Source organism: Dyadobacter sp. CY326 (assembly GCF_021390515.1).
Taxonomy (GTDB): domain Bacteria; phylum Bacteroidota; class Bacteroidia; order Cytophagales; family Spirosomataceae; genus Dyadobacter.
Genome location: NZ_JAJUXI010000003.1, coordinates 690,564 through 747,418, shown reverse-complemented (window position 1 = coordinate 747,418; position 56,855 = coordinate 690,564). Strand labels below are relative to the sequence as shown.

Genomic DNA, 56,855 nt, shown 5'->3' with positions numbered 1-56,855 from the left:
TAATGGTCCTCTTTTAGCCCAGGAAAGATTATTTAAGACAAATGGAAATGTTGCATCGACAGCTTTCCACGGAGCAACCTCCCACACATTCCCTAATTCCCCAGCAAATGAAACTCTACGATCGCGTCGACGCTTTCTTCTTCAACACCGTAACCTAGCTTTCTTTGAATCAGGTTGTTTTCTTTGTCGAAAAGCAGCGATAGGGGGATCGATTTTAAGTCGTACTTTTTGTCGAGCTGCGCTATCGTTTCTTCGTCGGCGACAAACTGGTTCCACGCCATTTTTTCCTGTTTAAGCGCTTTCTTCCAGTTATTCACATCTCTGTCGATCGATATGCTTGTAATGGTAACCCGGCCTTTATGTTTGTCGTGCAGCTTTTTGAGTTGTGGGATTTCCTGCCTGCACGGGCCGCACCAACTTGCCCAGAACACCACCAGATTATACTCCGCTTTTTTGTTCAAAATATTCGAGCTGGCTTTATCGTCAGTCCCTTTAAGCGAAATGTCGGTCGGGAATTTCTCGCCTGTGTGATTATCACATTTCAGGTAAAGATTGATTTTATGAAAGTAAGAGGTCTTTTGAAGTGACGGCTCAAATAAGGAAATCAACTCCGCAAGCTCTTTTTCTCCGACATCTTTCTTCGACCATTCAAGTTGATTGAGAAGGTCAACCGAATAGGGATATTTTTTCACCAATGCTACATTGCGCTCGCGTTTTTCCAACGACTGCTCCGGATTTTTTTTGAATGCAAGGTGTCTAAATGCAGCCTGTGTTTGTTTGTTGAGATTTTCAACATTAAAACTGACCAAATCTCTACCCTTAACTTTAAACGTGGTGTCCCTCCGTAAAACCATTTCACCACGGTCAGCGAAGATGACACTTTCTTGCGTTTTCGCGAAATACGGATTGTTATAGCCAACCAACTGATATGGCCATTTCGGGTTACCCGTTGCAAATAGAATGCTCGTTTTGAAAGGAATAAAGTCTCTATCCGCCTTCACCCGAAATTGGAATTTGCCATTTTTAACAATCACTGAATCCAGGAAAGCGCGCGTGTTATTGTCTCCCAAATACAGCATTTTTCCTTCAATATTAGAGTCCGCACTCAGAAGGTCTCCGGTGATGATAATTTCATCGCTGGTCGTTGATTTGCAGGAATTAATGCAAATGCAAAAAATTAGAAACAGAGCCGGCATCGAGCCTGACGCTATTGACTTTTTTGGGTTAGCTTGCATCTCGTATCGAGTTTAAATGATAATTATTATTTGATAATTATATTTTAAATGTATGAATACAGCGCGAGATTTGCAAAATTATATATAAAATTTACTTTAATATATGAATTGGCCGTTAGCGATAGATTGGAGCCAGTGGAAAATCGTTAGTCAACATGATTTGAAATAAATAAACATTCCTTTGAATCATAACTTAGCGCAATATTGGCAAACTGTGCCTGGCGAATCCGGGTATGATTACCTGGCCGAGGTCCTTTTAATTGAGTAATTTGAAAACTATGCGCTGCTCCTCCTTTACCGGCTGGATAACTTTCGTTTTGCTTTTAGGATCATGCCTGTTGGCGTTTGGACAAACGACAGCCGTATTAACCGGCAACGTGACAGATGCCAAGACGGGAAAAGCAATGGAGTTTGCCAATGTGTATGTTAATGGCAGCACATTGGGAGCGGTCACGGACCAAAATGGAGCATATGCACTTACTGTAAGTCCGCTTGGCACTGTTGAGATTGTTGCCTCATTTGTTGGTTATGAATCTGTTACGCAAAAAATCCGATTTGAAAATGCGTCTCCGCAAAAAGCCAATTTCCAGCTCAAAGCGAGTGAACAAATGCTGGATGCAATTACAGTCAGGGGCAATCCGAAGCGGTCAGAAAAACTTTTGCGCCAGTTTAAAAAGCAACTCTTTGGTGAGCCGTTTGGCGGACAGTGTCTGCTGGTAAACAGCGAAGTTCTCAACTTTAAAGAAGACAAAGGGCATCTGTATGCAACGGCAAATGAGCCTTTAATCATTGATAATCAGGCGCTAGGTTACAGGCTGATCTATGATTTGCAACATTTTGATGCTACACCATCCGGCAAGGTTTATTCTGCCGGAACTGCCCGGTTTGAAGAACTGAAACCCGAAAACGAACGCCAGGCCGGCCGATTTCGACGCGATCGGCTTACTGCTTACCAAGGATCCACCCGACATTTAATGGCCAGTCTGATTGACGGCACTTTCGAGCAGGCTGGTTTTCTGGTTTATCAGGAAGATGTCACCAAGCCAATCTCCGTCGAACGCCGGACCATTACGCTTGCAGCTGCGATAAGGGATTACAAACGTTTGATTCCAATTCAGGTTTCGAAGTTGATTCAACCCGGCCGGTTATCGACCGAACGCAGATTGGTTTCGCCCATGAAACTGATCGTATTTTACACGAATGCAACCTCAGGTTTCTCGCCGTATCCGGATGCCCGTTATGCTTATACGGAGATCAAACTGCCCAACGGACAAATGCAGATGACGGTCGATGGGGTTATTACAATGCCTGAGGGGATGGAAGTGGAAGGCTCAATGGGGAATGACAGGCTTTCAACAATGTTGCCCGCCGACTGGAAACCCGAAGGGGCTGATAAGGAGCCACTTACAACGAACTTATTGGCTACACAGGGAAAACTAGCGCCCTCCGACAGCAGCCTGAGAAATATTAGTGCGGCTTTCAACGAGCGGTTTAAGTTACTGGCTCCCACATTGTTTGTGCACATTGATAAACCTTTTTATGCAACCGGAGACCGGCTCTGGATGAGCACATATTTACTCGATGCTACTCGTCACGAGCGGGCCAGTGGCGAAACAGCTATACAAATCGACCTGCTTACGTCTGCCGGGAAACTGGTTCAGCACCAGTGGGTTCGCATTGCGGATGGACGTGGGCAAGGTAATTTTCGTTTGTCTGACACCCTCATGACCGGAACCTATCGCCTGCGCGCCTACACAGATGAAGATGATGCCCAGCGACGTCCTGCTTTCGAGCGTTCTGTGGCTATCTACAATTTGATCCGGAATGATACATTGGCACACAGCGATTCCGTTTCCCAGCATTTGGACATTCAGATTCTGCCGGAAGGTGGTCGCTGGATTTCAGGGTTGCCGGCGCGTCTGGGCGTTAAAGTTGTTCAGCCCAATGGTCACGGCTTGTCCATAGAAGGCCGCATTGTTGACGATCTGAAAGCGGAAATTGTTCGTTTCAAAACCAATCAGCAAGGGATGACCAGCGTGTTGATGGAGCCTAAGGCGAAGCGAACTTACTTTGCAGATGTAACTTACAACAGCCAACTGCATCAAGTTACTTTGCCCAAACCCGAAAGCGAAGGACTGTTGCTTTCCGTCGATGCGATTAGCGACACAACCCGACTGGCATTAACCATCATGCGTCATAACCGGACGGCCGCCGACTCCGTTTACCTGCTGATTCAGCAATGCGGTCGGATAGTCGATCAGCGAAAAATTTTCTTGCAAAATGGATTGGCGAAGTTAAGCTTGCCGATGACGGGCTGGTTGCCAGGTCTTGCACAAGTAACCCTTTTCGATGGCGCGGCTAAGCCACAATGCGAACGATTGTTTTTTGTGCCGGAATTCGTCGCCCCAGTTCGTGTGACATTGAAATTGAACAAAACCAAATATCAGCCCCGTGAAGAAGTGATCCTGGGCGTCAATTTAAAAGATAACGGATCAAATGTGTCAGCCGCCTTATCAGCGTCGATCACCGATGCCAGCAAAGTGCCTGATGATTCGGCCGACGCTAGTATGCAAGCACACTTGCTGTTGACGGGAGAGCTGCGGGGACGCGTTGAAAACCCGAATCAATATGTCATGAACCACTCTGCGGAGACCCGCAAAGCACTGGACGATCTCCTGCTGACACAAGGCTGGCGACGGGTTAGCGGCACGCTGGGAGCTGATTCGCTCGGCGGGGTTTCGCTGAGCGGCCGCATATTGAATTCAAAAAAACAACCCATCCCAGGCGCGCATATCACCCTGGCGTCCACAGCGCTCGGTCAAGCATTCGTAAAAACAGCAGTGGCTGACGACCACGGGCGCTTTCGGATGGCGGGAATGGCTATCATTGATACTGTGAATTTAATGTTGCAAATCGCCGGGCGCGATTCCAAAAAAATGTCTGCCAAAGAGGCTTCCATGGTGCGGGAAGGGCCAGGTAAACTATGGGAATTTGGTAAAATGACTGCTAAGCCAAACTGGCCGATGCTGCAAGCCCAGCTGGAAGCTGCCCGGATGCGGCAACAAGCAAACGGCGAATTCTATCGGGATAAAACAGCGAAGGAATTGAACGAAGTAACAGTTCGGGCAAAAAAAAATATTGAAAGGCCTGATGATATTCAAATGCGTAGTCTGCACAATGAGGCTGATGCCGTTGTTGTCTTCGATGAAAAATCACCAGCTTATGCAAATTTGTATGAAATGATCCAGGGGCGCTTTGCGGGCGTGACTGTACAACGGACTGCGCCCGCACCGCAAAAGCCGCCCGGGTATATGGTAACTGTACGGGGCGCGACTAGCTATAAAAGTGGTACGCAGCCATTGTTTCTGATTGATGGAGTGACTGTTAATGACCCTGATGGAACCGCTTTAATGTACTTTAATCCGAGGGATTTTGAACGTGTTGAATTGCTCAAAAATGCTGGTACGACTGGTATTTACGGGGTTAGGGGAGGAAACGGGGTTATTGCATTTTACTCCAAAGGTGCACGTTCTATGCAGGCCAGCGCAAAATCAGACGAGGGTATGAAACCGGTTCAATTCATTGGATATCCATCCGTGCAGCGCGAATTTTATGTGCCGCGCTACGATGCCGCGGTTGCCGCCAGCATTATTTCCGGCCCGGTTGATAACCGCGATGTGCTATACTGGAAACCCATGATGCAAACCGATAGTCAGGGAAACAGCCAGCTGCGTTTTCCGCTGTCAGATGTTGTGCAAACGCTTCGCGTGGTAATTCAAGGCATCACAGCCGATGGTCGTCCCGTCGTAGGCGTTCAGTTAATCCGGGTTCAATAATGAAATAACATATCATTCCAGAATGTCGTAGCAGCTTGGTTGATGACGAGCGGTTTGCTAATGTGTATTTTTGTAAATCAAACAGACCTCATTTAAATGAATCAAATAACAACAAGCCAGGCCAGCCTTGAAGATTTGGCAATCTTGCAGCAAATCGCCAGAGAAACATTCTTTGAAACATTTGCCGAAGCCAATACGGAAGCTGATATGAAAAAATATCTGGCCGAGAATTTTAGCAATGAAAAAATGACGGCAGAATTGAACAATCTGGAATCGCAATTTTTCATTGCCTGGCATGATCAAAGTCCAGTTGGATATTTGAAAGTAAATTTTGGAATGGCGCAAACGGAATTGAAAGATTCAACCTCGCTCGAAATTGAGCGCATTTACGTGAAAAATGCTTATCACGGCAAAGAGGTTGGGCAAATTTTGTATGAAAAATCACTTAAAATCGCGCAGCTTCGCAACAATGCATTTCTCTGGCTCGGCGTCTGGGAAGAAAATAAGAAAGCGATTCGCTTTTACGAAAAAAATGGTTTTGTCGCCTTCGACAAACATATTTTCAAATTCGGCGAAGACGAGCAGACGGATATTATGATGAAAAAAGTTTTGGGATGATATTTCAATATTAAAAAAATTATGGGCCGTTTTCAGACCCATAATTTTCATTACGAATTCCAGATAAATGGAGCTTTATTAAGATATGTTGTATCCAAAATTTGTTCAATCAGAAAAGTAGCAATGTTGCCGGCATCTATACTGTTTCCCAAACAATCATCAACATTTACACCGATATCGCCTGTCCCACGGCTGAAATTGATAAAGGGCACGCGTACCAAAGTCCACTTGATATCACTTTCTGTTAAAAGTGTATAAGCTTTTTGCCTGTCTTCTTGAATTGTAGGGTAATTGGCTTTCATCCAATCTGTTGCAGAAATCGTTTGAGGCCCTTTTTTATCAAAAGGGGTGTCAATGTTAATGCCTGCCACCAAAATATATCGCGATATGCGATACATTGACATAGCTTCTAGAATGTTTTTAGTCGCATGCTCGGCTACTAACGGCTCACCTGGGCGTTGGCCAATTGTACTTATAACGGCTTGGCAACCAGCTATCAATTCACTTACTGCTGCGAAATCGATAGCATCTCCTTGGACAACTTGAATTAAAGGACTCTTTATTTCGAATGTCTCCGGTTTTCGGAGAAGGACTTTAATACTATATCCTTTTTCAATTAGTTGGGTGACAAGGTATTTTCCAGTTCTACCACCGCCACCGACAATGGCTATTTTTATATTCTGATTCATTGTTTCTCATAAAATATGTCCATACTTTATTTAAGGCCGAAGCATTTGCTCAGGCCACTCACAAAATCAATTACTGATTCTGTAATTAGGTCGATATTTTACGAGACGATTTTAATGAAACAAACATAAACAAGATTACGCCTTTGTCCTAGGATAATTAGGAGGGTGGAAGCAGTGCTCTATTTTGTCATCAATTTTTGGTCGAAGTGGGGCAGGGCTTGAATGCTTAACAGTTGCTATGTCTAGGAGTTCGTTTGATGCATGGAAGGTGATGACGCATTTTTTGCGAGACTAAGCAACTTCAACTTCTGCTTCCTTTTGTCGCTGGTCGTTCAGATCGCGGTGCATGCTTCCCCATTCTGCCATTGCGTCGAGCATCGATCTCATGGTATGTCCTAATGGGGTGATTTCGTACTCCACGCGTGGTGGAACTTCTGCGTACACGATCCTGCGTACGATGCCATCGCGTTCCAATTCGCGCAACTGGGCAACCAGCATCCGTTCAGAAATGCCCTCAATGTCCTTTTTTAATTCACTGTAACGCATTGTATTGTAAATCAGACGGCACAGGATCGCAGGTTTCCATCTGCCGCCAATTACCCGTAGCGAGACTGCCATGCCGCAGGTGTCAATGATATGCTTTTCATTAAGAGCATTGGTTGAGGTCGCTTTTCTCATTACTTACTTTTTAGTTAGTACCTAACAATTTGTTGATTGCTTGCAAAGATACAATGCCAGGGGTAGGTTGCACGAAAATTTGAAATAAAAGTAAATTGAAAATGAAAAGATTAGAAAATAAAACCGCCCTCGTAACCGGCGGCAGCCGTGGCATTGGTGCTGCAATCGTACGTCGTTTGGCTGCCGAAGGTGCAAACGTGGCGTTTACTTACGCCCGCTCTTCCGAAAAAGCCGAGGCACTAGCCGCAGAGGTTAACGCCGCTGGTGGCAAAGTCATCGCACTTGCGGCCGACAGCGCCCAGGCCGCCGATGTTATAAATGCAGTAAACAAAACCGTAGCCGAGTTCGGTCGCCTCGACATTCTGGTAAACAACGCCGGCATTTACATTGGAAAAGACTTTCAGGAACACACGATTGAGGAATACGATCAGCTCATGGCAGTGAACGTAAAAGCAGTATACGTGGCTGCACTGGAAGCCGTGAAACATCTCCAAGCAGGCGGGCGCATCATCACCATCGGCAGCAATATGGGCGATAATGCCATTGGGCCGCAAACCACGTTGTACACGATGAGCAAATCTGCGCTGCAGGGCTTCACCCGCGGACTTGCACGTGACCTGGGACCGAAAGGGATCACCGTAACATTGGTTCAACCCGGTCCAACGGATACGGATATGAACCCGGCTGACACACCTTTGGCCGATTTTGCGCGCGGCCGGATGGCGCTGGGCAATTACGGATCGGTTGAAGACGTGGCGGGTCTGGTTGCCTTTCTTGCGAGTGAAGAAGGTCGGCATATCACCGGATCATGGGTGACTATCGACGGCGGGATGAATGCGTAATTGGTAAAAATGACCTGGGATATGAGCAAGGATTAATGTTGCAAGCAGGAACCGCAGAGAGTGGTTCCTGCTTGTTTTGGTATTGAACCCGGCAAATCGATCCAATCCAATGCATCCTAAGCCAAGAATAGCAGGAGGTAGAAACGATCATAAAATGCTTGGTCTTCATGGCTCGAACCGTTACATTAGAGCAGTTATACTTGCAATTTCATGACAAAGCAGACGAACAACCCGTTTATCCTTGCCCTCAAAGCCCGCAATCTCACCGTCGAAATCCATCATCATTCTGCCTATCAAATCGTCCTGTCGAACGATAATCCCTTCAATTCGACGATCAGCGGAATATTTCACGAAAGTATCCACGGTTTTCTCATCAAACCCCAGGTGCAGCATTTTTGCGTCGCTGAAACGGGAACGCTGAATGTGCTCAACATAGAACCCTACTCGAACATTGGTTTGGAACTGGCAGGCAGATTTAAAGAAAATCAACATTATATCGTCTTTGACTCGCCTGCCGAAACAAACTCGTTCTTTGAGTCACCAACAGACAGTTTAGATGTCAACAAGCTGGTCGAAGCAATGCTTTCTAAATTGCCCGTCATTGATTATGATGAAAGGGTTACGAGAATAGTTGAATATATCAAGGCTAACTATTCAGAGCAAAACATAACTCCGCAAACCTTTGCCGATATCGTTTTTCTTTCTCCGTCCCGTCTGGCCGCGCTCTTTAAGAAACAAACGGGAAGCAGCTTATCGAAATATCTGCTTTGGACGCGACTGCGTGAAGCCGTCTATCTCACACTTTCTGACAAGGAACGAAGCCTTACGGACATTGCGTACGACACCGGCTTCTACGATCTTCCCCAGTTTAACAAGTATATGTACGAAATGTTTGGAATGCCTCCCAAGGCTTTAAAGCACAATAGTGACCTGATTGAGATTTACTAGCCGTAACAGAACAGTGATCTGATACAAGTTCCGGAGTGCGATTGCGTGCAACTTTGTGATATCATTTTAACAAACAAAAATAATATCATGAAAGCCATCGTATATCAAAAGTTCGGAACCGCAGATGTGTTGCAAATCGTAGATCAGCCTAAACCAATGATTAACGCAGATCAGGTTCTGGTCAAAGTAAAAGCATTTTCTATCAATCCAATGGATTGGAAAATCAGGAAGGGAGAGATGACGCTCATGTCCGGCTCTAAATTTCCAAAGCACACAGGTACGGATTTCTCAGGAATTGTCGAAGATTTAGGCACTGCCGTGAGCGGCCTCAAAACCGGTGATGAGGTCTTTGGCGTGGTAAAAGATATGATGAAAGAAGGTGTTTCGGCCGAGTATGTTGTCGTGCCGTCTTCCCTGATCTGGAAAAAGCCTGCTAACATCAGCTTTGCCCAGGCTGCCTCCATTACGGTGGTGGGCACTGCGGCCGTTACCGCATTGGAAAAAATGGGTGACATCAATGCGGAAACCGAGATTTTGGTAAATGGAGCAACCGGCGGTTTCGGAATGTTTTTACTTCAATTATTAAAACAAAAGGGAGCCAATGTAACAGCCGTTACAAGCGGCAGGGGAGCAGAATCTGCAAAAAAATGGGGCGCAAATTCAGTGATAGATTATGCAAGAGAAGATGTGCTATCCCACAAATCGACTTATGATATTGTGATTGATTTATCAGGCAAGATGGGTTACAACAACGCAAGGCCAATTATGAAATCAAAAGCCCTGTTCTTAAACCCCACACCGAAGCCCATTGAAATCCCCGTATCACTTTTTAAAAACTTGTTTTCCTCCAAAAAGCACGTTGTCATTCTCTCCAGTCCATCAACCAAATACACGGACATTTTGCTAAGTGCCATTAAGGATGGGTTAGAGATCGAGGTCAATAAAGTTTTTCCATTTACCCAATATAAAGAAGCATATCAATATGCTGAGCGAGGCGGCTACATTGGAAAAGTTGTGATTGAAATCAATTAAAAAGTTAATGAAGTTCTTCCCCAGAAATTGCGGACAACTCCTTTAAACATTGCGGCGTATAGGTGCGACCGTTGGATAGTTGGCGGTTAAATGATTTCAGATCAAATCTCCACAGACGAGTTGCCAACAAGAAAATCAATACAGTGATCTGATACAAGTTTTAGTTTCCTCATCACAAGATCTTTGCATAGTAATTAATCAAACACATTGAAAAAACAGTAAAATGAAAACCAAAATAGTAGTACTCGGAGCCACAGGAACAGTGGGCAGTAAGATTTCGGAAATCCTTTTAAACCAGGGGCATCAGGTCACATTGATAGCAAGGCACGCCGAAAAATTAGAAAAATTTCGCAGTTTGGGTGCCGAGATTATTGCAGGTGATATTACCGATGTTGCGACGCTGACCAACGCCTTCAAAAATGCCGATAGCGCTTTTGTGCTGTTGCCGGACAATGTTAAGGCCGAGAATACAAGAGCTTATCAAAGACAGGTTACAGGCATCCTGATTGAAGCCATTGAAAATTCGGGCATTCAATACATTGTCAATATGAGCAGTGTCGGATCGCAGATGCATGAAGGCAATGGCATGATGGCAGGGACGGGCGAACAAGAAGTGAGGTTAAACCAATTGCAGGCTGTAAACGTATTGCATATCCGCTCTGCCTATTTTATGGAAAACTTTTTAAGAACAATCGGCGTGGTTAAAAAAATGGGATTCAACGCGACAGCGGCGGACGGAGACCATTCCATCCCAATGGTTGCAACAGAAGATGTTGCAAAAATTGCGGCCGGACATTTGGCAAACCTAGACTTCACCGGCAAAAGCGTCCACGCCGTAATGGGGCCGAAAGACTATACATACAGCGAGTTCACCAGCATTATTGGAAAGGCCATTGGCAACCCTGAACTAACCTATGTACAGCTTCCGGCGGAGCAGGTAAAGCAGGCATTTGTGGGCAACGGTTTTTCAGCAGATTTTGCCGACAATCTGGTTGAAATGGGAACAGCCATCAAAACCGGGTTTATGAATTATCAAAAAAGAGATGCTTCAACCACCACGCCTACAACAGCGGAGACATTTGTCAATGAGGTTTACTTGCCCATTTACAATCAGTGATCATGTTAGAATTGGGGGACGGCATTGTCTTACAATAGTTTCTCCTGCACTGCCTGATAAACCGTCCTGACAGCTGGCTGAAAGCCCAGACTGCGCGCAAGCGAACTGTCGATATGCAGATGCCACGGGTTAGGAAGCGGATCGGATGATGATTCGATCGTGACGCCGACAAGCCTCGCCAATTCATAAAGCGAAGTCGGCGCTTCGTCCGAAATATTGACCATGCGGCTATCCATTTCTCCTCTCAGTGCCATATGGACGGCGGTGGCAATGTCACGATGGTGAATGGTGCTCATGCGCATGGCGGGATGCCATTTGGCTGCAATAATATGTTGTGGCAGCGTTTCCAAATGCTCGTCACCGTCTCCATATACAAATGGAAACCGCAGAATTGACCAGTTGAGCCCGCTTTCACGCAATTCGTTTTCAGCTGTGAGCTTGCTGGCGGGATATGCCTGCTGGGGAACAACCGGATCATCTTCCCGCCCCGGATGCGGATTGTTTTTTTTGTAAACGTGAGCGGTGCTTGCCAGTATGAAGCGGCTGTGGGGTGTATGGGTTCTTGCCGCATTGATTAGGTTGCGCGTGCCTTCAACATTACTTTTCCAGATCAGATCGGTGTCTTGCGTGCGGAACACCGCTGCAAGATGGACGATGGCTGAGACATCCTTCACCGCTGCCAGTGATGACGCGTCCAAAAGGTCTGCTTCCACAGCTGTGGCTCCGGCAGGCACATCTTTTTCGTTGCGCACCAATGTCATACACGCAAAACCCGCTTCGATCAAGCGCGGAACAAGGCGGGCCCCTACGAGCCCGGTCCCGCCGGTTACCAATATTTTCTCCGATTCTTTGTTCATTTCTTCAAGTTTTATTTGATGAACAAAGCTCGGGAGAATGTTGTGGGGAGAGCCGGACGAAAGCCGCTCAGTTCAGGACAAATCCTGGAAGAAGCCGGCAACAGTTTTGCCAGTCACTTTTTTGAATAAGCGAGAAAAATAATCAGGATCATTAAAGCCGAGATCGAAAGCCAGCTCTTTTACAGAAGTCCGTTCGTTATAATACATGCGTCTCCTGGCTTCCAATATCAACCGGTTCGTTATAAATTCTTTTGGCGAAAGCCCCGAATAATGTTTAACAATCTGGTAAAGGCTGTCCGTACTCACCGCGAGTTTTTCCGCAATGTGCGTGATGGTCGGATGATCAGTCAGGTTGTTTTCAACAAATAATTTGAAGCCGATGAATTTTTCAATTCGTTCATCGGCCGGCTTCCTATCAGCTGCGAAATAAGCTGTATTTATTTCTGTCAAAAGACTGTTTAAATGCGCAAGAATCAGTTCAGGATCTGTATCCGCGGTGCGCAGTAAATTAAGGAGTCTAACAACCATTGTTCCCATAATTCAATGAGCCGTACAAGCAAAACATTTGAGCTGTGTGAGCAACTGCTGGCGTGTCAGGAAGCTTGACATTTGTATCATGAAAAACATCAAACAAATTCAATTGGGCCAAAACGGCCCGCTCGTGTCCAAACTCGGTTTGGGCTGTATGCGCATGTCTTCGATATGGGGTGGTCCTATGCCAGACGAAACCGAAAGCATTGCCACGATCCATGAAGCCCTGGATAGCAGGATCAATTTTTTGAACACAGGAGACTTTTACGGTGCAGGTCATAATGAAATGCTGATCGGCAAAGCCATTAAAAGCAGGCGCGACGATGCATTTATCAGTGTGAAATTCGGGGCTATTTTTCACAATGGGCACCCCATAGGAATGGATTTTCGTCCCGTCGCGATCAAGAATTTCATAAATTATTCTCTGACGCGTTTGGGCATTGAAACCATTGACCTCTATCAGCCTTGCCGAATGGATGGCAGCGTGCCCGTGGAAGACATTATTGGGACCGTTGCTGATCTCGTGAAAGAAGGCAAAGTTCGTCACATTGGCGTATCGGAAATTACTGCAAACCAACTGCGTGAAGCCAACAGCATTTACCCCATCAGCGCGCTGGAAATCGGCTATTCGCTGGCTGAACGTCAGATAGAAATCGACCTGCTGCCGGCTGCAAAAGAATTGAACATTGCCATCGTGGCCTTCGCCAACACTGCGGAGGGCTTGTTGACCGGTGAGATGAAAACGCCGCTTTCGGAGAATGCTTATCAAAATCACTTTTCGCGTTTTCAAGGCGAGAACTTGGTACGTAACCTGGAGAAAGTCGAGGTTTTGAAGCAATTGGCCAGTGACAAAGGCTACACGCCAACGCAGCTCGCCATTGCCTGGGTGAAGGAGCAGGGCGACCTTTTTATGCCATTGGTTAGCATGAGTCGCAGGTCACGCTTGCCGGAAAATATTACGGCAATGGATATTGTATTTACGCCGGAAGAAATGAACACGTTAAACACTACTTTTGCAGTTGGTGCCATAGTTGGCGGCACTTATTTACAGCGCTAATGACCAGTCCAGCAGAAATTCTCCCCGGCGTGATTTTTTATTCTTACCTCTCCGCCGAGCGGAAAGAGAAAGTCGCTTTCTGGAATCACCATACATTGATCTTGCAGGTTTCAGGACAGTTTACCCTGGAAACCGCTACGCAAAAAATTTCGATGACCGGTGGAGAAATGCTCCTGATTGGCCGAAACCAGCTGGGCACGCTGACTAAGACGCCGGGGCCCGTCGGCCATTATGAAACCATCGTAATATCCCTGCAGGAAGATCTCTTGCGCAGGATTGTATTGGAGGAAAAGCTTGAAGCGAAACAAAAATACATTGGTCCGCCTAATATGCTGATTCCTCCCAATGAATTCCTGCGGGGCTATTTTCAATCCATTGTTCCCTATGCCCGGAGCTCGGGAGCAGCTATGACGGACGAAATGGGCATTCTAAAAGTGAAGGAAGGAGTCAAATTGCTGTTGCTCGCTTTGCCAGGACTGGTTAACTTCCTGTTCGATTTTTCACAACCTTACAAGATCGACCTGGAAAGGTTCATGCTTCATAATTATCATTTCAACGTTCCCGTAGAAAAATTCGCTCAGCTTACCGGCCGCAGCCTGGCTGCGTTCAAACGCGATTTCTTAAAAACATTCGGTGTTCCTCCGCGTCAATGGCTGCAAGACAAACGCCTTACGGAAGCAAAATATCGCCTCGAAAACAAACACGAGAAACCCTCGGCCATTTACCTCGATCTGGGGTTTGAAAGCCTGTCACACTTTTCGCATTCCTTCAAGAAAAAGTACGGCATGGCGCCTTCGGCGCTGAATGACGGTCACCCAATCCTGCCATAATGAGTCTGTTATAGTGCTGTACACCTTTTGTATACGCACTTTTTCAGCTCGTTTACCTTTTGCTTACCTCCACAATTAGGACTCCCGGCGGTGCCATCCCTAAGTTTGCATCAGTCAAATCTAGTCACATCTGCATTTGCGGATCTGTGGCAGACTTGACAAAAAATCAAACAACTCAATCAATTTAAACATGAATGCAAACGCCATGAAAAACACAAATTTACGCAGCGCCCTAAGCATTAGCTTTTCAAAATCGGTGATCCTGATCGCCATGCTATTTTCAACAATTTCAATTGCATCATCAGGTGCAACAGTCGAAAGAGGGATTAGTAAAAGACATGCTTCCGGCAAACAACCCAAAAGTTTAGGTCAGCAGATCAGCCAGTTTATTAATGTTGAAAACAATGATTTGGCGGGCCTGGAAAATGGGATTGTAATCATCAGTTTTTCGGTGAATGAAAAGAGTCAGCTCACCCAGGTCATTTCACACAGCCATATCCCAGCAGTTGACCTTTATATCAAGTCAAGTCTGGAAGGCAAAAAAGTAGCGATGCCATTCGAGCGCGCAGGCACTGGTCAACAATATATTAAGCTCAGATTCAGCATAGAAAAGTAGCTGGTTTGAGCGTAAAAAGCCTGGCGAGTTTGACTTGCTAGGCATTTTCACATTGCCGTATAGATGATTATAACAATGAAACATTTGATAAAGGCTCAATCACCAGGCGTTTCCCGACTGCGACTTGCTGTTTCCACAGATCGGCAATGTCGGCAAGCTTTCCCGTGACGGTCTCTAATTTCAGTTTACCGTCAGCGGCTAATTGCAACGCTTCCGGCAGGATTTCAGTAAAAATTCGCCGCATATGTTCCTGGGGCCATGATCCAATTCCTGAGCCCATTAACTTTAAATCCACACTGCGCAACACAGCAGACGACATCTGGATCGTATCTCCCGCCATGCTGCCAACGGATATGTAGCTAATCGGATTTGTAAACATTTCTTTGCCTTTCAGCACCGAAAAAATCAGCTCAGCAGTGTGGCCCCATAAGTAGTCAATGACAATGCTGATCGGCGTTGCCTGATGAATGTCTTGCAACTGCTTAACAAACGGCTCATCTTCTCCGGTAATGGCGATGGTCTGGTCTGCGCCCAATGATTTCAGTTCCGCAAGAGAATGCTGATTTCTGCCGGTTGCAATCACTTTTTGAGCTCCATAATATTTGGCAAGCTGAACCGCAACCCGCCCGGTTACGCCTGTGGCTCCGTTGATCAGCACGACATCGCCCGGTTTGATGTTGGCTTTAAGTTTCAGGCCCATGGCCGCGCCGACCACGGCATTAGGCAGGGCTGCCGCCGTGGCGTCGTCTAGGGTCGAGGGTAATTGTACAATGCGGTTTTTATGAATAACCGCCTTTTCAGCCATCATTCCGCCGATTCCCATGCCATAAACGCGGGTGCCGTCGGGCAAGAGACAAATCCCGTCGCCTCCCGGAATTTGCCCGGCCTCACGCTTTGCATCGCTCGTGTAATGCTTGCCCGATGCAATGCTTTTATCCAGTTGCTTGACCGCCACTGCTTTTACGGTGACTAATATTTCATTTTCGTTTTGCGCTTTCGGTTCAGGGGCGTCTTTGTATTCTGGCGTTCCGACGCCTGGATATATAATTGCTGCTTTCATTTTTGTTTCTGTTTTTGTTTTGACAAAACTAAAATGGGAAGCAGGCGGTCGGCGATAACATATGTTATCAAATCAGAAATGGTCCGCGCCTCTGGCCAATTTTCCTTTAATCCGGCTCAGATGCACCGTGCTTACCCCCAAGTAAGAGGCAATGTAATGCTGCGGCACGCGCCTGATGATGTGTGGCCGCTCACTCAAAAGACGCAGATAGCGCTCTTCGGGCGTATCACGGATAAAGGATATCAGTTCGTTGTTGAAGCGCCTGTGACGTTCGGCAGTTATTTTTAAAATCATTTGCATGAAGCTGGGTTCCTGGCTCAGATCATCAATTAGTAGCAGCACGTGCGCCCTGGCCAGGAGATAAACGACAGACGGCTCGATCGTTTCAATGGTAAACTGGCTTGGGACCTCATTTACAAAACTGTCAAACAATGAGAAGCCGGCATTCTCAAAGAAGAACTGTATCGTTTTTTCATCCCCGTCTTTATCAAAATACGCCCGTACGCAGCCTTGCTCAATGGAAATGTAGTTTTGGGACACTTGCCCTTCTTTTAGCAAAATGGTTTTGGCCGGGACTTCCAGGCGTTGCTGAAGCGGCAAATATTTGTCCCAATACGGATCGAGCTGCGGAAATTGTTTGCGAAAATGTAAGAACATATGCCAGGGATATATTAATCAGCATTTGATTCATCGGCTAATGCCAAGTAAGCAAATATAAAGTGACAGCACCAGATATACGACAGCCTTTTTCATGAAACGCATATTGGCACTGCGGCTTTCCTGCTGTCCGATAGCGGACACGACCCGTTCCTTTGCGAACAGCGAATTCCGTCTAAAATCAAATTAATAGGCTTCAAAAGCTGGTTTTTCCACTATCCCAAATGTGGCATGCATTTATACTATAAAATATAAACTAATCATTTTTTGAATGCGGAGGACGTATTTAGGAGAATTTGAAGAGCTTGTTCTGCTCATGATCGCAATCCTCGACGGGCGCGCTTATGGTGTCACGGTGTCACAGGAAATTGAGCAGCAGACGGGCCGGGTGGTCACCTTCGGCGCGGTTCACAATACATTGATCCGCCTGGAAGAGAAGGGATTTGTAACCTCCGAGCTGGGAGGCGCTACGACGGAGCGCGGCGGCAGGAGAAAGCGTCTTTTCAAAGTCACAACGCTTGGAAAAAATGCGTTGGCCGACATTCAGCAGCTCCGTAACAAGCTTTGGACATTAATGCCGGATGACACATTAAAGCTGAGCGGCCTATGAACACGCCACAACCGCCACGATGGGCAAAAACCTTGCTTCGCTGGCTGCACCCTGAAAACACGCTCGAAGAAGTGGAAGGAGATCTGGACGAGCTGTATGCGGATGCTTTTGAACGTTTCGGGAGGAGTAAAGCACTTGTGCGTTATCTGCTGAATGTGCTCTCTGTGCTGCCGCCATTCGTACGCCGTCGTCGCAGCAAAAGAAAATATGAACCATCATTTTCCCTTAGCCCTGATATGTTAAAAAATTACTTCAAAATTGCCTGGCGGAACATTGTCCGCCAAAAAGCTTATTCTATTCTGAACATAGCCGGCTTATCCATTGGCATGGCGTGCAGCATCCTGATTCTCCTGTGGGTGCAGAACGAGCTAAGTTATGACCGGTTTCATGCGCGTTCCGGCCAGTTGTTTCGACTGACTTGTAGTGCGGGTGATTTCAAAACGGCTGTTAGCGCGGCGGGTATGGCAAGAGGCTTGCAATCGCAACTTCCTCAAATAAAACGGAGCGTTAGGATAAGTAAACTCAACGCAATGCTTTTTGAAGTGGGAGAAAAGAAGGTGGAAGAAACGCGCGTATTTTATGCTGATTCCAACTTTCTGGAAGTTTTCTCTTTTCCGTTGCTGGAAGGAAATGCGGCTACGGCACTGAAAGATCCGGGCGCAATTCTAATCACGGAAGAAACGGCCAAAAAATATTATGGAACAAGCAATGCCGTTGGTAAAACCATACGTGTCAACAACAACGAAAACTTTACCATTGCAGGCATCCTAGCCAATTCGCCTGCAAATTCTCACTTGCAGTTCGATGTGATCATTCCCATGAAAACCATGGCCAAATGGAACTCGGATTTACAAACCGACACCTGGAATAATTTCAACTTTTACACCTATCTCGAACTCGACGCTAAGACGGCCGAATCTGTCTCGGCTCAACAAAGACTTTCGCAGCAAATAGCCAAACTCTTCAAATCCCGCGGCCAGGATATCCAACTCGACTTTACCCTGCAACTATTGACGGACATTCACCTGCATTCCAATCTGCAAATCGACCTTCCAGGTCACGGTAACATTCAATATGTCAATATTTTTCTTGTTGTCGCGATTTTCATTCTGGTGGTGGCATGCATCAATTTTATGAACCTCGCAACGGCACGCTCCGAGCGCAGGGCGAAGGAAGTTGGGCTGCGCAAAGTCGTGGGTGCAAACCGCTATCAGCTTGTTTTTCAGTTCCTTGGCGAATCGCTCATCTTCTCATTCCTTTCGCTAGTCATTGCAATCGGAATCGTGTACATGCTGCTGCCCATCTTCAAAATGCTGACGGAAAAAACCCTTACCATTCATTTGCTGGACGGAAAACTGCTGATTAGCCTGATCGGCATTGCAATATTAACCGGTTTACTTTCCGGCAGTTATCCCGCATTGTTCCTGTCTGGGTTTGCACCCGTAAAAGTGCTCAAAGGCAAATTAAGAGTCGCCGGGGGCAACCTGCTTTTCCGGAATGCGCTGGTGGTAACGCAATTTGTAGTTGCCATTGTGCTGCTTGTAGGCACGGCAGTGGTTTACAAACAGCTGGATTTTATCAAAAAACGAAACCTGGGTTTTGACAAATCCAACCTCATTTACCTCCCCATGAACGGCGAGCTGGCAGGAAAGCAACAGGCATTGAAAGCGTCGCTGACGCAAAATCCGCTGACGGAAAATTTCACCGTTATTTCCGGATTGCCTACCAACCATGAAACCGGCACTATTGATGTAGTATGGGACGGTCAGACGGCCAAAAACCAGGTCGTGTTTCCCTCATTCGATGTCGATGAAAATTTCCTAAAAGTCTTCAAAGCGCAAGTTCTGGCAGGCCGTGGGTTCGATAAAGCGTTTTCGGGCGACAGCGCTAACTATATGATCAATGAGAAGGCAATGCAGATCATGGGCATGAACATTGGCAATGCGGTAGGGAAGAGGCTTACTTTTGGCGAGACGAAGGGAACGATCATTGGCGTTGTCAAGGATTTTCATTTCAAATCGCTGCAATACGCCATGGAGCCACTGGTGCTCCGACTCAACAAATGGGGCGGCTTGGTGATGGTGCGTACAACGGCTGGCAACAACGAGCAGACTATCAAAGCTCTGGAAAAGATCAATCAAAAACTCAACCCGGCCTTTCCTTTTACATTTGGATTCCTGGATAAAGATCTGGATAATCTTTACCGCAACGAGCAGCATATGGGAAGCATTTTCAACTTGTTTGCAGGTCTCGCCATTTTCATTTCCTGTCTGGGCTTGTATGGTCTGTCCGCATTCATGGCCGAGCAGCGCACCAAAGAAATCGGCGTGCGCAAAGTGCTGGGCGCAACAGTTGCTGGCGTAGTGGGGTTACTTTCTCAGGATTTTTTAAAGCTGATCATAATTGCTATTGTAATCGCCTCACCCATAGCGTGGTATGCCATGAATAAATGGTTACAAGGCTTTGCTTACCAAACCACCCTGGACTGGTGGGTTATTGCGCTGGCAGCAATCTTGGCGACTGGCATCGCATTGTTTACGATAAGCTTTCAAAGTATCAAAGCAGCACTAATGAATCCGGTTAAAAGCTTACGCAGCGAATAAATGCATAAAGAGTTCAACGCAATTTCACCCAAGAACTGGCCTGCGACGCTCATATCACAAAAAGCCCTACCATTCTGAGAAGCTGGTAGGGCAGGATGCCTTTTGTTTCAAAGCCTTGCTGCGGCTGGCTAGCAGTGCTAATTTCTGGTCTGTGATCTAAGCTTCGGCTTGTAACTTCCTATTTTTCAAGTTGAGAGAGGATCTGACTCAGCTTGTCATGAATCAGGGACAAATGCGGGCGGCCGCTTGGCGTGGTTTCGTTTAAATCGTGGATTGCTTGAAGAATCTGATTTTGCTGCGCCAATTGCAGCGCTTCGAATTTTGTGAGCTCAGGATATTTTAATTGAAATCCTTCTGCTAGCTCGTCAATGTTGTGGACTGTCATGTTTGTAAAGTTTAAACGTTAAGTCAGGAAAAACCCTGATATTCAAATATAGTTCATTTGGTAAGCGATGTAACCATGCATTTACTCGACAAATGGCTGCGTCCATCCAATCTGGTGAGCAATTTGCAACAAGGTAATCAAGGATGCAGGACGACAGAACCCGTTGTCCGACTTGCTTCCAGGTCCTGATGCGCCTTGGATACTTCGGAAAGAGGATAAATAGTTGGCTCAATTTCTCCTAAAACACCATTGCGAAAAGCTTCAAATAATTCAGCAACAGCAGCATCCAAACTGTGCCTGTCAGGCAGGAATTGACCCAAAGAAGGTTGAATAAGTTTAATTTCTTTCGATGCCAAATAATCAGAATCGATCTGTGGAGAACCGGACGCGTTTCCGTAAAGAACAATGGTGCCATTTTGCTTAACAAGCGGCGCCGACTTGCTGAATGTGGCTTTGCCCACACCGTCAAACACTGCGTCAACACCTGACCCGTTCGTAATCGAATTCACTCGATCTGCAATGTCCTCCGCATCGAGCGCAATAACAAAATCAGTTCCCTGGCCTTCTGCCAGAGCTTTTTTTGTGGCATTTCCCACTGTTCCGATTACCGTCGCGCCCAAAGATTTTGCCCATTTGCTCACCAACGACCCAACGCCACCCGCCGCTGCGTGCACTAAAATTATGTCGCCTGGCTGCACAGGATAAGCTTGTTTTACGAGCATTCGGGCTGTTAGCCCTTTCGCCATTAATGAAGCGGCTTGGTCAAAAGAAATGTCCTGAGGCAGTTTGATCAACAGATCTTTATTAATAAGCCGTTTTTCTGCATAAGCACCTAATGCAAAATAATAACCCACACGATCTCCCACGGCCCATTCATTGGCACCGGCGCCGACTGCTTCCACAACACCAGACGCTTCCACTCCGATGGTGGCGGGAAACTGATTTAAAGGAAAGGATCCATTTCTAAACAAAACATCGACAAAGTTCAGCGCGATGGCTTTGTGCCTGATCAAAACTTGATTAATGCCCGGATTACCGACCATCTCGCTGGTGTATTCTAAAACCGAAGGCGGCCCTTGTTTGCTGATTCGGACTACGCCGCTTTTGTCTGTTTCGCTCATGTTTTTGATCTCAATTTGATGGGTCAAAGTTGCGGCAATATTTTTCAGCGTGCATTGACAAAAGCAGCAAGTTTGCCTTGACATTTGTCAATGTTTAGCCTTTCCAATCATTGAAAATTGTGCGGATTTGCATATTTGATTAGTTTTACCAGGCAACAGCCGCGTCACAACTTTGACCGATCAAACCGCTTTCCATGATTTACGCAACCCTTTTTGAATATATTGAATCCAAGTCATTGCTAAAATTAAGTGATCCGGAAAAGGAGGAAATTCAGAAAGCGTTCAAGGCAAAACATCTCAGAAAACGGCAATATCTTTTGCAGGAGGGCGATGTGTGCAAGCATATGGCGTTTATTATCAAGGGCGCCGGGAGGATGTATGCTGTAAAAGAAAATAGCCAGGAAACGGTTATCCGCCTGGCTATTGAATCATGGTGGTTGGGTGACTATGAGAGCTATAATTTACAGACACCGTCGTGCTACAATATTGAAATGACAGAAGATTCGGATGTGCTGCTGATTACCCATGAAAGCATGCAGGATTTGTCCAAAACCGTCCCAGCTTTCGATTTAATGATACGGGAAATCGATCGTAAAGCAACCATTGCTACGCAAAAGCGAATCCATTCCTCCATCAGCCTTGATGCCGAAGAGCGGTACGGACAAATTGCAAAAACGTATCCTGACTTTATCAGGCGTTTTCCCCAAAGCATGATTGCTTCATATCTTGGCATTTCAGCCGAAACCCTGAGCCGGATCCGGAAAAAAACTTTGTACAAATAAGCATCCTGATAAATCACTCTCAATGTAATCCTTAGCTTGAAAAGTTAGCCCGGAAACTGGATGGTGATTCGCCTGTTTTGCTTTGGAAAAGCCTGCTGAAATAGGCTGGGTCCTCATAACCAAGGTTATGCGCAATTTCCTTGGCCGTGAGTGATGTATGCACCAGCAGCCGTTTTGCTTCCAGTATGATCCGGTTTTTGATCACCTCATTGGGCTGCGGCAGCCGCAAACGGTTGAATTTATGTGTAATCGTTTTCGGCGCCATGCATAGGAAATCTGCGTAGTCTGCGACGGTGTGTTTCGATTTGTAATGTTCTTCGACCAGCCGGGTAAACTTGCGGAAAAATTCCAGATCGCTTTGTTCTTCCGTCACTGTGTTGTCCAGGTGCTGCTTTTTCCAGGACCGCGTGGCGCGGATCAGCAGTTGTTTCAAATAAGTCCGGACCATTTCTTCCAGTGAGCTGTCATTCAGTTTGAATTCCTGAATCATTTCCGCAAATAACCAACTGAAAAAAGCGATTTCTTCTTCCGAAGCCTCTACTTTGGGCATGTTCCGGATGTTGTTGAACAACAGACCGTCGCAGGCAACTTCCTGATCATGAATCTGAATGCAATAAAAATCGCGGTTGTAAAAGATGAAATAACCGTTTTCGGGCCCGGCTTCTTCTATTTTAAGATATTGGTTTGGACTGATAAAAAAGAACGTCGGCCGCTGCGTTTCATAAACTGAAAAATCGACCCGGAGCTTGTAGCCAGCCGGCAGATAGAGGATCTTAATGTATTGCTTATAGTCGGCGCCGTTTATGGTTTCGGTCTGTTCCTCGCTTACATGCAGCAGTCCCAGCGTCTTTAAATTATTGTTGAAAACGGTCGTACCCATGGCTATATACGCTTGTCAATGTTGATTTCTTTTTGTTCCAAAATGGTGAAAGTCCCTGTGAAGCGTTAGCCGCTGCACAGGGACCAGAGGCTAGTTACTTTCTGGCAAACTTTTCAAGCTCGGTGTTAAATTTATCCATTTCTTCAATGAATAACCCGTGTCCGCCTTTTTCAAATTTCACGATATATGAACCCTTAATCGCTTTGTTCAACTCTTCCGCACCAGCATAATCACATAATTTGTCGTTTACCCCGTGGAAAATCGCGACGGGCATTTTGATTTTTGCAAGCACAGAGCGCAGATCTAGGTCACGTAATGCGCTGATTGCCTGGGTAGTGGCGTAAGGTGAAGCGTTGAGGTTGATACTTTCCAGCCATTTCATCCATTCTGGTGAAAGTCCGCCTTCCTGGCCTTGAAATGCTTTTCCGAAACCTGCTATCAATTGCTCGCGGTTGGTTTTGGTCTGTTTGATCAGATCGGCCGCGCCCTGGTCGGTGATGCCGTAAGGATAGCCTTCGCGTTGTTTCCATGACGGACCGGTTGCGCCGAAAACCGCCAGTTTGCTGATATGCGCCCCATTGTATTTGGTTACGTAGTGTAGCACCACGGCACTTCCCATTGAAAAGCCTCCAAGTGTCGCATGCTCTATTTTCAGTTTTTCCAAAACCACTTTGATGTCGTCGGAGAAAGTGTCGAAATCGTATTTTCCGTATGGTCTGTCGGATTTTCCAAAGCCGCGGAGTGAAATGCCGATCACCCTGAATCCTTTTTCAGCCAAATACTGATATTGATACTCATACATTTCATTGTTTAGCGGCCATCCGTGGATGAGGACAACGGGCTGACCTTCGCCAAGGTCGATAACGTGCAGTTTTACATTTTTTTCTACTTCAACGTATTCTTCTCTTCCTGCGGATGCCGGCTTGCGTGTTTGTGCAAATAGAAGTTGGCTTTGGATAAGTGTGAAGATTAATCCGATGGTCAATGCAATGGTTTTCATTAGAGTGGTAAGTTTGGATTTTTTAATTAATCAGCTAACCGTTAGCTGATTGTCGTTGTGTTTTGACATTGCAAAGTTGGCACCGGAAACCGCGCAGAAGAATGGATAAAAGGCCAAGCGGCTTGTACATTTTTCCCTGAGTGCTACTGCTAGCCGGAATTTTAGCTCATTTCAAATAGAAATGCGCCAAATGTTTCAGTCGTTGTTTAACCAGCTCGTTCTTCATAGGCTCAAACCTGGCCAGCTCAACATTGTCTTTTGTCACAACCACACAAAATGGCTGCTTCAACTTGGCAGTGAGGTGATAGATCGCCGCAAGCTCAGCGACATCCTCGGACCAGGCCGCCATTCCATATAAGGAAGGAAATGGTGTCTTCGCGAGCTTCCGATAAACTTCCGGCGCCTGGCTGATCGGTAACGGCTGCCCGCTTCGAAAGCGGGTCTTTTCCAGCAGGGAATCAATGTATGGTGCTTCTGGCGTGGTTGCCATTTGCCAAACACCTTTAGTGTAAGGTGTCGGTTTAACTGTCAAATCCTTTTCAGCAAAATAGGGAGTAACTTCTGTCACCGCGTCGACGATGTGCGTAGCCTCGTGCAGCAGCACGTAAACGATCGCATCCATCTCACCACCTTCGACGCGTACTTTATAACCGACATTCTCGTCGGGCTTAAAGCAGGTATTTTCTTTCCAGGTTGCCCATTGAGAAATAGTTTCGTCCAGCAAGCCAGCCCGAAATGTAATGTTAAATCGCTTGGTCGTTCCAACAGTATCGAGCTGCGAAGTCAATGCTGTGTTCGGCATGTTGTCCATAAAGCTGACGCTCAGCAAATGCTGTTTCAAAATGCGCTGGTGCAAAGGCGGCAAAAGGGCAAAAGCGTTGTGCACTTTTTCTTTTTGAGCTGGCGTCAGTTCGTGATTGACGGGCTGCATTCCGGCCTCGCGGAATATTTTGAAAACGCTTTCAGGGGCAGTTTTTATCCGTTGCGACGGATCATCTTTGGTTATTGAATTTGACTTTTGGGCCGAAGTGAAGGTTGAGAAAAACAATAATAACACAGCAGAAACTGCCAACTTAAATCCTGACTTAACGATCATATTTAATGTTCAACATTTTGGTTTACAATGTTTCGCAGGAATGCTCAGACGTCGAATGTGCATCATGACCTGGCATTCCTGCGAATTTATGCATTCAACATTTAATCCGTAATCCTCAACGAGCTGATGCGTGTGTCATTCAATTCAAGGTGATACTGCATGACTGCGGGACTTCCGGGGAATGTGCCGGTTACTTCCACAGCAAGCGTTCCCTTTGCGCCGGTTCGCGTGAAATCGATTGGTTTTAGCTGCATTTGATACTTTTTGGTCGTCTGCTCATTCCAATCCCTGATTTCGTCTCTGCCTGAATAGGACGAGCCTTCGTCCGCAACAGTTGCGTCGGCGGTGAAATGTTCTGCAAATGTTGTGCTGTTTTTGTCGTTTTGTGCCTTAATAAGCCTTTCTATGTTGCTCGGGAGTTTCATGATTCTGCAAGTTTATTATACCGTGGGTGTCGTCCCAGCGCAATCTTACCGGCCAGTTCGTTTTCAAGATAAAAATCCATGACTTTGCTGATTTGTTTAGGACAAATTTCGGGGGTATGACCAGTGCTGACAAGTACGGATTTACGATTCAGATAGGGATAAATTTATCCGTATTGACCTGCCCAAAGCATCTGTTTATTTTTGTTTGACTTAACCCAACAACCGCGTGAGTTTCCCCACGACGGTTCCCGAATTGATTTTTACGCAAGCGAACACGATTTGTTTTTTCCGCTGCTTACGTTTTGGAAAGAGCTAGCTTCCGAATTTTCCTGACAAGCTTCCCGCAGGATTTTCTCCATTTCCACCAGCAGGCCGGGGATAGGATTATCACTGGTGTTGGTCAGTCCAAGCGAACCATTGGTTGTCAATGCGCCGATCGTCTGCTCCATTCCTTTGCCGGACCGGACCATCGGCCCGTACAGCGATTCAAGTTTTAATGTTCCAAAATCAGTTTTATATCTGACTTTGACCAGGTTGGTGACCATAACATGATGGTTAAATGCCTGTTTTAATGCATCCAGCATTTGCTGCATATCGTTATGACCGAACACAATGTCTCTAAAAAAAGACAAATAGCCCGTTACATATTCAGGAGAATTGGTGCCATCAAGTCCTGCTTTTGCAACTCTTGCCAAATCCCAGAAGGATAGGTGCTGCTGTTCGAAAAACACGGATTGCGTGGTGATATTCAGGCCAAAGTTATCGTCTAAATCGAGCGCTGTTCTCGTGCAGATTGGCGAGACCAGCTCCATTCTGGTTTCATTCCATTCAGCCCGCAGCTTCCTGGAAGCCAATAGCACTGCCGCACAAATGGCGCCATGAACCGTTGTGTTTTCTTGTCTGGCTTTTTCAAGCATATGCTGTGTCAAATTTTCAGAAAAGCGAATCGACGAAACCAATGGTTTGACAATGTCCGTTTTCATTTTTAGTTCAGGCAGTTGGTCAACAGTCTGCGCTGGAAAATCTTCGGGAATGTCAAGTGTTTCATCGTTGGACACCTGCGGAGACATTAATGCCAGCTCTTTTCCGCTAACGGCCAGCAATATATCCCGCACCAAAAAATTTAATGATGTTCCATCCGCAACGGTGTGGTTTGCTGCCACAATCAAAACCGTGTTCTGCGGTTTTTGAACCAACACAACCCTTAAAAGCGGACCGTTTTCCGTGTCAAATCGTTCAGAAAGCTCCTTTTCAACCTCTTGTTCCCACCGGTAATCCTGTCCGGCATGCACCACTCGCAGCGGAATTACAAGGTTTTCAACGTGCTGCAAAGTTGGTCTGGACAATTCATCCATTACAACCCTTACCGAGAGGTTTGGATGGCGTTTCTGAACCATTTTGATCGCATTTTGCCATTTTTCGATGGGCTCGGTTCCGGAGATGTCAGCTGCCAGGGCGAAATCCTTTGAGTCGATTTGATCAAGCAGCCAAAACGCTTTTTCGAACGCACCTAATGTGCGGTTCTGTTGTCTTTTCATTTTACATTGAGTTAAGATGACGGGAGCGGCATTGAACCGCTTCCCTTTGAACTGAATGCAAAATTGGCGGGCTGGAATGCAGAAGAGAATGGACAAAAGTTGATCGGTCATGCACATTTTGCCAAATAACAGCCGTGCGATGTGGAACATGGCGACCGCTTATTCGGTTGGTATAATATCGACCTTACCATTAATCTTATGAAAAAAATACTTCACTGGACTTATGTCGCACCTGTTATTGCCTGGATTTTTTACCTTGTTTTACCGATTGGGGAGGGGTTTTTAGTCAATTTATTGGCCATACTTGCCTTGGTTGCGGGTGTACTTTCAGCAGTGCATCATGCGGAGGTTGTGGCGCACAAAGTAGGTGAGCCCTACGGCACCATAATCCTGGCAGTAGCGGTAACACTTTTGGAAGCATCGATCATCGTGTCGCTTATGCTGACGGGCGGTGCGGGTGCCGATACATATGCACGTGACACACTTTTTGCAGCCGTTATGATTATCCTGAACGGCATTCTGGGTATCAGCATGTTTGTGGGAGCATTGAAATTCAAGGAACAGACTTTTGAAACAAAAAGCGTGACCATTGCTTTGGTTAGCCTTGTTTCTATTCTGGTGTTGACCCTGGTTTTGCCAAATTTTACCACCAGCAGTGCCGGGCCTTCGTACAGTGCGCCACAGCTTATTGCAATCGGGATTTGCTGTTTGGTCATCTACGGAGCCTTTATATTTACCCAAACTATAAGGCATCGAAAGTATTTTTTAGCCGAAGTGTCCGGTGAAGAAAAAGCGGTTTCCCGATCCGAGGCTTTCACCAGCCTGGGTTTTTTGCTCGTTTGTTTGGGCGCAGTCATTTTCCTGGCTAAAAACCTCTCTCCGGTAATCGAAAGCGGCGTAATCGCAGCCGGGTTACCCACAGCATTAGTCGGTGTAGCCATTGCAGCTGTGATCCTCTTGCCAGAAGGGATTGCAGCTATTCGCGCGGCAAGGCGCAATCAATATCAAACAAGCATTAATCTGGCATTGGGTTCGGCATTAGCCAGTATTGGACTTAGTATTCCGACTGTTGTAATCGTTTGTACAATAATGGATCTGCCGCTTGTCCTGGGGCTAGGCATGAAGTCCATGGTGCTTCTCGTCCTCTCCATATTTACGGTAATGCTCTCACTAAACAAAGGTCAAACAAACAGCCTCTATGCCGTTGTGCTCCTTGTCAACCTGATGATGTACATTTTTACCATTGTGTTCCCGTAAGCCGTGTTCGGCTAGTTGTGTGAGGGAGCAGGTGATGTCAGTACTGCGGACAGTGGCATCTCCATGTCACCATACATTACATTTTATAAAAAAGATTGATGTAGAATTATTTTTATATATAATTGCCGCCAGAAATATGATTTTATAAATAGCTACAACTAACATTCACATAAAGATTTCATTAGGCCACCCATAGATGGAAGAGAATAGTTTTGATTGTCATAGGGTAATGATTGTGGACGATGCTAGAATTGACCGGTTTCTGGCCGAAAAGATCATTTCGAGACATGCATTTGCGGAGGAAGTTGTGAGTGTCGACTCGGCATTGGGAGCGCTTGAATATTTAACTAAAAATTCCGCAAATGACGAGGCGCTGCCAGACCTCATTTTTTTGGATATCAATATGCCTGAAATGAACGGCTTTGAATTTTTGGCCTCTTATAAAACGATGCCTGAGCGCATCAGGAGCAAATGCATTATCATCATGCTGTCCTCTTCCCTGGACCCGGAAGACAAAGAGCTGGCTTTGCAAAGTCCTTATGTCCGCCATTTCCTCAATAAACCCCTAACCAAGCAGAAGCTCCAGGAAGTTACACCTGTACGAGGGCAGATTTAGCAAAATCACTGTGACACACATAAATACCATCGCAAGCGGCTCTTTCGATGGTATGGTTTTTATATGCCCCCCACCGTTTTGTAACTTAAAAAATATTTATATGTTTTATCACGACGGAAAACTTCAGTACAATGTAAGGGTTGACAAGCCAAACCCGCAGTTTGCAAAACTTCTTCAACAAGCGATCGGTGGGGTCGAAGGGGAGATACGTGTGTGTTTGCAATATTTGTTTCAATCATGGAATTCCCGCGGACCGCAAAAGTACAGGGATATGCTTTTGGAAACCGGAACAGAAGAAATTGCGCACATTGAAATGCTGGCAACAGCCGTTTGTTTGAATTTGGAAGGTTCGTCCAGTGCGTTAAAAGACGAAATGGCCAAAAGCAATCCAATGGTGGAAGCTGTAATGGGCGGCCGCGACCCACGGCATATTTTGTCGGGAGGTTTGGGTGCATTAGCATCCGACGCCAATGGTGTTCCTTTCAATGGCTCATGGGTGATAAGCAGTGGCAACATTGCTGCTGACATGCATGCCAATGTAATGGCAGAAGCAACAGGCAGAGTTTTGGCCACACGCTTGTATGAATTGACGGATGATTCAGGGATGAAGGACATGCTTTCCTTCTTGATCGCAAGGGACACAATGCACCAAAACCAATGGATGGCAGTTCTGGAAGAGCTTGGCCCGGATACGCATCCGATTCCAAACAGCTTTCCATCAAGTTTGCAAAACGAAAGCGTTGCATACAGCTTCCTAAGCACCAGCGTGGACGGTGATACAAGTCCGGAAGCGCGCTGGACTCATGGAACATCTATCGATGGCAAAGGCGTCTTTACCCTGGAAAGGGCGGTTCCAGTGGGCGGAAAGCCCGTGTTGGCGCCTGCGGACAAAGAATCCCACGGCCAGTTGGAACAAGGGGTGAAACCAGATGCTGATTTCTTTGATAAAGTGAAGGATGTGATCATCGGATAATTATCGATTTAATTTTTGGTAATTCAATTTCAGATTAATGCCAGATCCCAGTTGCGCAAGCAGCTGGGTTTTTTTTGTCAAAATTTAAATGCAACTGAACTGTTTTTCTTTACCGATCGTTCGGTATTTAAAAGGAGAGTTATATGGCATTTTCAAAAGTTGAACCGGACATTGTAATGGAGCGGCTGTTGCACGTTTTTCGATCCGTTGGTTATGACGGAGCAAGTCTGACCGAGCTGGCGTCTGCGACTGGTCTGAAAAAAGCGAGCTTATATCACCGGTTTCCGGATGGCAAGGTGGGCATGGCGAGAGCAGTTCTTGATCACGTGAAAGGGTGGGACGACAGCCAGATTTTTTACATTCTGTTGTCGTCGGAGCCAGCGAAGGAACGGCTGGACGCGGCTTTGAATGCGATTTCTGTCTTTTATGAAGGCGGCCGGTTGGCGTGCATTCTTCGTGCAATGTCACACGGGGCTGCCGCGGAGATTTTCAGAGACCAAATCGCTGAGACTTTTCAAAACTGGGTAAATGCCTTTGCACACCTTGCGACGGATTTGGGTCACGATTCTGACACTGCTCAAAAGTTAGGCGAGTCCAGCCTCGTTAAAATACAAGGTTCTTTGATTCTTGCCCAAACTTTACAGAAACCGGAATTATTCCAGGACGCATTAGAAGCTATTAAAACAGACTTTCTTAAATAAAAGACAATGGAAACGAAAGATTTTTTTGATGAAATGCCATTCGTTAATGAAGAATGTGGCGATACGATGTGGAATGAGGAAAATTTGAATCCGCCCACAAGTAAGAAAGAAAAGCTTCCTGCGGTGGAGCCTGGAACATGGGAAATCAAGCCGGTTGTATTGAATTTGAAACCAGATTTTAACAAATAATTTGCTATGGCACGAAACTATGCATCCGTGGCTTTCACGACAGAAGTGAAAGCCCTGCAAGAACGTTACGGAAGCCGCAAGGCTTATGCCCACCTCGAACAGAGAATGTCCGGGACCGGCCTTACTGAAAATGAAACGCATTTTATTCAGGCGCGTGACAGTTTTTATATCGCAAGCATTGGCGAAAACGGATTTCCTTACATTCAGCACAGAGGTGGCAAAAAGGGGTTCCTGCGCTCAATCGATCCGAATACGCTGGCGTTTGCTGAATTGCGTGGAAACAAACAATATATTTCAGTAGGCAATGCTGTTACGAATCCGAAAGTGTCGCTGATCCTGATGGATTACGCGCATCAGGCGCGTTTGAAAATCTATGCAGACATGGAAACTGTCGACCTGAATGATCGTCCGGAGTTAGCAGACCTGGTTATTCCAGAAGGTTATGAAAGCATTTCCGAGCGAATTATCCTGCTTCACGTGATAGCGTATGATTGGAACTGTCCAAAGTATATCACACAACGTTATTCCATTGAAGAAATCAACGAAATGCTGACGCCGCTGCAAGAACACGTGCGCGACCTGGAATCGGAAATCATCCGGTTAAAAGAAGAACGGCAGGCGAATGTGGTTAAATAGCGACAATGCTAAGCGACTATTTCAATCAACTGCTCAGCGTAAATGTCGTTCCTTTTCCCGGCAGCGACTCGACTGAAATGCTATAACGGATTGCTTTGGCGAGATCTCGGACCAGGTGTAAGCCAAATCCGGTCTTTTCATTGATCATCACATTTGTATCAAATAATGTCGCCACTTTCTGCGCTTCTATTCCGGGCCCATTATCCGTAATAGAAAGCGCAATGCCGTGGCTCTGGCTTTTCGCTTCCCAGGTTATGGTTGCATCAGGTGTATGCTTTAAGGCACGAATTGCATTGGAAGTCAGGTTTTGCATGATCGTACGCAGATAGTTTTCATCAGCTGCAATGGTCAATCCGGGTTCGGTAATAAATTTGAATGTTATCCGATCCGACTGGCTGAAAAATCCGCGGATGTGATCAAATAGTTCGGTCACCTGAACGGGTTGGATGTTCGGGCGGAAGTGCTCCATTTGTTCTTTGCTCCAAAGCAGCATTGCCTCCATGGTGTTCAGCAGATTTTCGGCCGATTCGCTGATTTCAAGCGTATGTTCAGCTTTATCTTCCGGGGACAGCAGATCAGGATTGTCTTTTTGCAATTCCAGAAAATGCATCAGATTTACGATCGGGCTGCGCAGGTCGTGGCTCAGGATGCCAAAAAATCTCGCCTTCACTTTGTTAGCTTCGTTAAGCTCCTGATTGAGCACCATTAAAGTCGTATTCGTTTGTTTTCTCGTACGGCTCTGCCACAGGATCAGAGCTCCCAAAATGATAAGCAGCAAAATTCCGGCGATCAGCGCCCATTGCATTTTGCGCTGACTTTCCACTAAAAGTTTATTCAACTCAATCTCCTTGTCTTTTACAGCAAGCGCATATTTGCCTTCAAGTCCCGCTATTTCATTCTTTTTATCTTGTGAATACAACGAATCCGAAATGGCGGTTGATCGCTTGAAACTTGCCAATGCTTTTTGATACTGACCATTGGTTTCCTCCATATTACTTTGTAAAAGCAGGATATTCACCATTAACTCGGGTATGACATGCTCGGCCATTTCTTTTGCCTTTTTCAAATGCATTGACGCATTATTGAGCAGGATCGGCTTTTGTTCCCTGTTTTGCAAAGCCAGCTTGTAATAAGCTTCGGCCATATTAAAATGATTATTCATTTCCACACCCGAACCCGGTGCAGCCACATGAATTATTGAATCCACCCGACTCATTAGTCCGATTGCATTCTGATAATTTGGATATTCGGCGAGTGAAAGATTCATGAGCACCTGGGCCATATCAAAATAATTGCCCGATTCTTCGCAGATTTTCAGGGCTTCCCTCAGGGTTTTTTTCGCAGCAATGGTGTCTTTTTGATCAAGCTTTACTGCACCAAGCTGCATTAGTCCGCTAACCAGATGCCGCGTGTTTTTGGCGAGCTTTGCATGTTTTATTGTCAATGCTGCATATTGCGCTGCTTTCCGGTAATTTTTCTGGCGGTGAAAACAGCTGATAAGATTTGTCCCCACCAGCGCAATGTGATCGTCACTTTGAATGGCTTCTGCAATGGATAATGCCTTGAAGAAATAGTCTGCAGCATTGGCAAAGTCGGACATGGCCATATAATTCCGGCCGATGTTATTCAGGTTATTTACCAGATTCGGCTTCGAATTCAGCTCCTTATTGATTGCATAACTTTTTTGATAATGCGCATTGCCGAGTGCGAGGTTACCGGAGTCTGAGATGAACAATCCCAGGTTGTTATTAATGTTGGCAATTCCTTTTTTCCAGTTGATCTTTTCAGCAAGAGCCAGACCTTTTTCGGCGGGCAGAAAGCTTTTTTTTAGATCAATCCCATAATATAATTGAGAAATTTTGCTGTAACCCTTTACTTTATTCGAGTCATTTTTCATGCGGGGAACTGCCGCTTCAAGTGAATCAATTAATGCCTGGCCTTGCAACTGCGCCGATGCCGGATGCATGGAACACAGCAGCGCCATTAGAAAAGCTGTTTTAATAATTATTTTGCTGAGCACTTTCTGAGCTTTCACAGGAGCGGGGATTTGGGCTTGCCAGAACTGGAATTGACTAATATCTACTGAAATGCATTTACGCTGTGAGTTTCCTCAGGTCGTCTTTGTACGTTCTTCCCACAGGCAGCAGCACGTCATTCACCTTCACGCCTTTTGCCGAAACTTCATGAATGTAATGCTTCTGAATGGCATAGCTGCGGTGAATGCGGACAAAACTCTCAAATCCTTTTTTCTTCAAAAGGTTACCCAACGGCGTTGAAACACAATACTTTCGCTGCCGGGTAATAATCGCTGAATAATCCTTTAATGCTTCCAGGTAAATGATATCGTGCAACTTGACTTTGATCGTGTGGGTGCCGTCTTTGATAAATAACGTGTCTCCGCCCAGCGTATAATCGAGCAGCTCGGCCTTGTAATGCAGCGTGAGAAAAAGCTCCAGTCGCTCCATTGTTATTGCAAACCGTTCTTGTTTTAAAGGTTTAACCACGTAGTCCAGCGCCGCCAGTTCGAAACCTTCAAGCGCGAATTCGGGATGTGAAGTGACAAAAATGCAAGCCGTGATTTCGGGAAGCTGCTCCCGCAATGTGAGGCCGCTCATACCAGGCATATCAATGTCCAGAATCAGGATGTCGGGCAAGGGTTTACCACTCATAAAGGCCTGCGCATCGATTGCAGAAGCAAAAACACCCGCGATTTCAATAAATGGATATTTCCTGACCAATGATTCCAGAAGCAGGCGGTCAAGCCGGTTGTCATCTGCGATTATAGCTGTAAACGTTTTCTTTTGCAGGTTCATGCTTCCCATTTAAACCGTTTCCAATTTACTGCTTTTACCACAATTGCCTCACTTTGAGCCAAGGTTTGTTCCGGAGAGGTTGGGCATAACCTGCATTCTCTTCAAAATCGATGAAATCTCCGGACGTATTAAACGAATCACGCGTCGTTCGTCTAAAATAATGGTCGTTAAGAGAATCGGCCCTTCTTGCGAATGAGCTTGACAATATATTTGAATCAGCAACGAATGTCCCTTACTTAATGCTGATGACATGAAACATTTCCGCATCACTTACATTATTCCAGTCATTTGTGTTCTTCTGTTTTCCTGCGCTAAGGAAGACGAAGCTCCCAAGCCGGTCGACAGAACTGAATCATTTAAAAACACCGTGTGGGGAGGTGATTTTCAATATGCTGCCGGCGAGTATACAGACTCGCAGACATTCTCCATTTTGCTGGGAGCGGACGGAACACTCACTTGGTATGATGTTGCTTCGACAAGGCCTGGCGGCACTTGGAAAATGAATCAAGACACGATCATCATTACATTTCCTAACACCACCGTGATCTCTGCCACGGTTACAGATAAGAGCTGGTCAGATTTCAAGGGTGGTTTAAAAGCCGGTTTCTTCATTAACCAGTTGAACCGTGCAGTAAAAGTGGAACCTTCCACGGTTTCAAACACATCCTGGAAGGGCACATTCGGTGGTTCCGAATTGGAAATCACCATACTGCCTGGAATGAAGTTGAATTATTCTCTTGCGGGGTCGGCACCCAGATCAATTCCATATACTCTGGAAGGTGCAGGAATCCGTTTCAGTTATTCGGAATTATTTTCTTCCGCGACCAATTACGTGGTATTTACAAACGAGACCAACCTGTTGAGAGGAACAGAACGAAGAATCGGCGGTCTATTCCCTCCCACAACAGTTTATTATTCCTATTTAGCTAGCAAACTATAAATCAATTATCATGAAACAATACTTTTTGATCCTGGCGACATTGCTTACGATGAGCGCATGCAATGGCCAATCTTCCGCTTATGAAGAGGCAAAGAAAACGGAGGCGGCAATCAAGGATGCACCCCGACCCGGCACAGTAAAAACCACATCGGGAGGCTGGACAATGACCGCCAAGGTTAACGGAAAACAATGGACGGCTACATCCATCATGCCGCCCGCCGCAGCTGGCACCATCGTGGGTTATGTGGGTGGTGAAAGTTACCTGATGATGTATTCATTCGAAAAAAGGTCGGCAAAAGTGGGCAGACAGGCAAAGTTGGGCGATGGTTATTCTGTTGATTACTGGATTAATGACGGTCCCGTCTACTCGAAGTATAAGGGCATTATGGAGATTACAGCAATCAACGGAGACTGGGTGGAGGGGAAATTTCAGTTCACGGCACCCGGATTGACGGTAACCGATGGATTTTACCGTGTGCAATTATAGGTGAAATCATCACCTCAAAAAAATGACGGCAACGTGATTCGCGTTGTCGTCATTTTTATTTATAGCTGTTATGAGCCTTACGCGCCGGATTTTACCAGAGCAAGTCTCTTAGCTTTTCAGCCTCTTCAAGATGGTGGTGCAGCGTAGGGAGCTTGCCAGCGGCGAAAGCCTTTACTTCCGGGTCTTCACCTAGTATGGTTTCTGTTTTGAACAGATCAATGGTTTCAACGTGAGAAACCACCATCATCATCATGTAAGTTGAATCAAAAGCCATTCCGTTCAATGCAGCCAGGCTGTCTAATTTTTTCTGTTTTACCTCGGAAAGCGTCATTGGAAGGTCAACCATTTTTTTGCTGGCCAGCGCTTTCAGTTCCTCGGTTGCCTTGCTGTGATCCACCACCATGTGCATTCCATATGCTTTGACAGAGTCAACCACAGCTTTCATTGATGCTAATTCCCCTGCCTTGATTTCGAATAAATTCCCATCAGCAGCTTTGATCATAAACTGCCTGTCGGCTTCGGCAACCAGATTGACCCCGTCGTGGTCTGTACAAGAAATGACAGCAGAACCGAGTCCTGCAATTAGAAAAAAGAGTACGCGCTTTCCCATAGTTAATTAAGATAAGATTGATAATGAAAAAAATGATTAAAAAACGTTCACTATTCCGTTCATAATCATGAAGTTGGCGGCCGGCTTTAAAAAACTGTTCCAGAAAAAATGATCCCAGAATGGGGATAAGGGATCGCGGCTGGAGCATTTGCAAGAATTATCAGTTATTGTCCGCTTTAATCGCAAATTGCCCGTTTCGCTGAATAAGAACTATGAATTAGGAATATTGATTGTATCATTACATGTCACTTGTATAATGCTAAAATTTATACCCAAAGTCATATTCATTGATTCAATGTAGAACGCCGGTTTTCAATTGAGTTAGATTTCGAGGAATCGGAGGTTCGAGCAGCGATTACATTAACATTGTAGCACCGGACGGACTACAATGATTTATCTAATAACCCACTTCAAATTTCAGGTGCCTGCCAATAACGGGTTCACCTTCTAACAATTACATCGTTTATTGTTTGTTGCCTGGTTCAATGTCTTGAACAAGCAATCGCATCGCGACTGGCTTAGTTGCGCAGCCGTTTTGAAACGGCTGTTGTGGTCAGAAATGTTATGAAAATCTTGCGTGACTAATCGATATTGGTCAGCCTGGATTGGCCGAAATTTTGGCAATAAATTCAAATCATACAACGCTATGCAACTAAGCCGAAAAACTGTTATCAGCGATGATATTATCATTGAATTGATTCGTAAAGGAGGCGTCCATCGGGAGCAGTCGGTAAAAAGAATAATCGCGGAATATCATGGCTACATTCATAAGTTTTACATTGAAACCAAGGTCAGTAAGAGCATCCTGGCAGACCTGTACACCGATACGATAATTGTTTTGATCGCAAAAATTGAAGATGGTTCATTCAAAGGAGAAAGCAAGTTGTCAACTTTCCTTTATCGCATATTTTACTTTAAAACTGTTGATTATATCCGGAAAAAAATGACGAATAAGGTTCATTATCATGATAACTTACCAGACGTTGAAGATGATTCAAAGAATATTGAAAAGGCACTTGAATTGGATGAAGAAACCTTACGAATCATAAGGGCTTTGGATAAAATGTGTCCCCCGTGTCGCCAGATTATCATGGATTGGGCATATTGGGGATTTTCATTAGAAGAGATAGCAAAACGCATTGGTGAAGAGGATCATGTCAAATTGTCGAAGATTAAATACGGATGTATCAGTAAACTGAGAAAATTGCTCGGTAAAAATTTGGAGACGAATTAATTTATTAAACGGTTAATAAAATCGCGATTTAAATTAGGATTAAGAGAGCACATTTATTAAGCATGAAAATTAAATATTAAAGATTCAATTATGACAACACATCGTAAACTATTTAGAAAAAATATTTCTGATTTTTTGAGCATTCTGCGGATAATTGAGCTTCCAATACGACTAATACAGCAGACAATAATTCATGCATTGGTGCGCACTCTTGCTTGAAATTGTTCAGCTTACTCATTCCATAAATCGTTAATTTTTTCTCACTTACCAAACTTTTAAATTCTATGAAACGACTTATTTTTACGTTTGTCGCTCTACTAGCCGGCACGTATGTTTTCGCTCAAAACAATTCATATATTACCCAGGTGAACGACAATAGCCACGCCGATGTGAACCAGACTGGACATGGTAACTTCTCTAGTATTTATCAGGAAGGATATTATTGGTCGGAGCCTCGCAATGAGGTTTATGTAAAACAAAACGGCGTATTGAATGCCTCTAATGTGGAGCAATGGGGAGAAGGAAATAAATTTGAAGTTAATCAAACGGGAAACTATAATTATTCTGGGGGTTATCAGGACGGAGATGAAAATCGCGCGAAAGTTTCGCAAGATGGAGACTATCTGTACAGCTATATTTCTCAGGTTGGTTATGACAACTGGGTTGAAGTTTATCAATCCGGATATTGGAGCCAAAATTCTGTCATCTATCAAGACGGAACCCGGAATGGTGCCGTGGTACGGCAAGCATCTCACTAGGGCGACTGCCACATTACATTTTATTATTCACTGGAATGGGTAAGAAACCAAACAGGCGTTCGCAGCGCAAGCTTTCCGAACGCCTGTTTAGAAACTCATTAATAAAGTATTGAAAATGAAGGCATATGCTATGAAAATCATGGTCAAAATAATATTAGCCATTTTAATATTTACTGGGAAATTGTATGCCCAGACACTGACGCGGGATTCACAAAAAGAGGTTAAATCAGTAAAAATTGATACTGTAATAACAATGGATAAAGCTGGGCGAAAGCACATTCGAATTACAGATGAAAATGGCAATAGGATTTTAATAACGACGACATTAAGTGGTGATACATTGACAAGAAGAAATATTGTTTCAGTCCACCAAACGAGCTCGGGAAATAGCATTGAAGTAATTCAAAACGGACATGGAAATAGCATTTCTGTTTCGCAACAAGCGACCAAAAGGGACGACTAGGAAATTGACAACAAACTATTTCAAGATGAAGCGCATTCAATTTTACATAGCAATAGTGATGCTTTTTCCAATGGGTGTTTTTGCACAGCAAGGCAAGGACCCGGTCTTGTTTGGAGAGGATAATAAAGCGATCGATGAAGCCATTGTAAAGCAAATTGGTGAATTTGAGCAGGGAAACGCAAAAGGCAAGGATGTTTTATTTCTGCAAAAAGGCAATCAAAATGATTTGAATGTGACATTGCAAGGCCTTGGTAACACAGTGCTTGGCGGTCAAAGTGGAAACGAGAATAAGATAATTCTGGATGCAAGATCCGCAAACAGTCAATATTGGCTTGAACAGCAAGGTGATAATAATATAATGAGTCTGACCAATGTGGAGGGAAATGGCGTGAACTTTCAGGTTACCCAATATGAAAATAATAACAGCCTGCTATTGGATGGTGCTGGCAACAATCAAATGTCATCCTTGAAAATCGAACAAAGCGGCGGCATGAAAATTCAAATTGAATCTAATATTATTCCGTTCAAATAAATATTCGATTTGTGCCTTGAAAACATTACTTACTCTTTTATATTTTTTTACTCCATTCCTGACATTTGCACAGTTGGAAAAAGATGTTCTGGAAACAGGCGCTGATAGTTTTAATGAAATACTGAATGAAGCAACATTTGATGATGAATTAGCTTCAACATTTATTTTTGATAACACCAAAACAAAAATAGGTCGGGATCTTTATGAGATCTTTTATCATGAATTAAGCAGCGCACAATTAGATTCAGTTTCTAAAAGACAATTGAAGTTAAGTATGGAGGCTAATCCGGAGCTGGTTATTGAAATAGAAGAAATTCCGTCACCTGGATTAAATAATGTAATGACGGTAAAAGTGGATGGAGTAACCGTGTGGCAGGAATTTGTGCAAGCCCGAATTGATGCGCTTGCTTTTCAGGCTGCCGAGGCGGTGAAGCAGGTTATTCAATATTATATCAGTTTTCAAGATGTCCAGAATCAGCTTGGATCGCAGGATCAGTCAGGGTCGGGCATTTACTGATCATTAACACATATTTCATCGCAACTTATGAAACATTATTTACTGCTCATTTTGCTCATTATTGCATCTCAAATTGGCCTGGCACAGTCCCTTGTTTATCGGCCTGTAAATCCATCATTCGGCGGGGATTCATTCAATTATAGTTGGTTAATGAACTCAGCTCAGGCACAAGATAAATTAAAAGATCCCGATGCCAAGCTTTCATCCGCAGCCACAACACAGGACCCGCTGGCTGAATTTTCCAATACATTAAATCGCCAGATTTTGAATTCAATTTCCCAGCGCCTTATCAAGGATCAGTTTGGTGAGGAAGGGATTAAGGAAGGCACTTATCAATTTGGTAGTTTTTTAGTAGATGTAAGCCCTGGCGCTGCCGGTCTCATTGTCAGAATAACGGATGGGAAAGGCGGTGAAACCTCTATCACTGTTCCCTATTATTAATTGTTTTTCATTTTTGAATTACACGCAACAGGTTAAAAACTCCCTCTGAATTAATCCGTCAGTCCAATGAAAAGGATATTCCAACGCACAAAACTGCTTCTCACAATTGCTATTCTTTCTTTCGCTTTACAAGGTTGCAGCTCTTATTTCCATCAGCCAACGAGCAACCGCAATGCGCGACTAGGGGAGGAGACGGGGGTAACGCAGGGACTCAGAACATTGCCTCCGCCGTCAGATAAACTTGCTGTGGCTGTTTACAAATTCCGTGACCAGACGGGACAATACAAACCATCCGAGAATGGAATTAATTATTCAACCGCTGTGACGCAGGGCGGCACCAACATTCTGCTTAAAGCATTGGAAGAAAGCGGATGGTTTACGACAATAGAGCGTGAAAATGTCAGCAATCTTTTGAACGAACGAAAAATAATACGTTCGAGCGTTGCGCAGTATAAACCGGAAAATGAAAATTTGCCACCATTACTTTTTGCCGGCATCATACTCGAAGGTGGTATTATTTCTTATGATGCCAATATCATCACAGGTGGCGCCGGATTGAAATATTTTGGAGCGGGCGGCTCAACCCAATATCGGCAGGATCGCGTGACCGTATATTTACGTGCGGTAGCAACGAAAACAGGCAAAATCTTAAAAACAATTTACACATCAAAGACCATCCTGTCCCAATCTTTCCAGGCTGGCATGTTCCGTTTTGTGAGGTTCAAACGGTTGCTGGAAGCGGAAACCGGATTTACCATTAATGAGCCTTCGCAAATGGCCGTTACGGAAGCCATTGAAAAATCGGTTCAATCGTTGATCATTGAAGGAATCCGGGATGGCCTGTGGACAGCAGAAGCAAACCAAAAGACGCGCGTCGCCAACTTACTTGCCGATTACAACAGAGAAGAGATAGAATCGCGCGAAACGAATATTTACGGCGCGCGCAACGACGCCCAACGGCTCCGCTTTTCGCTTATGCCTACCACTTCCATGCTGCGTTATTCGGGTGATTATGGGCCTTCGAGCAGCCGGGCTGGCGTGGGCGTCGCGTTAAATTTCGGCTTAACGCCGCATTGGAATGTTCAAACAGCGGGCGTAATCGGCAATTTTGCTGCTCAGGAATATTTTAAGCGGAAAGTGATCGTCGGAGAGCTTAATCTGCAATATCGCTTCTTGCCTTACCAAAAAATAAACCCGTTTGTGCAGCTGGGCACGGGCATCGTATCAGCCAGCGACAAGTCCTATTTTGACTCAAAAAGCAAAGTTGAAGAAACGATCAATGCGGGCCTGGGGCTCGAATATATGGTTTCCCGAACGGTTGGCATTCACATATCCTGCCAGTACAATTACTTTTTCGAGGATAGTTTTGATCTGGCATCAAGAGGCAGTCATAATGACGCGTTCTGGAAAGCTTCGGCCGGACTTTCGATTTACCTCGGCGGGCGTTACAAAAGATAACTCGATTTCGATAAATCTATTCTCTAATCACGATTGATATGGCTGCGAAGACGTTCTTCCCATACTTTTTAAGTCATTCAAAGACTTGCATTTCGTTTATTCTATTGACTTTAATGGTCGCTTGCACGGAGGAAACTTTTATTGAGCCGACGCGCTATGGAACTATAAAAGGAAGGGTTTTGGCACTTAAAGATAAAAGTGTTGTAAAGAATGTGCTGATCCGCATTAACCCTTCTGGGAAAACTGTTCAGCCGGATGATTCAGGGAGCTTTGAAGTGCCTCAGTTGCCAACGGGCAGCTATTCGGTGCAGGTTTCAGCCGATCTTTACAAAACCGATGTCACTTCCGTGGAAGTTCTCGAAGCCCAAAGCACCAATATGGCTGTTTTTCTGACTTTGGACACAGATCAGAACAAATCGCCGCTGATCCCGACGTTTGTTAAACCACTGGACAAAAGCACGGGAATTTTGAATTCCACAACCCTTTCCTGGAAGTCCTCCGATCCGGAAAAAGACTCTTTATCTTATAGTGTCATCCTTTTCAAAGAAGGCCAGGATACTTCGGTTCCGATAGCGACCGGCTTGCGATATGATACGCTGGCTGTCACCAATCTGGATTATGAGTCGACTTATTACTGGCAGGTCATTGCCTCAGACAGCATTAATGATCCTGTTTATAGTGAAGTGTGGTCGTTCCAGACGCGTAAAATTCCTGATCTGCCCTATGTTTTCTCCCGCAAGGTGAACCAGTTGTATCAAATATTTGCAACGGACGGGAAAGAATTGCTGCAAATTACCCACACCAGCTCCAACTGGCGGCCAATGGTGAGCCCAAACCGGAAAAGACTGGCATTTATCTCGAACAGCAATTCTGATCCGCACATCTATGTTTCTGACCTGATCGGGCACAATCCGCAGCGCGTAACAGTGGTTCCCGTCGGCGGTGTGTCGTTAACCGAACTTTCATTCTGCTGGTCACCGGACGGAACGGAAATTCTTTATCCCAATTACGACAAGCTTTATGCGGTTTACCCGGATGGCACCGGACTGCGCATTATAGCGAAAGCGCCAGCCGGCCGTTTCTTTGCGGGCGTGGACTGGACGGCACAGGGCAACCTGATCATTGCCAGGCTTACGGGCGGGTCTGTTTATGAAAATTTTATTTATTTGATCAAAGCGGAAACAGGTGAATTGAGCGAGCTGATCACCAATAAGCCTGGAAAAATCGGCAATCCCAGCTTTTCCGTCGACGGGAAAAATGCCGCATTCACCATTGACGTCAGCAATTTTCAAAACAATGAAGGCCGTCAACTGAATTCCCGCATTTTCCTTGTCAAGATTGCGACAGGCGAACTCACTGATCTTTCCACGGGCAAAGCAGATGGCACGAATGATCTGGATCCCCGATTTTCTCCCAACGGCGCGAAAATTATTTTCACCAATACAAGCAATGACGGATTTTCTCCAAAGAATATTTACACCAACAGCACTTCCGGCCTGGATCGCTTCGAATTGCTTAAAGATGGCGAACTTGCTTACTGGCGCTGAGTGAAATTTCTGATAAAAAGTCGTCAGATTATACGATTGGCAAAGTTTTAATATGCTATGGCGCATAGATGTTGTCTATCCCATATCATTATTAAACTTCATTAACATGTCTGAAACATTCAAAACAACGCTTCAAAATCCGGTTGATAAATATCCCAAACCGCCATTTAACAAACAGCCGCAGCAAGTGCCGGGACTGGCGTCAAAAATGGACCCGCAACCTGATCACGGGGAAAACTCATACAAAGGCTCCGGCCGGTTGGAAGGCAGAAAAGCCTTAATTACGGGAGGCGATTCGGGAATCGGGCGTGCGGCTGCAATCGCTTATGCACGCGAAGGCGCTGATGTTGCAATCAATTATTTGCCTGAGGAACAGTCCGATGCGGATGAGGTGATTGCACTCATAGAGGCAGCTGGAAGGCGTGGCTTCGGAATTCCTGGTGACATTACGCAGGAGGCTTTTTGCCAGGAGCTTATAGAGCAAGCGGTGCAGCAACTGGGTGGAATTGATATTTTGGTCAACAATGCCGGGCACCAGCAAGCCGTGGATTCATTGCTCGAGCTGACCTCGGAAGGATTTGATGCCACCATTAAAACCAATGTTTACGCGCCCTTCTGGATCACGAAAGCAGCATTGCCGCATTTGGAGCCTGGGTCTGTAATCATTGCCACTTCATCTGTTCAGGCGTATGACCCGTCTGAAAATTTATTCGATTATTCCCAAACCAAGGCTGCTAATGTGGCTTTTGTGAAATCGCTGGCTAAACAATTGGGGCCAAAAGGCATCCGCGTCAATGGTGTTGCGCCCGGTCCGGTCTGGACTCCGTTGCAGGTGAGCGGCGGCCAGTCGCAGGAGAAAATCGTTGAATTTGGGCAAGTCACACCCCTCGGAAGACCCGGACAACCTGCTGAGCTGGCTTCCATTTACGTGCAGCTCGCCGATGACGGTGCCAGCTTCGCAACCGGACAGATCTACGGATCAGCCGGCGGCAGCGGACATCCATAATGATCATTGATTAAACTAATTTTAAAACGCAAGCCCCACAAATGTTGGGCTTGCGTTTGCATTTCAGCGTAATTCCTTCAACTTAGGGTTCCAATGTTATGCTTTTGAAATCCGCGCTATGCCGAAGATTTTCTTTTTTATTCTGATCTCCTTCGCCGCACAAGCGCAGCGAAAACATTTGCTTGCTGAATATTCCTTTGATAAAAATGTCGGCAAATGGTCCGAGATGAGCATGCATTCCCTTTCTGATGTCAAGGTGTCGAACGTGACAGCCAGGTCAGGGAAGTCATTGAAGGTCATATTGAACAAAGGAAAAAATAATCGCACAGAATTAGGGACTTCGCCCAACGATTCACCCAAAGAAGGCTGGTTCGGATTTTCACTTTTTTTTCCTCCATCTTTTGAAAATGATTCAACTCCGGAATCGATTGTGCAATGGCAATCGCGCCCCGATGCAGGTGAAAATTGGCGCAGCGCACCGCTTTTCTTAGGCGTAATGAACGGCTATTTTATTCTGGATCAACGCACAGACAGCACTCAGATCAGTAATGAAAACACTGTAATTTTTAAGCGAAAAACATTGGGCTCCGTTACAAAAAGCAAGTGGATCGACTTTGTTGTACACGCTAAATGGTCTTACAAAAACGACGGATTGATCGAGGTTTGGAAAAATAACAAGCTGGTTTTCAGTAAGTCCGGGCCGAATTGTTACAATGACAAGCTTAATCCATATTTCAAAATTGGTCTCTACAAGTGGGATTTCCCCGCAAGCAAAATGAAAACCAAAGTGCGCACGATAAACATCGACGAAGTCCGCATCGGATCATCCGAGGCCACATACAAAGACGTGGCTCCGGGAAAACGCTAGGCAAGAACGCGGTAGAAAAGGAACAAGCTCTTTAAAAACAAGACCGGACACTCACCAAAAATGTACAGGAGCTTGAATTAATGCTATACATTTTCAGTGACGAGTCCAATCCTTATTTCCAGCCTCCGCCAAGGCTTCTGTACAAATCCACGCGGGCGATGAGTGACTGGCTGCGGATAAATGCGAGGTTGAGTTCGGCTTGTAATGCATTGCCCTGGGCGGTGATAACTTCCAGATAGTTGGCCATATCGCTTTTGTAAAGCAGCTGCGCATTGGTAATGGCCGATTGCAGAATAGTCACCTGGTTGTTGGCAATCACCTCCTGCTCTCTCAGCTTCTGGGTTTGAACCAACGAATTGGAAACTTCTCCCACCGCATTCAAAATCGACTGCCGGAATTCAATCACCGATTGTTCACGCTGGATTTTGGCAACTTCCAGATTCGTTTTCAACTGCCTTCGGGCGATAATGGGACGCGCTATGGTTCCGGCCGCCAACCCAAACAAAGAGCCCGGAATGTTGAACCAGTTGCTGGACTTGAACGATTCGATCCCGCCGCCCGCTGTGATAATCAGCGACGGATACATACTCGCCTGAGCAACACCCAGTTGTGCATTGGCGACAAGGACGGACATTTCGGCTGCACGCACATCGGGACGTCGGCTGAGCACTGCCGCTGGCACGCCCGTTGCCAAACTGTCATTTGCATTAAAGTCGCTCAGCTGCACTTTGCGCGCAATGCTGTCGGGCATTTGTCCGGTCAGGATTTGCAATGCGTTTTCCTGAATGGCAATGTCCTGTTCCAGTTGGGGAAGAAGCAGCGCAATGGATTCGCGCTGGGCTTCGGACTGTTGAATGGAGAGTGAAGTAACTTCGCCCGCATCTTTCAAAAGGCGCGTCAATCGCAAAGTGTTATCGCTCAATTCCAGGTTGCTTTTCGCGATTTGCAGCTGTTTATCAAGCATTAACAAATTGAAAAAGCCTTTGGCAATGTCGGCAACGAGTTTGGTTTGAACCGCTTTTGTTGCTTCATACGTTTGCAGATATTGCCCTAATGTGGCTTGTTGCTGCCTGCGGATCTTGCCCCAAACGTCTGCTTCCCAGCTCAGATTCACCGCGCCGAGATAGTTTTCAATGTGTTTTGATTTCAAAAAATTGGCTGCGCTGATTCCGTTCAAACTGTTGCTCGACGGCCGGTTATAAGTTCCGGTAATCTGCAAATCCAATGATGGAATTTGTAAAAACTTCGCCTGTTTCACCTGCTGATCCGCAATGTCGATGCGTTTTAGGGCCAGTTGCAGATCATAATTATAGGATAACCCGCGTTCAATCAGCCTTTGCAGCGTCGTGTCCGGAAAGAATTTTCTCCATTCCACGTCGGCAATGGTCGCAGTGTCTGCAAAAGTTACATTGCGATATTGTGTCGGCAATGCAAGTTCCGGTCGCTGATAATCTTTGGTCACTTTGCAGGAAGCGATCAGAACAGTCAGCAGCAGGATATATAGGGGACTAGATTTCAGTTTCATAATGGGGATTCTTTTTTATTACAGTCGGTTTTGGTTTTCCAAAATGCAGGTCAATGTTCCAGATTTTCGCTGCGCAGTTCTTTGGGCTTACCGACTACTTTTTCCTGTAAATATTGAAAGATGACATACAGCACCGGGATGACAAAAATCCCGAATAACACGCCCGTCAGCATGCCGCCCACTGCGCCCGTTCCAATGGACCGGTTACCCAAAGCCGAACCGCCCGTGGCCCGCATCAAAGGAACCAAACCGACGATAAAGGCAAAAGAAGTCATCAAAATAGGTCTTAACCGCAACCGCGAAGCTTCCATCGCCGACTCGACAATGCTCATTCCTGCTCTGCGACGTTGCACAGCATATTCAATGATCAGAATCGCGTTTTTGGCAAGCAAGCCGATGAGCATGATCAGACCCACCTGCACATAAATGTTGTTTTCGATGCCGGATAAATTGATAAACAGCATGACCCCGAAAACGCCGAGCGGAATGGTGAAAATCACCGCAAAAGGCAGGATGTAACTCTCATACTGAGCCGCCAGCAAGAAATAAACAAACACAAGGCTCAATACAAAGATCAACAGGATCTGCGATCCCGCATTGATTTCTTCCCTTGTCATTCCCGTCCATTCTGTGCGGTAATTGTTTGGCAAAACCTCCGCAGCCGTTTCCCGCACTGCTCGAATCGCGTCGCCTGTGCTGTAACCAGGTTTCGGCGTTCCGTTGATGGCTACTGCATTGTACAAGTTGTTGCGTGTCACCGTTTCAGGCCCGAAAACGCGTTTTAATGTTACGAGCTGGTTCGCTGGCACCATTTCCCCTTCAGTGTTTTTAACATAAATGTTATTCAAAGACGACGGATTGGCGCGGTAAGAAGCTTCCGCCTGCGCCATAACGCGGTAATATTTTCCGAAACGGTTGAAGTCTGAGACAAAGGAGCTGCCGTAATAGATCTGCAATGTTTGCAAAAGCTCATTCACAGGCACATTCAGCTGTTTCGCTTTGGCATTGTCAACTTCCAGCATATACTGCGGATTCGCCGTAGCAAACGTTGTGAAGGCATAAGCGATCTCTTTTTTCTTCATTAATGCGGCCAGAAACTGATTCGTGGTTGCGCTCAATTTTTCCAGGGAACCATTGCCGCGATCTTGCAGCATGAATTCAAAACCACTGACATTACCAAAACCATCCACAGTCGGGAATGTGAAGAAAAACGCATTGGCATCGTTTACAGCACGCACTTTCTGCGACATCATGGCCACGATCTGATCAAAATTCTTCACATCGCCGCGCTCTGCTTCGGGCTTCATTTTGATAAATCCGACACCATAAGGAGAAGCATTGGAATTGGAAATAATGTTCATCCCCTCCACGATATAGCGGTTTTCGGCAATAGGAGAGCCTTTTACAATGCTGTCCACCTGCGCCATAGCCTTTTGCGTGCGATCCAGCGAACTTCCCGGAGGCGTGTTCAAAGCGTAAAGCAAGAAACCCTGATCCTCAGTTGGAATAAAACCGGTTGGTGTTTTTTGTGTCAGCCAAAGTGTAGAACCTGTGATAACCAACAGACCGACAATGGTGATCCATTTGCGCTTAACCAGGAATTGAAGACTTCTAATGTATTTGTCCGTCATCGTCTGGAAACCAGTGTTGAATGCGGAGAAAAATCTGGCCGAGAAACCTTTGCGCGTCATATGGCCGTCAGGCTGGTCCGTATGCGGGTTTTTCAAAAACAATGCGCACAATGCAGGGCTCAATGTCAGGGCGTTAAGTGCTGAAATCAAGATGGCAATGGCGAGCGTGAAGGCGAATTGCCGGTAAAAAACCCCGGCCGGACCTTGCATAAATCCAACGGGAACAAAAACCGCAGCCATCACAAGCGTTATTGAAATGATCGCACCGGAAATCTCGTTCATGGATTCTTTCGTGGCGGGGCGGGCGGCCATGTGCGTCAGCTCCATCTTGGAATGGACGGCCTCGACGACGACAATGGCATCATCGACCACAATCCCGATGGCAAGAACCAATGCAAACAGCGTAAGAAAGTTGATTGTAAAACCAAAAAGCTGCATGAAGAAGAACGTTCCGACAATCGCCACAGGCACCGCAATGGCAGGAATCAATGTGGAGCGGAAATCTTGCAGGAAAATGTAAACAACAATGAAAACAAGAATAAAAGCTTCAATCAAAGTCGTACGAACCTGACCGATTGACTCATCCAAAAAGTCTTTGGAATTGTACATAATGGTCGTTTTCATTCCCTTAGGAAGCGTTTTTTCGAAATCTGCAAGCAACGCCTCGGCCTGGATCAGGATCTCATTAGCATTGGTTCCCGCAGTTTGGAAAACGGCCACACCCGATGACGCATCGCCATTCAGCTTGCCATTGGAGGAATAAGTGTAAGAGCCAAACTCCACCCGCGCCAGATCTTTCAACCGGATTACGGAGCCATCACTATTGGCCTTGATGATAATGTTTTCGTATTCAGCATTCTGCGTCAGCTTTCCTTTGTATTTCAAGACATATTCAAAAACCTCCTTGCTGCTCTCGCCCAAACGCCCCGGAGCGGCTTCAAGACTTTGCTCGCGAATGGCATTTGTAACTTCCTGCGGAGACAATTTGTAGGCTGCAAGCCGGTCGGGTTTCAGCCAGATCCGCATTGAATAATCCCTTGTTCCAAAAGGCTGCGCCTGTCCGACACCGGGTATACGTTGCAGCTGAGGCACCAAATTTATCTTGATATAATTCAATAGGAACGTCTCATCGTAAGTGCTGTCCTCGCTCGACAAGGCCACGAACATGATGATGCTGTTCTGCTGTTTCTGTGTCGAAATCCCGGCCTGAACCACTTCCTGTGGAATCTGGCTTACGGCTTTTGAAACGCGGTTCTGCACGTTTACAGCCGCAATGTCAGGGTCGGTGCCCTGTTTGAAATATACATTGAGCGCCATCGTGCCGTCATTATTGGACGACGACGTCATGTAAGTCATGTTTTCAACACCGTTTACGGCTTCTTCGATAGGCGTGGCCACCGCGCGGGCAACCACTTCTGCATTTGCACCGGGATAAACTGCGGTAACCTGAACGGTCGGCGGGGCAATGTCAGGGAATTTTGTGATGGGCAATGTCGTCAGCGCGATTCCCCCCAACAACAATATGAGTATGGAGATAACCGTCGAAAGGACGGGCCTTTCTATAAATTTCTGAAACATAAGAATTCTGTTTTACTGCGGAGTCCGGAGTAGTTGGAGTGAGTTTTTTGCGCTGCGGAATGGTCCACGACATTTTTCAATGTATGGACATTCCTGGCTGCGCGTTTTTTATAAAATCAGATCAGATAGGGTTTGCGAGCAGCAGGCTGTCCATTGACATCTTCTGCGGAGCGATGGCCATTCCGTCTCTAAGCCTGTCCAAGCCGTTGTAAACGATCTTTTCACCGGGTTTTAAGCCACTGGAAATCAGATAATAACGTCCGCTTCTGTCGGAAACGGTTACAGGTCGACCTTCGACTTTGTTGCTGTCCAGAACCGCGTAAACGAACACTTTATCTTGCAGCTCAAAAGTGGCTTCCTGTGGAATTAAAACCGATTTGGTAAGCTCTCTGGGAATCCTGATCCTGCCGGTGTTGCCTGAACGCAGCAGACCGTTCACATTCGGGAAGGTTGCCCGGAAGTTGATTGCGCCCATTGTTTTGTCAAATTGGCCTTCCACAACTTCCACTTTTCCTTTTTGCGGATAAATGCTGTTATCTGCCAAAAGCAGCTCAACTGGCGGGATTTGCTTGATTTTTTGCTCCACAGTGTTGCCGGGAAACTGGTTTTTAAATTCAAGAAAATCCAGCTCGCTCATGGAAAAGTAAACGTGAATGTCCTTGGTTTCTGAAAGCACGGTCAGCGCTTCCATGGTTCCTTTGCCAACAAGACTTCCCGTCTTGAAAGGAATGGTTCCAATGTATCCATCGGCCGGCGCCTTGATGGATGTGTAACCCATGTTGATTTTGGCTGCGTCGACAGCGGCCTGAGCCTGCGCAACATTGCCTTTTGCAGCGTCGTAAGCGGCTTTTGCAGATTTCAACTGCACATCCGAAATTACATTGTTGGCAACCAGCGGCGCAAGTTTATCGACATTGATTGCGGCGCTTTCCAAGGCCGCTTTTGCAGATTGCAGGCTTGCATTTGCAGTGTTCAGCTGCTCGGAATAGGGGCGGGCGTCAATGTGAAAAAGCGTCTGACCCTTCCTTACATACGCACCTTCGTCAACAGAGATTTTGTCAAGATAACCATCCACTTGCGGGCGGATTTCAATGTCGCGGCTTCCTTCAATGGATGCTGTGAATTCTCTGTGGGCCGTAACCTCATGGTCGCTGACAGTTAGCACGGGCAGGGATTGTGCTGGCATTTCGGCCGGTGCGTTGGCTGTGGAAGAGCCGCAGCTGTAAATTGCGCTTGTTAACGAGGCCAGAAATAAAAATGAAACAAGCTTTCGTGTCGTGGTGAGTTGAGTCCTTTTCATGGCAATGAAGGTCATTTTTTGTGGTGGAGATAGACTTATTTCAGAAGATAGTGCGGTTATTATTACTAACAGTGTTAGCTTATTTTCAAAAAAATTATAAGTTTTTGATGAATGCTTCTACGGTGTCATCCATTACTTTTTTATTCATTGTAGAGTCATCAATGTCGGAGCAGCGCATCATCACGATCGAGATCAAACCGTGTAACACCGACCAGAACGCATAAATTTTGAAGCAGGTTTCCTCGTCACTGGATTTTTTTTCTTTGACAATTCCTTCAATGGCTTGTCCGATATAACCTCGGAAACAATTAAATTCCGGCTTCACTTTTCCGGTTCCGGAGCAGGGCATGCCCAGTCCGTACATCAGTTGGTAATACTCGGGATTCTTGAATGCGAAGCTCCAATAGGCCTCAGCGTGTGCTTTGAGTAGTTGCTCGGGGTTTGGGAATTTCTTCTTGTTCTTTTCGAGCATTCTTTCCAGCAACCGAAAACCATCCATAGAAAGTTCAAAAAGGATGGCTTCTTTATTTTCGAAGTGATCGTAAATAACGGGAACGCTGTATTCAATGGCGTCAGCAATTTTCCGGATCGACAGCGACTGCCAACCTTCGTCCTTCACCATCTGCAAGGCCACGGACAGGATATTGGTCCGCATGTTTTCTTTCTGCCTTATTCGTCGTTCAAGGATGCCCATTCTTCTGAAAATAGCTAACACTGTTAGCAAAGGTAATCAAATTATTTATTTCTCATCGTTACTGTTGAAAGGCTTATTTCATCAAACTGATGTTGGTCATGCCGCCATCCACAAGCAGCTCCGTGCCGAGAATGAAGGAAGACTCGTCTGATGCCAGAAATACGGCAGCCTTTCCAATGTCTGCTGGCAGGCCGATCCTGTCCACCGGAATGAGGTTGACCCACGCCTGTTTAACTTGATCCACATAACCTTCGGGTGCGAGCTTGTCAAATGCAGGCGTGTCAATGGTTCCAGGCGAAAGCACATTTACCCTGATCTTTCTTTCCAATAAATCAAGAGAAAGTCCTTTTGCAAGTGAAATCACTGCCGCTTTCGCCGCACTGTAAATGGCCATGCCCGGCGCTGCCCGGTGCGCCGCACTCGAACCGATCAGCACAATAGCGCTTCCGTCTTTCATGTAAGGAAGTGCCTTTTGAACCGTAAAGTAGACGCTCCTCAGGTTGAGGTCCATATACTCGTCATACCCGGCTTCGCTAGCCTGATCGATTGTCGGCATGGGCGTTCCCGCGATTGCTCCTCCCGCGTTTACCACCAATGCGTCTATCTTGCCAAACTTTTCAAATGCGTCCTTAAACATTGTTGCAAGATGTTCATTGTCAGTTACATCCGCTGCTAGTCCAATAAAATCCGTCCCGAGCTGGCGGACCGAATTTTCGAGGGTGTCTTTGTTTCTGCCGGTGATTGCACCTTTCGCGCCTTCGTTTTTGAATGCTTCGGCAATGCCAAAACCGATTCCGCTGTTACCGCCGGTAATAATCGCAACTTTGTCTTTTAACTTCATGTGTTTTGATATTTAATTTAGAATGCAAATTTCCGACACATAGGAAAGCTGCCCAAGGACATTTGACACGAACTGGCTGTGACAAATGTCACGGTCTTTGCAATGGTGCTTGCTGTTTTTCGGACCCCGACGATGGCGAAGGGCTGTTGTAGATTTTATATAGCTTTGTTAAAAATTGTCAATAAAATGTTCGAGGTTTTTGCGGCGTATTTACGGACCAAGGGCGGTCTTACGGACGAAGAATTGAAGTTGATTAAAGGTTTTACCATTTCAAAAAAAGTCAGGAAACGTCATTTTTTGTTGCAGGAAGGCGAGGTTTCTCATCACAACTGCTTTATCGCTAAGGGTTGTATGCGGATGTACAGAATCGGAAAAAACGGCACGGAGCACATTCTCCGCTTTGGCATTGAAGACTGGTGGATGGCTGACTATGAGAGTTATAATACAGGAAATCCGTCCAAAAATAACATTGATGCGCTTGAAGACACAGATCTCCTCATGCTCCGCAAAGAGCATATGGACGTATTATTGAAAGAGATCCCGCGTTTTCAGGATTTTGTCAAAAAGTTGGAAACCAAAACTTTTGATATCAGTCAAGACAGGATTCTCAGCAATATCAGTGACACGGCGGAAGAGCGCTATTTAAAATTTGTTACCGCTTATCCCGAGTTTAATCGTCGCATTCCACTTCACATGATCGCCTCATTTCTCGGTCTGTCCCGCGAAACACTTAGCAGGATTCGCAAAAACGCTTAGACAATTTTGAGTCGATTTGCCTGCGAAATCCCAAGCCTCATTATAAGAATCGAGGGCGTTAAATGATTAGTTGTTACATTTGTTTTTTACAAAAGCAAACAATGCAAAAAACATCATTTGAAGATCTTTGTTCCAGTCTCTCTAACGGCTCTTCGACGGATCTGAGCGCGTTGTTACCCGAAGGGATTCAGCACGATGTCGGGCATTTTAATGTGTTTAATCTGACGGACATCATGCAAGAACCGCGGGAGAAAACGTCCATGTCTTGCGCTTCGCGTGCATTTTACAAAATCAGCTTCCTCACAGGTCAATCATTGGCTGAATATCCAGACCGCGCGGTCGAAATCTCGCGGCCGACATTGATCTTTACAACACCAAAAAGTCCGCTTTACTGGTCGCCGGTGGGACGTCAGACCGGACATTTTTGTGTGTTTACGGCAGAATTTTTTCACCCGACAACAAGCGGTGTGATCTTGGACGAATTGCCTATTTTCAAATCGCCCGAACATCCGCTTTATGCACTTTCAGATTCAGACATTGCGCGTGTGCAAGGCATTTTTGACAATATGGAGGCAGAAATTGCTTCAAATTATGCTTATAAATATGACTTGCTCCGCGCATATGCACTTGAACTGATTCACCTGGGACAAAAACTGCAGTCCACGGTGATGCTTCATCCCAACCACAGCGCCTCGGCTCGCACGACGTCATTGTTTTTGGAGCTGCTTGAAAGGCAGTTTCCGTTGGAAAGTCCGCAGCAAAGAGTTGCCTTGCGCACTGCAAAACAGTTTGCCGATCACCTTGCCGTGCATATCAATCATTTGAACAAAGTTTTGAAAGAAACGACCGGCCTGACCACGACCGAACTCATCGCCGGCAGAATCCTCCAGGAAGCGCGGGCATTGTTACGGCTTACCGACTGGAGTATTGCCGAGATAGCCGACAGTCTCGGCTTTTCGGATTTTGCGCACTTTGCAAAATTCTTCAAGAATGAAACTTCCCTCTCCCCGGGTGCATTTCGCAGCCAGACAAAAAGTTTGAATTATACATAAAATTGATTGGTTGAAACAAACTGCGCCCTCGTCATTAAGCGGACTTTTGTATCGTTTTTAATATGTACAAAATAGTCTTATGACAACTCAAAAAATCGCATTAGTAACCGGCGGAAGCCGTGGAATAGGGAAAGAAATTGCAATAAAGCTGGCAGAAAAGGGGATCGATGTCGTGCTTACCTATAATAGCAACCTGACAGAAGCAGAGAAAACCGTGGCTGCCATCACATCACTCGGGCGAAAAGCAGTTGCCCTTCCGCTTAACACTGCCGACACCAGCGGCTTTGATGGATTTTTTCTGGAATTCAGCAACGCATTGGAAACCGTTTTCGGCACCGATCGTTTTGATTTCCTGATCAACAATGCGGGAACGAGCCTTACGGTTCCGTTGACAGAAACGACTGAGGATCAATTCGATGATATGATGAACATTCATTTGAAAGGTGTTTACTTCCTGACCCAGAAATCACTGAGCCATCTGAGAGACGGCGGACGGATTATCAATATTTCCTCTGCCGTGGCACGTGTGAGTTTTGCAGGTGCGTCGGCTTATGGGATTATGAAGGGCGCGATCGATGTATACACCAGGTTTTTGGCGCTTGAACTTGGAGCGCGTGGCATTACGGCCAACGCAGTTGCTCCGGGAGCCATTTTTGGTGGCGGAACAATGGCGGACACACCAGAAATTCGTGCTTATGTCGCAGGCTTGACTGCCCTGGGACGGGTCGGGCTGCCTGATGATGTCGGCGGCGTGGTTGCCTTTCTTTGCAGTGACGATGCCAAATGGGTTAATGGTCAGCGCATTGAGCTAACCGGCGGCATGAATTTGTAAGTCGCATTTAGAGTAAAAAAGCGTAAAAAACCTACCGGATCGATCCGGTAGGTTTTTTGCTATTATGATTGCTGCACTTCTTTCGCAAGCTGAACGTTGGCAATGACCTTGATTTTTTCGCCCAAAGCCAATCCACCCGTTTCTGTCAGCGCATTGAATGTAACATTGAAGTCCTTGCGGTCAATGGTTCCGGTCACTTCAAAACCAACCTTGATGTTGCCCCAGGAATCCTTTTCAGTTCCTCCATATTCGGCTTCGAACTCCACTTCCTTGGTAACGCCTTTAATCGTAAGGTTTCCGATAAGTTTGTACAAATCGCCCTTAACCTTTGTAAATGAGGTTGAGACAAAGTTGAATTGCGGATAAGTTTCTGCTTCAAAGAAATCTGCATTTCTTAAATGCTCGTCGCGTCCCGGCTGACCTGTGTCAACACTGTTTACATCAATTGTAAATTCTATTTCCGCATTCTCAAACTGGTCCGCTTCGGTGCGAACGCTTCCGCTGAATGATTTAAATGAGCCCGTTACGGTTGAAATAACAAGGTGTTTCACCTTAAATTGTACTTCTGAATGCAGCGCGTCTACATTCCAGACGGTTTTTGAAATTGTTGTGAGATCCATGTTTATTAAGTTTTGATTGAATTTTTTCCCAGGCTTTCTTGCGCATACCCGTTGTGAGCACTGAGCAATTGCTGGACAATGCAAAACTAAATATATCTGATATAGAAAAGATAGTAGTATACAAAAGGATAGTAGTATCCTTTTGTATACCGCTTGCTAAACAGGATGAAGATTGAGAAGGAAGCCGCAGGCGCGAACCAGCACCTGTTGTTCATTTTGTTGCAGCGCGCGGCCTGTAAATGAGATAACTGCCAATTTCCCCTTCCAGCCGGTAATTTTTTTCAATTGAAGACACCACTGCGGGACTGTAACGTGCCGAGCCAAGCAGCTGAGTTGTAACGATCAGACTGAAATAGCCCCGATCAAAAAGGTGTAAATAAGGACTTTCATCCCAGCCGCCTGCCAATGTCAAGAAGCTGAGCGTCGCGGGTTCAGCTTCGATCTTGCGGCCTGCTTTTGTGATAACCAGCATGTTGTCTGACAAAATCGGCCCGGGCGTTGCATGGATCAAGCGGATGATTTGTGCTTCCTCCTGAATTTTACCATAGAAGTCTTCTGTAACAAGCGAAATAACCCAACGGCTTGGAATGAAGAGAAGGAACAACACTGGTAAAAGAAGCAATCGGTAAATTTTCACTCTTTGATTTGTTCGCAGGGTTGCCAGCAAACGGAACAAAAGAAGAACCGCTAACAAACACAGAGAAATATCCCAGGCCAGAAAGAAGTTGTAAATGGACCCCATTTTCCCAATTGATATGGCCAGTAAGCCAGCAAACAAAGCATTGATGCTGCCAATGATGATGGTGCGCGCGTAAGGCTCATTCGATTTCAGCAAGATAAAGCGCTTCAATCCAATGCGCCGAATGCGCTTTCCGTTCCAAAAAGTGATGATGGCTGCCGCCGAAAGCAGCAGTTTTGGCAGCATATTTGACCGCAA

The 56,855-nt window shown here is 45.7% G+C and carries 57 protein-coding genes (1 of these 57 only partly in view); 33 read left to right on the top strand and 24 right to left on the bottom strand.

Going from position 1 to position 56,855, the window contains the following annotated elements; all coding sequences use genetic code 11:
• Positions 1 to 92 precede the first annotated feature (92 nt).
• Entirely contained in the window at positions 93 to 1,235 is a 1,143-nt protein-coding gene (locus LZG73_RS07550) for a TlpA disulfide reductase family protein (RefSeq protein WP_233847289.1), read from the bottom strand.
• Positions 1,236 to 1,513: 278 nt separating this feature from the next.
• Here LZG73_RS07550 and LZG73_RS07545 point away from each other — a divergent pair, with 278 nt between their 5' ends.
• Positions 1,514 to 5,071: a carboxypeptidase regulatory-like domain-containing protein gene (locus LZG73_RS07545; RefSeq protein WP_233847288.1), complete on the top strand. Its 3,558-nt coding sequence runs from the start codon at positions 1,514 to 1,516 to the stop codon at positions 5,069 to 5,071.
• Between the two features lie 96 nt (positions 5,072 to 5,167).
• The gene (locus LZG73_RS07540) at positions 5,168 to 5,689 is read left to right on the top strand and encodes a GNAT family N-acetyltransferase (protein WP_233847287.1); all 522 of its coding nucleotides are present in this window, start codon (positions 5,168 to 5,170) and stop codon (positions 5,687 to 5,689) included.
• 50 nt (positions 5,690 to 5,739) lie between these two features.
• Here the strand turns inward: LZG73_RS07540 and LZG73_RS07535 are convergent, their stop codons facing one another.
• Both LZG73_RS07535 and LZG73_RS07530 read right to left on the bottom strand, forming a co-directional pair.
• Positions 5,740 to 6,378, bottom strand: coding sequence for an NAD(P)-dependent oxidoreductase (locus tag LZG73_RS07535; protein ID WP_233847286.1), 639 nt, complete (start codon positions 6,376 to 6,378; stop codon positions 5,740 to 5,742).
• A gap of 291 nt (positions 6,379 to 6,669) precedes the next feature.
• Complete coding sequence (locus LZG73_RS07530) at positions 6,670 to 7,056, bottom strand: helix-turn-helix domain-containing protein (protein WP_233847285.1); 387 nt, start codon at positions 7,054 to 7,056, stop codon at positions 6,670 to 6,672.
• Positions 7,057 to 7,157: 101 nt separating this feature from the next.
• On the opposite strand from LZG73_RS07530, the gene LZG73_RS07525 reads away from it, so the two are divergent.
• The 4 genes from LZG73_RS07525 to LZG73_RS07510 all read left to right on the top strand — a co-directional run bounded on the left by LZG73_RS07525 (position 7,158) and on the right by LZG73_RS07510 (position 10,995).
• Complete coding sequence (locus LZG73_RS07525) at positions 7,158 to 7,898, top strand: SDR family NAD(P)-dependent oxidoreductase (protein ID WP_233847284.1); 741 nt, start codon at positions 7,158 to 7,160, stop codon at positions 7,896 to 7,898.
• A gap of 210 nt (positions 7,899 to 8,108) precedes the next feature.
• Positions 8,109 to 8,846 (top strand): AraC family transcriptional regulator, encoded by a 738-nt coding sequence (locus tag LZG73_RS07520; protein WP_233847283.1) that lies wholly within the window; start codon positions 8,109 to 8,111, stop codon positions 8,844 to 8,846.
• A gap of 87 nt (positions 8,847 to 8,933) precedes the next feature.
• Positions 8,934 to 9,878, top strand: coding sequence for an NAD(P)-dependent alcohol dehydrogenase (locus LZG73_RS07515; RefSeq protein ID WP_233847282.1), 945 nt, complete (start codon positions 8,934 to 8,936; stop codon positions 9,876 to 9,878).
• A 223-nt stretch (positions 9,879 to 10,101) separates the two neighbouring features.
• Positions 10,102 to 10,995 (top strand): NAD(P)H-binding protein, encoded by an 894-nt coding sequence (locus LZG73_RS07510; protein ID WP_233847280.1) that lies wholly within the window; start codon positions 10,102 to 10,104, stop codon positions 10,993 to 10,995.
• A 29-nt stretch (positions 10,996 to 11,024) separates the two neighbouring features.
• Here LZG73_RS07510 and LZG73_RS07505 read toward each other — a convergent pair whose 3' ends face one another.
• A complete protein-coding gene (locus tag LZG73_RS07505; RefSeq protein ID WP_233847278.1) occupies positions 11,025 to 11,852 on the bottom strand; it encodes an NAD(P)-dependent oxidoreductase in 828 nt (275 codons plus the stop codon).
• Between the two features lie 72 nt (positions 11,853 to 11,924).
• A complete protein-coding gene (locus LZG73_RS07500) occupies positions 11,925 to 12,380 on the bottom strand; it encodes a helix-turn-helix domain-containing protein (RefSeq protein ID WP_233847277.1) in 456 nt (151 codons plus the stop codon).
• An 88-nt stretch (positions 12,381 to 12,468) separates the two neighbouring features.
• Between LZG73_RS07500 and LZG73_RS07495 the strand changes: the two genes are divergently transcribed.
• The 3 genes from LZG73_RS07495 (at position 12,469) to LZG73_RS07485 (ending at position 14,886) form a co-directional block, all read left to right on the top strand.
• Positions 12,469 to 13,440, top strand: a complete 972-nt coding sequence (locus LZG73_RS07495) for an aldo/keto reductase (RefSeq protein WP_233847276.1) — start codon at positions 12,469 to 12,471, stop codon at positions 13,438 to 13,440.
• Positions 13,440 to 14,270, top strand: coding sequence for an AraC family transcriptional regulator (locus tag LZG73_RS07490; protein WP_233847275.1), 831 nt, complete (start codon positions 13,440 to 13,442; stop codon positions 14,268 to 14,270). Before LZG73_RS07495 ends, LZG73_RS07490 begins: the two co-directional genes overlap by 1 nt.
• Before the next feature lie 205 nt (positions 14,271 to 14,475).
• A complete protein-coding gene (locus LZG73_RS07485) occupies positions 14,476 to 14,886 on the top strand; it encodes a hypothetical protein (protein ID WP_233847274.1) in 411 nt (136 codons plus the stop codon).
• A gap of 67 nt (positions 14,887 to 14,953) precedes the next feature.
• Here LZG73_RS07485 and LZG73_RS07480 read toward each other — a convergent pair whose 3' ends face one another.
• Positions 14,954 to 15,946, bottom strand: a complete 993-nt coding sequence (locus LZG73_RS07480; protein ID WP_233847273.1) for a zinc-binding alcohol dehydrogenase family protein — start codon at positions 15,944 to 15,946, stop codon at positions 14,954 to 14,956.
• 72 nt (positions 15,947 to 16,018) lie between these two features.
• The gene (locus LZG73_RS07475; RefSeq protein ID WP_233847272.1) at positions 16,019 to 16,603 is read right to left on the bottom strand and encodes a Crp/Fnr family transcriptional regulator; all 585 of its coding nucleotides are present in this window, start codon (positions 16,601 to 16,603) and stop codon (positions 16,019 to 16,021) included.
• A gap of 271 nt (positions 16,604 to 16,874) precedes the next feature.
• Here LZG73_RS07475 and LZG73_RS07470 point away from each other — a divergent pair, with 271 nt between their 5' ends.
• Together LZG73_RS07470 and LZG73_RS07465 are read left to right on the top strand one after the other, a co-directional pair.
• Positions 16,875 to 17,213, top strand: a complete 339-nt coding sequence (locus LZG73_RS07470; protein ID WP_233847270.1) for a PadR family transcriptional regulator — start codon at positions 16,875 to 16,877, stop codon at positions 17,211 to 17,213.
• Positions 17,210 to 19,816 (top strand): ABC transporter permease, encoded by a 2,607-nt coding sequence (locus LZG73_RS07465; RefSeq protein ID WP_233847268.1) that lies wholly within the window; start codon positions 17,210 to 17,212, stop codon positions 19,814 to 19,816. The genes LZG73_RS07470 and LZG73_RS07465 overlap by 4 nt, the downstream gene beginning before the upstream one ends.
• Positions 19,817 to 19,994: 178 nt before the next feature.
• Here LZG73_RS07465 and LZG73_RS07460 read toward each other — a convergent pair whose 3' ends face one another.
• Both LZG73_RS07460 and LZG73_RS07455 read right to left on the bottom strand, forming a co-directional pair.
• Positions 19,995 to 20,201 carry a hypothetical protein gene (locus LZG73_RS07460; protein ID WP_233847266.1) on the bottom strand — a complete coding sequence of 69 codons (207 nt, stop codon included), beginning with the start codon at positions 20,199 to 20,201 and terminating at the stop codon, positions 19,995 to 19,997.
• A 137-nt stretch (positions 20,202 to 20,338) separates the two neighbouring features.
• Complete coding sequence (locus LZG73_RS07455) at positions 20,339 to 21,322, bottom strand: quinone oxidoreductase (RefSeq protein WP_233847264.1); 984 nt, start codon at positions 21,320 to 21,322, stop codon at positions 20,339 to 20,341.
• A gap of 194 nt (positions 21,323 to 21,516) precedes the next feature.
• Between LZG73_RS07455 and LZG73_RS07450 the strand changes: the two genes are divergently transcribed.
• Positions 21,517 to 22,104 (top strand): Crp/Fnr family transcriptional regulator, encoded by a 588-nt coding sequence (locus LZG73_RS07450; protein WP_233847262.1) that lies wholly within the window; start codon positions 21,517 to 21,519, stop codon positions 22,102 to 22,104.
• Between the two features lie 31 nt (positions 22,105 to 22,135).
• On the opposite strand, the gene LZG73_RS07445 is transcribed toward LZG73_RS07450, so the two are convergent.
• The 5 genes from LZG73_RS07445 to LZG73_RS07425 form a co-directional block, all read right to left on the bottom strand.
• Positions 22,136 to 22,984, bottom strand: coding sequence for a helix-turn-helix domain-containing protein (locus tag LZG73_RS07445; RefSeq protein ID WP_233847260.1), 849 nt, complete (start codon positions 22,982 to 22,984; stop codon positions 22,136 to 22,138).
• Positions 22,985 to 23,078: 94 nt separating this feature from the next.
• Positions 23,079 to 23,984, bottom strand: a complete 906-nt coding sequence (locus tag LZG73_RS07440; RefSeq protein ID WP_233847258.1) for an alpha/beta fold hydrolase — start codon at positions 23,982 to 23,984, stop codon at positions 23,079 to 23,081.
• A 166-nt stretch (positions 23,985 to 24,150) separates the two neighbouring features.
• A complete protein-coding gene (locus tag LZG73_RS07435) occupies positions 24,151 to 25,080 on the bottom strand; it encodes a hypothetical protein (protein ID WP_233847256.1) in 930 nt (309 codons plus the stop codon).
• A gap of 101 nt (positions 25,081 to 25,181) precedes the next feature.
• Positions 25,182 to 25,505, bottom strand: coding sequence for a nuclear transport factor 2 family protein (locus LZG73_RS07430; protein WP_233847254.1), 324 nt, complete (start codon positions 25,503 to 25,505; stop codon positions 25,182 to 25,184).
• A gap of 260 nt (positions 25,506 to 25,765) precedes the next feature.
• Entirely contained in the window at positions 25,766 to 27,043 is a 1,278-nt protein-coding gene (locus tag LZG73_RS07425) for a condensation domain-containing protein (protein ID WP_233847253.1), read from the bottom strand.
• Positions 27,044 to 27,241: 198 nt separating this feature from the next.
• Here LZG73_RS07425 and LZG73_RS07420 point away from each other — a divergent pair, with 198 nt between their 5' ends.
• The 6 genes from LZG73_RS07420 (at position 27,242) to LZG73_RS07395 (ending at position 31,415) form a co-directional block, all read left to right on the top strand.
• Entirely contained in the window at positions 27,242 to 28,300 is a 1,059-nt protein-coding gene (locus LZG73_RS07420; RefSeq protein WP_233847251.1) for a calcium:proton antiporter, read from the top strand.
• Between the two features lie 196 nt (positions 28,301 to 28,496).
• The gene (locus LZG73_RS07415) at positions 28,497 to 28,916 is read left to right on the top strand and encodes a response regulator (protein WP_233847249.1); all 420 of its coding nucleotides are present in this window, start codon (positions 28,497 to 28,499) and stop codon (positions 28,914 to 28,916) included.
• A 100-nt stretch (positions 28,917 to 29,016) separates the two neighbouring features.
• On the top strand, positions 29,017 to 29,889 hold the full coding sequence (locus LZG73_RS07410) for a manganese catalase family protein (protein ID WP_233847248.1): 873 nt from the start codon (positions 29,017 to 29,019) through the stop codon (positions 29,887 to 29,889).
• 143 nt (positions 29,890 to 30,032) lie between these two features.
• Entirely contained in the window at positions 30,033 to 30,590 is a 558-nt protein-coding gene (locus LZG73_RS07405) for a TetR/AcrR family transcriptional regulator (protein WP_233847247.1), read from the top strand.
• A gap of 6 nt (positions 30,591 to 30,596) precedes the next feature.
• Positions 30,597 to 30,779 carry a hypothetical protein gene (locus LZG73_RS07400; protein WP_233847246.1) on the top strand — a complete coding sequence of 61 codons (183 nt, stop codon included), beginning with the start codon at positions 30,597 to 30,599 and terminating at the stop codon, positions 30,777 to 30,779.
• 6 nt (positions 30,780 to 30,785) lie between these two features.
• Positions 30,786 to 31,415, top strand: a complete 630-nt coding sequence (locus LZG73_RS07395; protein ID WP_233847245.1) for a pyridoxamine 5'-phosphate oxidase family protein — start codon at positions 30,786 to 30,788, stop codon at positions 31,413 to 31,415.
• Positions 31,416 to 31,440: 25 nt separating this feature from the next.
• Here LZG73_RS07395 and LZG73_RS07390 read toward each other — a convergent pair whose 3' ends face one another.
• Positions 31,441 to 33,450 (bottom strand): tetratricopeptide repeat-containing sensor histidine kinase, encoded by a 2,010-nt coding sequence (locus LZG73_RS07390; RefSeq protein ID WP_233847244.1) that lies wholly within the window; start codon positions 33,448 to 33,450, stop codon positions 31,441 to 31,443.
• Between the two features lie 58 nt (positions 33,451 to 33,508).
• Positions 33,509 to 34,228, bottom strand: a complete 720-nt coding sequence (locus LZG73_RS07385; RefSeq protein ID WP_233847243.1) for a LytTR family DNA-binding domain-containing protein — start codon at positions 34,226 to 34,228, stop codon at positions 33,509 to 33,511.
• Between the two features lie 250 nt (positions 34,229 to 34,478).
• On the opposite strand from LZG73_RS07385, the gene LZG73_RS07380 reads away from it, so the two are divergent.
• The gene (locus LZG73_RS07380) at positions 34,479 to 35,168 is read left to right on the top strand and encodes a hypothetical protein (RefSeq protein WP_233847242.1); all 690 of its coding nucleotides are present in this window, start codon (positions 34,479 to 34,481) and stop codon (positions 35,166 to 35,168) included.
• A gap of 10 nt (positions 35,169 to 35,178) precedes the next feature.
• On the top strand, positions 35,179 to 35,655 hold the full coding sequence (locus tag LZG73_RS07375) for a hypothetical protein (protein ID WP_233847240.1): 477 nt from the start codon (positions 35,179 to 35,181) through the stop codon (positions 35,653 to 35,655).
• Between the two features lie 91 nt (positions 35,656 to 35,746).
• On the opposite strand, the gene LZG73_RS07370 is transcribed toward LZG73_RS07375, so the two are convergent.
• Complete coding sequence (locus LZG73_RS07370) at positions 35,747 to 36,265, bottom strand: DUF4142 domain-containing protein (RefSeq protein WP_233847238.1); 519 nt, start codon at positions 36,263 to 36,265, stop codon at positions 35,747 to 35,749.
• 646 nt (positions 36,266 to 36,911) lie between these two features.
• On the opposite strand from LZG73_RS07370, the gene LZG73_RS07365 reads away from it, so the two are divergent.
• From LZG73_RS07365 to LZG73_RS07320, 10 genes are all read left to right on the top strand, one after another.
• Positions 36,912 to 37,499: an RNA polymerase sigma factor gene (locus LZG73_RS07365; RefSeq protein ID WP_233847236.1), complete on the top strand. Its 588-nt coding sequence runs from the start codon at positions 36,912 to 36,914 to the stop codon at positions 37,497 to 37,499.
• A gap of 284 nt (positions 37,500 to 37,783) precedes the next feature.
• A complete protein-coding gene (locus LZG73_RS07360) occupies positions 37,784 to 38,257 on the top strand; it encodes a hypothetical protein (RefSeq protein ID WP_233847234.1) in 474 nt (157 codons plus the stop codon).
• A gap of 115 nt (positions 38,258 to 38,372) precedes the next feature.
• On the top strand, positions 38,373 to 38,720 hold the full coding sequence (locus LZG73_RS07355) for a hypothetical protein (RefSeq protein WP_233847232.1): 348 nt from the start codon (positions 38,373 to 38,375) through the stop codon (positions 38,718 to 38,720).
• Positions 38,721 to 38,745: 25 nt separating this feature from the next.
• Complete coding sequence (locus tag LZG73_RS07350) at positions 38,746 to 39,252, top strand: hypothetical protein (RefSeq protein ID WP_233847230.1); 507 nt, start codon at positions 38,746 to 38,748, stop codon at positions 39,250 to 39,252.
• 16 nt (positions 39,253 to 39,268) lie between these two features.
• A complete protein-coding gene (locus LZG73_RS07345; RefSeq protein ID WP_233847228.1) occupies positions 39,269 to 39,769 on the top strand; it encodes a curli production assembly/transport protein CsgE in 501 nt (166 codons plus the stop codon).
• 27 nt (positions 39,770 to 39,796) lie between these two features.
• Positions 39,797 to 40,210, top strand: a complete 414-nt coding sequence (locus LZG73_RS07340) for a curli production assembly/transport component CsgF (RefSeq protein ID WP_233847226.1) — start codon at positions 39,797 to 39,799, stop codon at positions 40,208 to 40,210.
• Positions 40,211 to 40,276: 66 nt separating this feature from the next.
• Positions 40,277 to 41,668: a CsgG/HfaB family protein gene (locus LZG73_RS07335; protein ID WP_233847224.1), complete on the top strand. Its 1,392-nt coding sequence runs from the start codon at positions 40,277 to 40,279 to the stop codon at positions 41,666 to 41,668.
• A gap of 38 nt (positions 41,669 to 41,706) precedes the next feature.
• On the top strand, positions 41,707 to 43,215 hold the full coding sequence (locus tag LZG73_RS07330; protein WP_233847223.1) for a carboxypeptidase regulatory-like domain-containing protein: 1,509 nt from the start codon (positions 41,707 to 41,709) through the stop codon (positions 43,213 to 43,215).
• 106 nt (positions 43,216 to 43,321) lie between these two features.
• Positions 43,322 to 44,221, top strand: a complete 900-nt coding sequence (locus LZG73_RS07325) for an SDR family oxidoreductase (RefSeq protein ID WP_233847222.1) — start codon at positions 43,322 to 43,324, stop codon at positions 44,219 to 44,221.
• Positions 44,222 to 44,339: 118 nt separating this feature from the next.
• Positions 44,340 to 45,089: a polysaccharide lyase gene (locus tag LZG73_RS07320; protein ID WP_233847221.1), complete on the top strand. Its 750-nt coding sequence runs from the start codon at positions 44,340 to 44,342 to the stop codon at positions 45,087 to 45,089.
• Positions 45,090 to 45,201: 112 nt separating this feature from the next.
• On the opposite strand, the gene LZG73_RS07315 is transcribed toward LZG73_RS07320, so the two are convergent.
• The 5 genes from LZG73_RS07315 to LZG73_RS07295 all read right to left on the bottom strand — a co-directional run bounded on the left by LZG73_RS07315 (position 45,202) and on the right by LZG73_RS07295 (position 52,658).
• On the bottom strand, positions 45,202 to 46,614 hold the full coding sequence (locus tag LZG73_RS07315; RefSeq protein ID WP_233847220.1) for an efflux transporter outer membrane subunit: 1,413 nt from the start codon (positions 46,612 to 46,614) through the stop codon (positions 45,202 to 45,204).
• Positions 46,615 to 46,664: 50 nt separating this feature from the next.
• On the bottom strand, positions 46,665 to 49,823 hold the full coding sequence (locus LZG73_RS07310; protein ID WP_233847219.1) for an efflux RND transporter permease subunit: 3,159 nt from the start codon (positions 49,821 to 49,823) through the stop codon (positions 46,665 to 46,667).
• A gap of 121 nt (positions 49,824 to 49,944) precedes the next feature.
• On the bottom strand, positions 49,945 to 51,123 hold the full coding sequence (locus tag LZG73_RS07305; RefSeq protein ID WP_233847218.1) for an efflux RND transporter periplasmic adaptor subunit: 1,179 nt from the start codon (positions 51,121 to 51,123) through the stop codon (positions 49,945 to 49,947).
• A 94-nt stretch (positions 51,124 to 51,217) separates the two neighbouring features.
• Complete coding sequence (locus LZG73_RS07300; protein WP_233847217.1) at positions 51,218 to 51,778, bottom strand: TetR/AcrR family transcriptional regulator; 561 nt, start codon at positions 51,776 to 51,778, stop codon at positions 51,218 to 51,220.
• A 112-nt stretch (positions 51,779 to 51,890) separates the two neighbouring features.
• The gene (locus LZG73_RS07295) at positions 51,891 to 52,658 is read right to left on the bottom strand and encodes an SDR family NAD(P)-dependent oxidoreductase (protein ID WP_233847215.1); all 768 of its coding nucleotides are present in this window, start codon (positions 52,656 to 52,658) and stop codon (positions 51,891 to 51,893) included.
• Between the two features lie 186 nt (positions 52,659 to 52,844).
• Between LZG73_RS07295 and LZG73_RS07290 the strand changes: the two genes are divergently transcribed.
• The 3 genes from LZG73_RS07290 (at position 52,845) to LZG73_RS07280 (ending at position 55,298) form a co-directional block, all read left to right on the top strand.
• Positions 52,845 to 53,414, top strand: a complete 570-nt coding sequence (locus LZG73_RS07290) for a Crp/Fnr family transcriptional regulator (protein WP_233847214.1) — start codon at positions 52,845 to 52,847, stop codon at positions 53,412 to 53,414.
• Positions 53,415 to 53,515: 101 nt separating this feature from the next.
• Positions 53,516 to 54,466 (top strand): AraC family transcriptional regulator, encoded by a 951-nt coding sequence (locus LZG73_RS07285; protein ID WP_233847212.1) that lies wholly within the window; start codon positions 53,516 to 53,518, stop codon positions 54,464 to 54,466.
• A gap of 79 nt (positions 54,467 to 54,545) precedes the next feature.
• Positions 54,546 to 55,298, top strand: a complete 753-nt coding sequence (locus LZG73_RS07280; RefSeq protein WP_233847210.1) for an SDR family NAD(P)-dependent oxidoreductase — start codon at positions 54,546 to 54,548, stop codon at positions 55,296 to 55,298.
• Between the two features lie 62 nt (positions 55,299 to 55,360).
• Here LZG73_RS07280 and LZG73_RS07275 read toward each other — a convergent pair whose 3' ends face one another.
• On the bottom strand, positions 55,361 to 55,903 hold the full coding sequence (locus LZG73_RS07275; protein WP_233847559.1) for a YceI family protein: 543 nt from the start codon (positions 55,901 to 55,903) through the stop codon (positions 55,361 to 55,363).
• Between the two features lie 226 nt (positions 55,904 to 56,129).
• Positions 56,130 to 56,855, bottom strand: partial view of a hypothetical protein gene (locus LZG73_RS07270; protein ID WP_233847208.1) — the 3' end only. The gene runs 801 nt beyond the window's last position; the window shows 726 of its 1,527 coding nt (coding positions 802-1,527); the start codon falls outside the window, past its right edge; its stop codon occupies positions 56,130 to 56,132.

Excerpts from the sequence above, each read along its gene's own strand:
- LZG73_RS07335 (WP_233847224.1), top strand. The coding sequence starts at position 40,277 with ATGAAAAGGATATTCCAACGCACAAAACTGCTTCTCACAATTGCTATT.
- LZG73_RS07330 (WP_233847223.1), top strand. The coding sequence starts at position 41,707 with ATGGCTGCGAAGACGTTCTTCCCATACTTTTTAAGTCATTCAAAGACT.
- LZG73_RS07310 (WP_233847219.1), bottom strand. The coding sequence starts at position 49,823 with ATGTTTCAGAAATTTATAGAAAGGCCCGTCCTTTCGACGGTTATCTCC.
- LZG73_RS07480 (WP_233847273.1), bottom strand. The coding sequence starts at position 15,946 with ATGAAAGCAGCAATTATATATCCAGGCGTCGGAACGCCAGAATACAAA.
- LZG73_RS07540 (WP_233847287.1), top strand. The coding sequence starts at position 5,168 with ATGAATCAAATAACAACAAGCCAGGCCAGCCTTGAAGATTTGGCAATC.
- LZG73_RS07530 (WP_233847285.1), bottom strand. The coding sequence starts at position 7,056 with ATGAGAAAAGCGACCTCAACCAATGCTCTTAATGAAAAGCATATCATT.
- LZG73_RS07410 (WP_233847248.1), top strand. The coding sequence starts at position 29,017 with ATGTTTTATCACGACGGAAAACTTCAGTACAATGTAAGGGTTGACAAG.
- LZG73_RS07305 (WP_233847218.1), bottom strand. The coding sequence starts at position 51,123 with ATGAAAAGGACTCAACTCACCACGACACGAAAGCTTGTTTCATTTTTA.
- LZG73_RS07455 (WP_233847264.1), bottom strand. The coding sequence starts at position 21,322 with ATGAGCGAAACAGACAAAAGCGGCGTAGTCCGAATCAGCAAACAAGGG.
- LZG73_RS07535 (WP_233847286.1), bottom strand. The coding sequence starts at position 6,378 with ATGAATCAGAATATAAAAATAGCCATTGTCGGTGGCGGTGGTAGAACT.
- LZG73_RS07300 (WP_233847217.1), bottom strand. The coding sequence starts at position 51,778 with ATGCGGACCAATATCCTGTCCGTGGCCTTGCAGATGGTGAAGGACGAA.
- LZG73_RS07315 (WP_233847220.1), bottom strand. The coding sequence starts at position 46,614 with ATGAAACTGAAATCTAGTCCCCTATATATCCTGCTGCTGACTGTTCTG.
- LZG73_RS07525 (WP_233847284.1), top strand. The coding sequence starts at position 7,158 with ATGAAAAGATTAGAAAATAAAACCGCCCTCGTAACCGGCGGCAGCCGT.
- LZG73_RS07515 (WP_233847282.1), top strand. The coding sequence starts at position 8,934 with ATGAAAGCCATCGTATATCAAAAGTTCGGAACCGCAGATGTGTTGCAA.
- LZG73_RS07340 (WP_233847226.1), top strand. The coding sequence starts at position 39,797 with ATGAAACATTATTTACTGCTCATTTTGCTCATTATTGCATCTCAAATT.
- LZG73_RS07425 (WP_233847253.1), bottom strand. The coding sequence starts at position 27,043 with ATGAAAAGACAACAGAACCGCACATTAGGTGCGTTCGAAAAAGCGTTT.
- LZG73_RS07435 (WP_233847256.1), bottom strand. The coding sequence starts at position 25,080 with ATGATCGTTAAGTCAGGATTTAAGTTGGCAGTTTCTGCTGTGTTATTA.
- LZG73_RS07440 (WP_233847258.1), bottom strand. The coding sequence starts at position 23,984 with ATGAAAACCATTGCATTGACCATCGGATTAATCTTCACACTTATCCAA.
- LZG73_RS07380 (WP_233847242.1), top strand. The coding sequence starts at position 34,479 with ATGAAACATTTCCGCATCACTTACATTATTCCAGTCATTTGTGTTCTT.
- LZG73_RS07350 (WP_233847230.1), top strand. The coding sequence starts at position 38,746 with ATGAAGCGCATTCAATTTTACATAGCAATAGTGATGCTTTTTCCAATG.
- LZG73_RS07385 (WP_233847243.1), bottom strand. The coding sequence starts at position 34,228 with ATGAACCTGCAAAAGAAAACGTTTACAGCTATAATCGCAGATGACAAC.
- LZG73_RS07450 (WP_233847262.1), top strand. The coding sequence starts at position 21,517 with ATGATTTACGCAACCCTTTTTGAATATATTGAATCCAAGTCATTGCTA.
- LZG73_RS07360 (WP_233847234.1), top strand. The coding sequence starts at position 37,784 with ATGAAACGACTTATTTTTACGTTTGTCGCTCTACTAGCCGGCACGTAT.
- LZG73_RS07505 (WP_233847278.1), bottom strand. The coding sequence starts at position 11,852 with ATGAACAAAGAATCGGAGAAAATATTGGTAACCGGCGGGACCGGGCTC.
- LZG73_RS07520 (WP_233847283.1), top strand. The coding sequence starts at position 8,109 with ATGACAAAGCAGACGAACAACCCGTTTATCCTTGCCCTCAAAGCCCGC.
- LZG73_RS07290 (WP_233847214.1), top strand. The coding sequence starts at position 52,845 with ATGTTCGAGGTTTTTGCGGCGTATTTACGGACCAAGGGCGGTCTTACG.
- LZG73_RS07285 (WP_233847212.1), top strand. The coding sequence starts at position 53,516 with ATGCAAAAAACATCATTTGAAGATCTTTGTTCCAGTCTCTCTAACGGC.
- LZG73_RS07320 (WP_233847221.1), top strand. The coding sequence starts at position 44,340 with ATGCCGAAGATTTTCTTTTTTATTCTGATCTCCTTCGCCGCACAAGCG.
- LZG73_RS07445 (WP_233847260.1), bottom strand. The coding sequence starts at position 22,984 with ATGGGTACGACCGTTTTCAACAATAATTTAAAGACGCTGGGACTGCTG.
- LZG73_RS07545 (WP_233847288.1), top strand. The coding sequence starts at position 1,514 with ATGCGCTGCTCCTCCTTTACCGGCTGGATAACTTTCGTTTTGCTTTTA.
- LZG73_RS07370 (WP_233847238.1), bottom strand. The coding sequence starts at position 36,265 with ATGGGAAAGCGCGTACTCTTTTTTCTAATTGCAGGACTCGGTTCTGCT.
- LZG73_RS07395 (WP_233847245.1), top strand. The coding sequence starts at position 30,786 with ATGGCACGAAACTATGCATCCGTGGCTTTCACGACAGAAGTGAAAGCC.
- LZG73_RS07495 (WP_233847276.1), top strand. The coding sequence starts at position 12,469 with ATGAAAAACATCAAACAAATTCAATTGGGCCAAAACGGCCCGCTCGTG.
- LZG73_RS07365 (WP_233847236.1), top strand. The coding sequence starts at position 36,912 with ATGCAACTAAGCCGAAAAACTGTTATCAGCGATGATATTATCATTGAA.
- LZG73_RS07295 (WP_233847215.1), bottom strand. The coding sequence starts at position 52,658 with ATGAAGTTAAAAGACAAAGTTGCGATTATTACCGGCGGTAACAGCGGA.
- LZG73_RS07280 (WP_233847210.1), top strand. The coding sequence starts at position 54,546 with ATGACAACTCAAAAAATCGCATTAGTAACCGGCGGAAGCCGTGGAATA.
- LZG73_RS07420 (WP_233847251.1), top strand. The coding sequence starts at position 27,242 with ATGAAAAAAATACTTCACTGGACTTATGTCGCACCTGTTATTGCCTGG.
- LZG73_RS07500 (WP_233847277.1), bottom strand. The coding sequence starts at position 12,380 with ATGGTTGTTAGACTCCTTAATTTACTGCGCACCGCGGATACAGATCCT.
- LZG73_RS07485 (WP_233847274.1), top strand. The coding sequence starts at position 14,476 with ATGAAAAACACAAATTTACGCAGCGCCCTAAGCATTAGCTTTTCAAAA.
- LZG73_RS07465 (WP_233847268.1), top strand. The coding sequence starts at position 17,210 with ATGAACACGCCACAACCGCCACGATGGGCAAAAACCTTGCTTCGCTGG.
- LZG73_RS07460 (WP_233847266.1), bottom strand. The coding sequence starts at position 20,201 with ATGACAGTCCACAACATTGACGAGCTAGCAGAAGGATTTCAATTAAAA.
- LZG73_RS07470 (WP_233847270.1), top strand. The coding sequence starts at position 16,875 with ATGCGGAGGACGTATTTAGGAGAATTTGAAGAGCTTGTTCTGCTCATG.
- LZG73_RS07415 (WP_233847249.1), top strand. The coding sequence starts at position 28,497 with ATGGAAGAGAATAGTTTTGATTGTCATAGGGTAATGATTGTGGACGAT.
- LZG73_RS07400 (WP_233847246.1), top strand. The coding sequence starts at position 30,597 with ATGGAAACGAAAGATTTTTTTGATGAAATGCCATTCGTTAATGAAGAA.
- LZG73_RS07405 (WP_233847247.1), top strand. The coding sequence starts at position 30,033 with ATGGCATTTTCAAAAGTTGAACCGGACATTGTAATGGAGCGGCTGTTG.
- LZG73_RS07550 (WP_233847289.1), bottom strand. The coding sequence starts at position 1,235 with ATGCAAGCTAACCCAAAAAAGTCAATAGCGTCAGGCTCGATGCCGGCT.
- LZG73_RS07375 (WP_233847240.1), top strand. The coding sequence starts at position 35,179 with ATGAAACAATACTTTTTGATCCTGGCGACATTGCTTACGATGAGCGCA.
- LZG73_RS07475 (WP_233847272.1), bottom strand. The coding sequence starts at position 16,603 with ATGTTCTTACATTTTCGCAAACAATTTCCGCAGCTCGATCCGTATTGG.
- LZG73_RS07430 (WP_233847254.1), bottom strand. The coding sequence starts at position 25,505 with ATGAAACTCCCGAGCAACATAGAAAGGCTTATTAAGGCACAAAACGAC.
- LZG73_RS07490 (WP_233847275.1), top strand. The coding sequence starts at position 13,440 with ATGACCAGTCCAGCAGAAATTCTCCCCGGCGTGATTTTTTATTCTTAC.
- LZG73_RS07355 (WP_233847232.1), top strand. The coding sequence starts at position 38,373 with ATGAAGGCATATGCTATGAAAATCATGGTCAAAATAATATTAGCCATT.
- LZG73_RS07510 (WP_233847280.1), top strand. The coding sequence starts at position 10,102 with ATGAAAACCAAAATAGTAGTACTCGGAGCCACAGGAACAGTGGGCAGT.
- LZG73_RS07325 (WP_233847222.1), top strand. The coding sequence starts at position 43,322 with ATGTCTGAAACATTCAAAACAACGCTTCAAAATCCGGTTGATAAATAT.